Raw genomic sequence first — 57,671 nt, 5'->3', positions numbered from 1 at the left:
CGCGCATCCGGCGAGCAACAACGCGCCGCATCCGAGGACAGCGCCCGTACGGACAAACCTGCCGGACGTCTTCGGACGCACCCGCGCGCCACCATCGGCGCGCACCTCAGCGCCCCTGGCACCACCCCGGGCACCAACACCAGCCCGCACCTCGGCCCGCGCCCTCGCGCCCGGTTCAGTGCCCACGAACCTCGTCCTCCCGCTCAGCGCCCTCTCTGCCCCCGCCCTTCCGGTCCGGGCCGCCCCCGTTCCCATTGCCCGACGAACCGAACGGACCCGATGCACCCGATGCACCCGTCGCGTCGTCGTGCCCGCGCTCCGCCCCACCCCGTACGCCGTTCCGACGCACACCGTCTGCCGCCGCCCGGGCGCCGTCCTCACGAGCGCCCGTATGGACATCCGTACGGACATCCGCCCCCGCAGCCTCCCCCGGCTCCGACGACCGCTGCACAGGCGTACGCGCCGAGGTACGGGCCGACGTGGGGGCCGAGTCCCGGGCCGAAGTACGTGCCTCACCGTACGGCTCAAGAGGCCACGGTTCCGCCAGCCGCTGCTGCGCCGGAATGGCGGCCGTCTTCCGCACCGTCGCCGCACCGCGCGGCAGCCCCGCACCGGCCGCCTCCCGGTTGCGCCGGGAGTCCTCCGGTTCGAGCGGTATCGGCGAACCGCGCAGCGCCTCCCCCGCCGTCCGCGGCAGCGTCAGCCGGAACTGCGATCCGCCGCCCGGCTCGCCCCACGCCTGCAGCCAGCCGCCGTGCAGCCGCGCGTCCTCGACGGCGATCGACAGACCCAGGCCCGTACCGCCGGTCGTACGGGCCCGTGCCGGGTCCGCGCGCCAGAAGCGGTTGAACACCCGGGCCGCCTCGCCCGGCTTCAGGCCCACGCCGTAGTCGCGTACCGCGACGGCGACCGCGCCGCCGTTCCTGCCGCCGGCCGCGGCCAGCCGCACCACGACGTCCCGGCCCTCGCCGTGCTCCACCGCGTTGACGACGAGGTTGCGCAGCACCCGCTCAACCCGTCGGGCGTCCGCCTCCGCGATCACCGGCTGCTCGGCGCCGCGCACCAGGATCCGGCTGCCCTTGCGCTCCGCCAGCGGCTCGGCGCCCTCGATGACCCGGTGCACCACGTCCCGCAGGTCGATCGGCTCGGCCTCCAGGGCGGCCGCGCCCGCGTCGAAACGGCTGATCTCCAGCAGCTCGGCGAGCAGCGACTCGAAGCGGTCGAGCTGTCCGCGCAGCAGTTCGGCGGAGCGCGCCGTCACCGGGTCGAAGTCCTCGCGCGCGTCGTGGATGACGTCGGCGGCCATCCGTACGGTGGTCAGCGGGGTGCGCAGCTCGTGCGACACGTCCGAGACGAACCTCCGCTGCATCCGGGACAGCTCCTCCAACTGCTGGATCTTCACCTGGAGGTTCTGCGCCATCTTGTTGAAGGACTCGCCGAGGCGGGCGATGTCGTCCTCGCCGGTGACCTTCATCCGTTCCTGGAGGAGCCCGGCGGCCAGCCGTTCGGAGATGCCCGCCGCCATCCGGACGGGCGTGACGACCTGCCGCACCACGAGCCAGGCGATCGCGCCGAGCAGCACGACCACGAACACCCCGGCCGTGGCCAGGGTACCCTTCACCAGGCTCAGCGACTTCTCCTCCTGGCTGAACGGGAAGAGGTAGTAGAGCTGGTACGGGTTGCTGTTGACGTCGTTGAGCCGCTTGCCGATGATGATCGCCGGCTCGCCCTCCTCCGACCCGACGCGCTTGATCTGCGTGGACTGGCGGAAGGTACCGGTCTTGGTGTCCAGCATCTGGCGCATCTCGGCGGGCACGCTGCGCTCGGGGTCGACGTCCCCGGAGGCGCGCGGGCCGCGGGTGTCCGGGCTGCTGTCCCCGAACGGCTCCTCGACGGCCGAGCCGGAGCTGAGCGCCACCACGGAGAAGACGCCCTGACCGCCACTGGCGAGCTGTTCGACCAGGCTGGTCAGCCAGGTCGCGGAGTCCTGCGCACCACGGCTGCCGGACCGTACGGGGTCGTCGCCGCGGCTGTCGGTGGTGCCGTCGGCCAGCTTCTGCGCCACGGCGAACCCGCCGGCCGCCTGGCTCTGCGCCGCCTGCCGCTTGGCCTCCAGCAACCCGTTGCGCACCTGCCCGATGACCACGACGCCGAGCAGCAGCACCACGCCCAGCGACATCAGCAGGGTCGTGGCGACCACGCGGAGCTGGATGTTCCGGCGCCACAGGCGCAGCGCGGGCAGCAGCGGGCGGCGTATCCAGCGGCCGAAGAGCCTCAGCATCGGGTGGACCGGACCGGCCGTCGCCCCGTCGGGCAGCAGACGCGCCGGCATACCCCGGAGCCGCTCCCCCGGCCGCTCGGCGCGCCCCGGACGGGCAGCGGACCGCGCCGTCTCGCCATCGGACCGCGCCGTCTCGTCATCGGACCGCCCATCGGCACGCACACCGCGGCCAGAACTGCGGTCATCACGACCGTCAGCTTTACGGCCGTCAGCGTTACGGCCAGCAGTGTCACGACCGTCAGCCTCGCGGTCGTGAACGTCACGACCGTCGGCGCGTACGGCATCCCCACCCGCCGACCGCCTGGTCAGGCGACCGGACAACCGGCCGGGCAGCCACCCGAGCAAACGTCCCGAAAGGGGCATATCACCCGCCGGGCGGACGGTCCGCCCCCGCTCGTCCTCCGGGGCCGAACCGTCCCGCGGCATGTCAGCTAGGTCCGGCCTTATAGCCGACACCGCGCACGGTCACCACGATCTCCGGGCGCTCCGGGTCCTTCTCGACCTTGGAGCGCAGCCGCTGCACGTGCACATTGACCAGCCGGGTGTCGGCGGCGTGCCGGTAGCCCCAGACCTGCTCCAGCAGCACCTCACGCGTGAACACCTGCCACGGCTTACGGGCCAGCGCCACCAGCAGATCGAACTCCAGCGGCGTCAGCGCTATCGACTGGCCGCTGCGCTTGACCGAATGCCCGGCCACGTCGATGACCAGGTCACCGATGGCCAACTGCTCGGGCGCCGGCTCCTCCGAGCGGCGCAGCCGGGCCCGGATACGGGCCACCAGCTCCTTGGGCTTGAACGGCTTGACGATGTAGTCGTCCGCCCCCGACTCCAGGCCGACCACCACGTCGACCGTGTCACTCTTCGCGGTCAGCATGACGATCGGCACACCGGACTCGGCACGGATGAGCCGGCACACCTCTATGCCGTCCCTCCCGGGCAGCATGAGGTCGAGCAGCACGAGGTCCGGCTTGGTCTCCCGGAAGGCGGCGAGCGCCTTGTCCCCGTCCGAGACGAACGACGGTTCAAAGCCTTCGCCGCGCAGCACGATGCCGAGCATCTCTGCCAGTGCGGTGTCGTCGTCGACGACCAGGACGCGTCCCTTCATTCGGCCATCATCCCATTACCTGATCGTGACTTACCCCATCGTGATGGGGAACACAGCTCCGCCAGGCCGTCCGGAGTGACGGGTGAGACCACTCCGTTCTCAGTGACGATGGCCGTCACCAGCTCGGCCGGCGTCACGTCGAAGGCGGGGTTGTAGGCCAGCGCGCCCAGCGGCGCGATCGGTACCCCGGTGCCGGCCTCCGTCCCGGCGCCGGGCGCGAACGGCACCGCGATTTCCGTCACCTCGTGCCCGGGCCGCTGCTCCACCTCGATGAGCGCTCCCTCCGCCGTGTCCAGGTCCACCGTGCTGGTCGGCGCCACCACCACGAACGGCACGTGGTGGTACCGGGCCAGTACGGCCAGCGGGTAGCTGCCCACCTTGTTGGCGACCGAGCCGTCCGCCGTGATCCGGTCGGCGCCGATCAGTACGGCATCCACCTCGCCCGCCGCGAAGAGCGACCCGGCCGCCCCGTCCGCGAGCACCGTGTACGGCATGCCCGTCCGCGCCGCCTCGTATGCGGTCAGCCGCGCGCCCTGCAGCAGCGGCCGCGTCTCGTCCACCCACAGCCGCCGCAGCTCCCCGGCCCGGTGCGCGGTCAGCGCCACGGCCAGGGCGGTGCCCTCGCCTCCGGAGACCAGCGCGCCGGTGTTGCAGTGGGTGAGTATGCGGTGCCCGCCGCCCGGCACCAGTTCGCCCAGCAGCGCCAGCCCGTGCGCGGCCATCCGGGAGCTGGCTTCGGCGTCCTCCGCGTGGACGGCCCGTGCTTCGTCCAGGGCCGCGGCGGCGGCCCGCTCGCGGTCCGCCCCGCTCTCGACCGCGTCGCGGTAGGCGCCGGCCGCCCTCCGGACGCCGTATTCGAGGTTGACCGCCGTCGGGCGCGCGTGCGCCAGAGTGTCGGCGGCGTCGGCCACGTCGAATCCCCGCGAGGCGGCCAGGGCGACTCCGTACGCCCCGGCGATGCCCAGCAGCGGAGCGCCGCGCACAGCCAGCGTTCGAATCGCCTGCACCAGAGCCGGCACGTCCGTGCACACCAGCTCGACTTCTTCGGACGGCAGCCGGGTCTGATCGAGGAGAACCAGTACGGGCCCCTCGGGAAGCTCCTCCCAACGCAGTGACGGAACCACGGGAGCGTCGGCGCCCGCCTCGGACTTCTCGTAGCGATCGGCCATTCGCCCAGTCTGCCGTCGACACCGGTCGGAGCAGAAGGGCTCCCCCGTGCAAGGACGCTCCCCCGGACAAGGGCCCGGGGACGCCGGGCCCGTCGCCATGACACGATGACAGGCACTGCGGACGCCGCACACCGGCCGTTCGAACGGGCGGGAAGCATGAAGGAGCGACGATGAACAACTCTCCGGGCTGGGCCTCGCCCGGATCCTCCCCTTCCGACGAGCCGGACCGCGCCGCGCAGGACCAGCCCGGCGCCGCGGAACCCACCGGCTCGAACGCTCCGGCCGGTGCGCCGGGCCCCACCGAACCTCCGGGCCCGTCCGACGCCACACCGGCCGGCGGTTCCTCGGTCCCTCCGCAGTGGTCCAAGGAGCAGCCTCCCGCCGGACAGTGGTCCGCGCCCACCGGCGGCTCCGGCCGCGGCGGGCCGAGCAGGCCCTCCGGCCCGCAGGGCGGCCACGGTGGTTGGGGCGGGCAGCAGCCCGGCCAGGGAGGTCAGCCCGGGTGGGGAGGCCAGCCTGGCTGGAGCGCCCCCTGGGCACCGCCTCCCGCGGCCAAGCCGGGTGTGATCCCGCTCCGCCCGCTCGGCGTCGGCGAGATCCTCGACGGCGCGGTCTCCACCATGCGCGCCCACTGGCGCACCGTCCTCGGGATCTCGCTGGTCGTGGCGGTCGTCACGCAGACCGCGATCACGCTCGTCACCGGGTTCCTGTTCCGCAGCGCCGGAGACCTGTCCGCGCTGGAGAACAATCCCGACGCCACCCTCGACGAAGCGCTGGACGCCGTCGGCTCCACCCTCGCGGGCAGTGCCGTCACCTCGGTGATCGAGCTGCTGAGCACGATCGTCGTCACCGCGATGCTCACCATCGTCGTCAGCCGGGCCGTGCTGGGACGCTCGGTGACGGCCGGTGAGGCGTGGCGCGACTCCCGGGGCCGGCTGCCGCGGCTGCTCGGGCTGCTGCTTCTGCTGCCCCTCATCGTCTCGGCCGTCATCTTCGTGGGAATGCTGCCCGGCATCATCGTCGCGGCCGTGGGTCCGCCCACGGCCGGTCTGATGCTCGTGGTGCTCGGCGGCATAGGCGCGATCGTCGTGAGCATCTGGCTGTGGGTCCGCTTCAGCCTCGCCGCCCCGGCGCTGATGCTGGAGAAGCAGGGCGTCATCGCCTCCATGCGGCGCTCCGCCAAGCTGGTGCGCGGCGCGTGGTGGCGGATCCTGGGCATCCAGCTCCTCACCCACCTGCTGATCGCTCTCGTGCAGATGATCGTCCAGGTGCCGGCCACCGTCGTCGCCGTCCTCCTCGGCGGCGAGAGCTTCACGGCCTGGACCGAGGGCAACGGCGACACCGGCTGGACCTTCCTGATCGTGCTGGCCGTCGGCACCGTGATCACCTCCGCGGTCACGTACCCCATCAGCGCGGGCGTCACCTCGCTCCTCTACATGGACCAGCGGATCCGCCGCGAGGCCCTCGACCTGGAACTCGCCCGCGCCGCCGGCCTGCCCGGTTACGGCGCGGACGCGCCCGGCCCGCAGGCACCCGGCCAGTACGGCCCCGGTCCGGACGGCACCGGCCAGGGCACGGCCGGCAGCACCCCGGGAAGCTGATGCGGTGACGGGGGTGGGGAGGACTGCCGTGCTCGCGCAGCTGATGCCGGGCTCCGGGGACGACGGACCGGTGCGGATCCCGCGGGTGCCCGCCCGAGAGGCGGCCGAACGCGAACTCGCCGATCCGCAGTACCACCAGAACGACCCGAACCTGCTCCAGCGCGCTCTGGACTGGCTCTGGGACCGCATCGGTGACCTCTTCGAAGCCGCCGCCGGGGCCACGCCGGGCGGCTGGACCGGCCTCCTCGCCATCGTCCTCGTGATCCTGCTGCTCGCCGTCGCCCTCCGGCTCCGGCTAGGCGCCCTGCGCCGCACCCCCGCCTCCGGAGGCGGCGCGCTCTTCGGTGATCGCCCCCGTACGGCCGCGGAACACCGTGCCGCCGCGGAACGGCACGCGGCCGACAGCCGCTGGACCGAAGCCGTCCAGGAACGGATGCGGGCCATCGTCCTCGCCCTGGAGGAACGCACCCTGCTCAGCCCGGGCCCCGGCCGTACCGCCGACGAGGCCGCGTCGGAGGCGGGCCGGGCCCTGCCCGCCCACGCCGAGCGCCTGCGCGCCGCCGCCCGTACCTTCGACGACGTCACGTACGGCGGCCGCCCGGGCACCGCACAGGAGTACGCCGCCCTGAGCACCCTGGACACCGACCTGCGGCACAGCAAACCGCAGTTGTCCGCCGCTCCCCAGGGGAGCGCCGTATGAGCGCCACCACGGCCGGAACCACTTCGCTCGCACCGACCACACGCCGTCTGTGGACCCGCTCGCGCGGGCTCCTCGCCGGCCTCCTCGTCCTCCTCCTGGGCGGCGTCGGCCTCGCGCTGCTGCGGTCCGGGGACCAGCACGGACGCCTCGACCCCCGGTCGGTGGACCGCTACGGCAGCGGCGCGGTCGCCGCGCTCCTCGCCGACCACGGCGTCGACACCCGCGTCGTGACTACCACGGAGGAGGCCGCCGCCGCAGCCGGTCCGGACACCACGGTCCTGGTCACCGACCCGAACCTGCTGACCCGCCGCCAACTGGGCACCCTCCACCAGGCCGCCGGCCGCACAGCGGGACGCACCGTCCTGCTCACGCCGGGCCCGGCCGTCCTGGACGTCTTCGCACCGGGGACCCAGGCCAGGACGCCCACCGACGTGAAGCCGCTGTCCCCGGACTGCGCCCTGCCCGCCGCCCAGGCCGCGGGATACGCCGAACTCGGCGGTCTGCGCTACTCGACAGCCACCCGCACCGCCGACCGCTGCTACCCCAGCGACGGCGCCGCCACCCTGCTGCGCCTGCCTTCCACGGCCGGCGGTGACACCGTCCTCCTCGGCGCCCCGGACATCTTCTACAACCGCAACCTCGCCGAACGGGGCAACGCCTCGCTCGCCCTGCAACTGCTCGGTCCGCACAAGCATCTGGTCTGGTACCTCCCCTCCGTCAGCGACCCATCGTCCGCGCAGGACGGCCGGCGCGGCTTCCTCGACCTCATCCCCTCCGGCTGGCGCTGGGCGCTGCTCCAACTCCTCGTCGCCGCCGCCCTCGCGGGCTTCTGGCGGGCCCGCCGGCTCGGCCCCCTCGTCCCCGAACGGCTGCCGGTCACCGTCCCCGCCGCCGAGACGACCGAGGGCCACGCCCGCCTCTACCAGCGGGCAGGCGCCCGCGACCGCGCCGCCGACGTCCTACGGGCCGCCACCCGCGCCCGGCTCGCACCGCTCACCGGCGTGTCTCCCACACACGCCCACACCCCCGACATCCTTCTCCCGGCGGTCTCCGCGCGCCTGCCCTCGGACGCGGAGCCCGGCGCCACCCTGCACTCCCTGTTGTTCGGGCCCGCGCCCGCCGACGACAAGGCCCTGGTCATCCTGGCCGACCAGCTCGACCACCTGGAACGTTCGATCCTGTCCCCAGAGAGGCACGACCCCCGTGAGCACCCCGACAGCTGACAGCGCCCGAGCCTCCCTGGAGGCCGTCCGCACCGAGATCGCCAAGGCCGTCGTCGGCCAGGACCCGGCCGTCACCGGCCTGGTCGTCGCGCTGCTCTGCCGCGGGCACGTCCTGCTCGAAGGCGTCCCCGGTGTCGCCAAGACCCTGCTCGTCCGCGCGCTCTCGGCGACCCTGGAACTCGACACCAAACGCGTTCAGTTCACCCCCGACCTGATGCCGAGCGACGTCACCGGCTCGCTCGTCTACGACACCCGCAGCTCACAGTTCTCCTTCCAGCCCGGCCCGGTCTTCACCAACCTGCTGCTCGCCGACGAGATCAACCGCACCCCGCCCAAGACCCAGGCATCCCTGCTGGAGGCCATGGAGGAGCGTCAGGTCACCGTCGACGGAACGCCCCGCCCGCTCCCCGAGCCCTTCCTGGTCGCCGCCACGCAGAACCCCGTCGAGTACGAAGGCACCTATCCGCTGCCCGAGGCCCAACTCGACCGGTTCCTGCTGAAGCTGACGGTCCCGCTGCCCGCCCGCCAGGACGAGGTCGACATCCTCACCCGGCATGCCCAGGGCTTCAGCCCTCGCGACCTCGACGCGGCCGGCCTGCGTCCCGTCGCAGGCCCCGCCGATCTCGAAGCGGCCCGGGCCGCCGTGGCCAAGGTCGCCGTGTCCCCCGAGGTCACCGGCTACATCGTCGATATCTGCCGTACCACGCGCGAATCCCCCTCGCTCTCCCTGGGCGTCTCACCCCGAGGCGCCACCGCCCTGCTCTCCACCTCCCGGGCCTGGGCCTGGCTCACCGGCCGCGACTACGCCACCCCTGACGACGTGAAAGCCCTGGCCCTGCCCACACTCCGGCACCGCGTCCAACTCCGCCCGGAAGCCGAGATGGAAGGAGTCACCGCCGACTCCGTCATCAACTCCGTCCTCGCCCACCTCCCCGTCCCCCGCTGAGACCGAGCCGTGGCCCTGACCGGACGCACCGCCCTCATCTCCGCCCTCGGAGCTCTCTTCGTCGGCCTCCTCCTGCCGAGCTGGACCGGCATCCTCACCGTCCAACTCGCCCTGCTGCTAGCAATTTTGTGCGACCTGGCCCTAGCCGCGCCAGTGCGAAAGCTCCAGTTCACCCGAACCGGTGAAACATCCGTTCGACTTGGCCAGGAAGCCCGTACGCACCTGGCCGTCACCAACCCGGACCGGCGCCCGCTCCGCGCGCAGCTCCGCGACGCCTGGCCGCCCAGCTCGTTCGTCCCCGGCACCGAAGCCCCGGCCTCCCGCCATCGCGTACGCATCCCCGCGGCCGAGCGCCGCCGCATCACGACCACGCTCCACCCCACCCGTCGCGGCGACCACCACGCCGTCCGCGTCACGGTCCGCTCCTACGGCCCCCTCGGCCTCGCGGCCCGTCAGGGCAGCCACCACGTCCCGTGGACCGTGCGCGTCCTGCCACCCTTCACCAGCCGCAGACACCTGCCGGGAAAACTGGCCCGGCTCCGCGAACTCGACGGTCGCACCAGCATCCTCACCCGCGGCGAAGGCACCGAGTTCGACAGCCTCCGCGACTACACCCCCGGCGACGACACCCGCTCCATCGACTGGCGCGCCACCGCCCGCCGCCAGACCGTCGCCGTACGCACCTGGCGCCCGGAGCGCGACCGGCACATCCTCCTGGCCCTGGAGACCGGCCGCACCTCGGCCGGCCGCGTCGGCGACACGCCGCGCCTGGACGCCTCCATGGACGCCGCGCTCCTGCTGGCCGCGCTGGCGTCCCGCGCCGGCGACCGCGTCGACCTCCTCGCCTACGACCGCCGGGTACGGGCCTCCGTGCAGGGTCGCGCGGCAGGAGACCTCCTGCCCGCCCTGACCAACGCCCTCGCGCCCCTCGAACCCGAACTTGTCGAAGCGGACGCCCACGGCCTGGCCGCCGCCCTCCACCGCAGTACGCCGCGCCGCTCCCTGATCGTCCTCTTCACCGGCCTGGACACGGCCCCGGTCGAGGAAGGGCTGCTGCCCGTCCTCCCTGGCCTCACCCAACGCAACGAGATCATCGTCGCCGCGGTGGCGGATCCCCGTATCGAGGAAATGGCCGCCGCCCGCCACACCCCGCAGGCCGTGTACGCCGCAGCCGCCGCCGAGCAGACGCGCGCGGCCCGTCACCGCAGCGCGGACCGCCTGCGCCGCCTCGGCATCACGGTCATCGACTCCACCCCGGCTCGCCTCGCCCCCGACCTCGCGGACGCGTACCTGTCCCTAAAGGCTTCCGGCCGGCTGTAGGGGCCGCGCCGGCTGTAGGCGGCGAAGCTTCAGCTCTTCCGCCGATCCGTGCCTCACTGTCGGTCCCTGTGCCAAGGCTGTACGGGCCATTGCTGTATCGACTCATAGGCGCACGGCCACGGACCGGGCGCGCAGTGCCGTAGGCACGGCGCGGCTCGCCCGGGAGGCGGCGGGCCGCGGATCGCAGGCTGCTCGCGGTACGGAGTCTGCACCGGCTCCGGTAAGCGTCCGCACATACGAAAGGCCCTGCCGGTGAGCCGGCAGGGCCTTGGTCGTGATTGTGGACGTGGCGTGGCCGTGGGTATGGGCATGGTCGGGTACGGCGCGGAGCACCCATCCCTCGACGATCCCGGGATACAACGCAGAAAGCCCCGCACCATACGGTGCGGGGCTTCCCACTATCAAAAGGAGTTCGGCGGCGTCCTACTCTCCCACAGGGTCCCCCCTGCAGTACCATCGGCGCTGAAAGGCTTAGCTTCCGGGTTCGAAATGTAACCGGGCGTTTCCCTAACGCTATGACCACCGAAACACTATGAAGATAACAACCCTGCCGGCAAGGCGAGTTCGTTACTTCAGAACTAACACAGTGGACGCGAGCAACTGAGGACAAGCCCTCGGCCTATTAGTACCAGTCAACTCCACCCGTTACCAGGCTTCCATATCTGGCCTATCAACCCAGTCGTCTACTGGGAGCCTTACCCTCTCAAGGAGGAGGGAGCCCTCATCTCGAAGCAGGCTTCCCGCTTAGATGCTTTCAGCGGTTATCCTTTCCGAACGTAGCCAACCAGCCATGCCCTTGGCAGGACAACTGGCACACCAGAGGTTCGTCCGTCCCGGTCCTCTCGTACTAGGGACAGCCCTTCTCAAGACTCCTACGCGCACAGCGGATAGGGACCGAACTGTCTCACGACGTTCTAAACCCAGCTCGCGTACCGCTTTAATGGGCGAACAGCCCAACCCTTGGGACCGACTCCAGCCCCAGGATGCGACGAGCCGACATCGAGGTGCCAAACCATCCCGTCGATATGGACTCTTGGGGAAGATCAGCCTGTTATCCCCGGGGTACCTTTTATCCGTTGAGCGACGGCGCTTCCACAAGCCACCGCCGGATCACTAGTCCCTACTTTCGTACCTGCTCGACCCGTCAGTCTCACAGTCAAGCTCCCTTGTGCACTTACACTCAACACCTGATTGCCAACCAGGCTGAGGGAACCTTTGGGCGCCTCCGTTACTCTTTAGGAGGCAACCGCCCCAGTTAAACTACCCACCAGACACTGTCCCTGATCCGGATCACGGACCCAGGTTAGACATCCAGCACGACCAGAGTGGTATTTCAACAACGACTCCCCCGCCACTGGCGTGACGAGTTCACAGTCTCCCACCTATCCTACACAAGCCGAACCGAACACCAATATCAAGCTATAGTAAAGGTCCCGGGGTCTTTCCGTCCTGCTGCGCGAAACGAGCATCTTTACTCGTAGTGCAATTTCACCGGGCCTATGGTTGAGACAGTCGAGAAGTCGTTACGCCATTCGTGCAGGTCGGAACTTACCCGACAAGGAATTTCGCTACCTTAGGATGGTTATAGTTACCACCGCCGTTTACTGGCGCTTAAGTTCTCAGCTTCGCCCCACCGAAATGGAGCTAACCGGTCCCCTTAACGTTCCAGCACCGGGCAGGCGTCAGTCCGTATACATCGCCTTACGGCTTCGCACGGACCTGTGTTTTTAGTAAACAGTCGCTTCTCGCTGGTCTCTGCGGCCACCACCAGCTCAGAGTGCAAGACTCATCACCAGCAATGGCCCCCCTTCTCCCGAAGTTACGGGGGCATTTTGCCGAGTTCCTTAACCATAGTTCACCCGAACGCCTCGGTATTCTCTACCTGACCACCTGAGTCGGTTTAGGGTACGGGCCGCCATGAAACTCGCTAGAGGCTTTTCTCGACAGCATAGGATCATCCACTTCACCACAATCGGCTCGGCATCAGGTCTCACCCTTACATGTGCGACGGATTTGCCTACCGCACGGGCTACACCCTTACCCCGGGACAACCACCGCCCGGGCTGGACTACCTTCCTGCGTCACCCCATCACTCACCTACTACCACCTTGGATCAGCGGCTCCACCACTCCCCTTTGTCCGAAGACTCCAGGGCGGCTTCACGGCCTTAGCATCAATGGATTCGATGTTTGGCGCTTCAAAGCGGGTACCGGAATATCAACCGGTTGTCCATCGACTACGCCTGTCGGCCTCGCCTTAGGTCCCGACTTACCCTGGGCAGATCAGCTTGACCCAGGAACCCTTAGTCAATCGGCGCACACGTTTCCCACGTGTGTATCGCTACTCATGCCTGCATTCTCACTCGTGAACCGTCCACAACTACCTTCCGGTGCTGCTTCACCCGGCACACGACGCTCCCCTACCCATCACAGTCCCCGTTAGGAGTATGTACTGCAATGACACGACTTCGGCGGTGTGCTTGAGCCCCGCTACATTGTCGGCGCGGAATCACTTGACCAGTGAGCTATTACGCACTCTTTCAAGGATGGCTGCTTCTAAGCCAACCTCCTGGTTGTCTCTGCGACTCCACATCCTTTCCCACTTAGCACACGCTTAGGGGCCTTAGTCGATGCTCTGGGCTGTTTCCCTCTCGACCATGGAGCTTATCCCCCACAGTCTCACTGCCGCGCTCTCACTTACCGGCATTCGGAGTTTGGCTAAGGTCAGTAACCCGGTAGGGCCCATCGCCTATCCAGTGCTCTACCTCCGGCAAGAAACACACGACGCTGCACCTAAATGCATTTCGGGGAGAACCAGCTATCACGGAGTTTGATTGGCCTTTCACCCCTAACCACAGGTCATCCCCCAGGTTTTCAACCCTGGTGGGTTCGGTCCTCCACGAAGTCTTACCTCCGCTTCAACCTGCCCATGGCTAGATCACTCCGCTTCGGGTCTTGGGCACGCTACTCAACGCCCTCTTCGGACTCGCTTTCGCTACGGCTTCCCCACACGGGTTAACCTCGCAACATACCGCAAACTCGCAGGCTCATTCTTCAAAAGGCACGCAGTCACGACTATGCAGCAAGCTGCATAGCGACGCTCCCACGGCTTGTAGGCACACGGTTTCAGGTACTATTTCACTCCGCTCCCGCGGTACTTTTCACCATTCCCTCACGGTACTATCCGCTATCGGTCACCAGGGAATATTTAGGCTTAGCGGGTGGTCCCGCCAGATTCACACGGGATTTCACGGGCCCCGTGCTACTTGGGTGTCTCTTAAACGAGCCGCTGATGTTTCAGCTACGGGGGTCTTACCCTCTACGCCGGACCTTTCGCATGTCCTTCGCCTACATCAACGGTTTCTGACTCGTCCCACAGCCGGCAGACTGCAGAAAAGAGATCCCACAACCCCGCACTGGCAACCCCTGCCGGGTATCACACCAATACGGTTTGGCCTCATCCAGTTTCGCTCGCCACTACTCCCGGAATCACGGTTGTTTTCTCTTCCTGCGGGTACTGAGATGTTTCACTTCCCCGCGTTCCCTCCACATACCCTATGTGTTCAGGTATGGGTGACAGCCCATGACGACTGCCGGGTTTCCCCATTCGGACACCCCCGGATCAAAGCTCGGTTGACAGCTCCCCGGGGCCTATCGTGGCCTCCCACGTCCTTCATCGGTTCCTGGTGCCAAGGCATCCACCGTGCGCCCTTAAAAACTTGGCCACAGATGCTCGCGTCCACTGTGCAGTTCTCAAGCAACGACCAGCCACCCACCACCCCGCCACACTCGGCGAGTTCACTGGGGCCGGCGTTTGAAGGTACAGACTCTCAGTCCGTGCCCTCAGACACCCAACAACGTGCCCGACACTCCCGTCTGGTGATACACGTTCCATGCCGAAGCAGTACTAGTGATCCCCATACCGAGTGTGCCGAGTAGTCAACGTTCCACCCATGAGCAACCAGCACCGGACATTCGCCGATGTTCTGGCCTCTGACCAGCCCGAAGGCCGGTAAGAAGTGCTCCTTAGAAAGGAGGTGATCCAGCCGCACCTTCCGGTACGGCTACCTTGTTACGACTTCGTCCCAATCGCCAGTCCCACCTTCGACGATTCCCTCCCACAAGGGGTTGGGCCACCGGCTTCGGGTGTTACCGACTTTCGTGACGTGACGGGCGGTGTGTACAAGGCCCGGGAACGTATTCACCGCAGCAATGCTGATCTGCGATTACTAGCGACTCCGACTTCATGGGGTCGAGTTGCAGACCCCAATCCGAACTGAGACCGGCTTTTTGAGATTCGCTCCACCTCGCGGTATCGCAGCTCATTGTACCGGCCATTGTAGCACGTGTGCAGCCCAAGACATAAGGGGCATGATGACTTGACGTCGTCCCCACCTTCCTCCGAGTTGACCCCGGCAGTCTCCTGTGAGTCCCCATCACCCCGAAGGGCATGCTGGCAACACAGAACAAGGGTTGCGCTCGTTGCGGGACTTAACCCAACATCTCACGACACGAGCTGACGACAGCCATGCACCACCTGTACACCGACCACAAGGGGGACCCTGTCTCCAGGGTTTTCCGGTGTATGTCAAGCCTTGGTAAGGTTCTTCGCGTTGCGTCGAATTAAGCCACATGCTCCGCCGCTTGTGCGGGCCCCCGTCAATTCCTTTGAGTTTTAGCCTTGCGGCCGTACTCCCCAGGCGGGGAACTTAATGCGTTAGCTGCGGCACGGACGACGTGGAATGTCGCCCACACCTAGTTCCCAACGTTTACGGCGTGGACTACCAGGGTATCTAATCCTGTTCGCTCCCCACGCTTTCGCTCCTCAGCGTCAGTATCGGCCCAGAGATCCGCCTTCGCCACCGGTGTTCCTCCTGATATCTGCGCATTTCACCGCTACACCAGGAATTCCGATCTCCCCTACCGAACTCTAGCCTGCCCGTATCGAATGCAGACCCGGGGTTAAGCCCCGGGCTTTCACATCCGACGTGACAAGCCGCCTACGAGCTCTTTACGCCCAATAATTCCGGACAACGCTTGCGCCCTACGTATTACCGCGGCTGCTGGCACGTAGTTAGCCGGCGCTTCTTCTGCAGGTACCGTCACTTGCGCTTCTTCCCTGCTGAAAGAGGTTTACAACCCGAAGGCCGTCATCCCTCACGCGGCGTCGCTGCATCAGGCTTGCGCCCATTGTGCAATATTCCCCACTGCTGCCTCCCGTAGGAGTCTGGGCCGTGTCTCAGTCCCAGTGTGGCCGGTCGCCCTCTCAGGCCGGCTACCCGTCGTCGCCTTGGTAGGCCATTACCCCACCAACAAGCTGATAGGCCGCGGGCTCATCCTGCACCGCCGGAGCTTTCCACACGGAGATCATGCGATCCCGTGTCGTATCCGGTATTAGACCCCGTTTCCAGGGCTTGTCCCAGAGTGCAGGGCAGATTGCCCACGTGTTACTCACCCGTTCGCCACTAATCCCCTCCCGAAGGAGGTTCATCGTTCGACTTGCATGTGTTAAGCACGCCGCCAGCGTTCGTCCTGAGCCAGGATCAAACTCTCCGTGAATGTTTCCGGGTCATCCCGGTAACACACACGAGAGCGGAACAGGAAGCGGAATAGGCTTCCCGTTCACAGCGTCCTCGCTGTGTGTGCCACCCGCACCGCGTGGATGCTGGTGGGCTTTTCAAAGGAACCTCATCCTCCGGCTGCTGCCGGTGGACAGGGTATCAACATATCTGGCGTTGACTTTTGGCACGCTGTTGAGTTCTCAAGGAACGGACGCTTCCTTTGTGCCTGTTTCACCAGGCTCTCCGGGCGCTTCCCTTCGGTCTTGCGTTTCCGACTCTATCAGATCCTCGCGGTCCTGATTTCCGCCGGTGCGTTTCCGCCTTTCGGCTTCTTCGCGGTTCCAACCTTACCAGATCCGTTCGGCGTTTCCGCTTTCCGTTTCCGGCTCCCTGCTGGAGCGGGGTGACCGTCCGGCTTTCGCTTTTCGGTCTTTCCGACTCTATCAGATCCGCTTTCCGGTCCGTTGCCGGGCCGAATTCGTTTCCGATGATTGTCGGAGGGGTTTGCCTTTCGGCTGTTCCGACTTTATCAGAAGCGTTTTGCCGATCTGAAATCGGCGAACGTTTTCCGGATAAAGATTCGGAGGTGCTTCGTGGAATCGATGTTCCGCCCGAAGCAGACGAGACACTAACCGTTGCGCTCGAACATGTCTAGTCCGTGGCAACCGTTCGAATCTACCTCCCCGCCCTGCCCGTGTCAACGGACATCTTGGGGAGATGAGGAGATTAGCAGGTCAGCGGGGTCGCACGCACATCAGGCAGCGGTCGGTACGGGTGCCTCGCGGTCCGCCTCGTCGACATCCCCCGTTTCGCCTGATCGGACGGCACGGCCGCCGAGTACGTACACGTACGCGAGAAAGGCCAGCTCGGCGACGACACCGATGGTGATGCGGGCCCAGGTGGGCAGGCCGGACGGGGTGACGAAGCCTTCGAGAACGCCGGACACGAACAGCACGGCGGCCAGGCCGACGGCCACGCCGAGGGCGGAGCGGCCCTCTTCGGCGAGGGCGGTGCGGCGGGTGCGCGGGCCGGGGTCGATGACCGTCCATCCCAGGCGCAGGCCGATGCCGGCTGCGACGAAGACCGCGGTGAGTTCCAGGAGGCCGTGCGGGAGGAGGAGGCCGAGGAAGGAGTCGAGGCGGCCGGCCGACGCCATCAGGCCGAGGCCGACGCCCAGGTTGAGCATGTTCTGGAAGAGCACCCAGAAGACGGGCAGGCCGAGGAAGGCTCCCAGGACCAGGCACAGGGCGACCGCCTGGGCGTTGTTCGTCCATACCTGGGCGGCGAAGGACGCGGCGGGGTGGCTGGAGTAGTACGTCTCGTACTCCCCGCCGGGGCGGGTCATGGCGCGCAGGTCTTCGGGGGCGCCGATGGCGGCCTGGACCTCGGGGTGGGTGGCGATCCACCAGGCGATGAGGGCGCCGATCCCAGTGGAGAGGAGGGCCGTCGGCACCCACCAGTGGCGCAGGCGGTAGACCGCGGCGGGGAACGACACCGTGAAGAAGCGGGCGGCGTCCCGCCAGGATGCCTTGCGCGCGCCGGTGACCGTACTGCGGGCGCGCGCCACGAGGGAGGTGAGGCGTCCCGTAAGGGCGGGGTCGGGGGCGCTGGCCTGGAGGAGGGACAGGTGGGTGGTGGTGCGCTGGTAGAGGGTGATCAGTTCGTCGGCCTCGGCGCCGGTGAGGCGGCGTTTACGGCGCAGCAGTTCTTCGAGCCGGTCCCACTCGGCGCGGTGGGCCCTTACGAAGACATCGAGGTCCATGGATTCAGCTCCTGGCGGCGGCCGTGAGGTGACGATGCCGTCAGCTTGGCAGACTGGCCCGGTCGGCCATGGGGCGGGCGGCGGTTCGGGGACGGACCGGTACGAGGTGGGGCAAGGAAGGGCGGCGCAGGTGAACGAGCTCGTGACGGGCGAGGCGGTGGTACTCGGGTTGCGGCCGGCCCGGTTGCCGAGCCGGGCGCTGGCGGTCCTCGTCGATCTCGCGGTGACCTGGAGTGCGTATGTGCTGGTGTCGCTGCTGCTGCTCAGTGCCACGGCGTCCATGGACGAGGCGGCGAGAGCCGCGGTGTCGGTGGCGTTGTTCGTGCTGGTGCTGGTCGGGGTGCCGATCGTGGTGGAGACGCTGAGCCACGGCCGGTCGCTCGGGAAGCTGGTGTGCGGGCTGCGGGTGGTCCGTGAGGACGGCGGGCCGGTCCGGTTCCGGAACGCACTGGTACGCGGCGCGCTGGGCGCGGTGGAGATCGTGCTGACGATGGGGGTGGTGGCGTGCATCGCCTCGCTGGTCTCGGCCAGGGGGCGGCGGCTCGGTGATGTGTTCGCGGGCACCGTCGTCGTACGGGAGCGGATACCCACCCCGCGCGGGATGCCGGTGCTGCCGCCCCCGCCGCCCTGGCTGGCGGCGGAACTCGGCGCGCTGGACCTGTCGCGGGTTCCGGACGGCTGGTGGCTGACGGTGCGCCAGTACCTGAGCCGAATAGGGCAGCTCGATCCGCAGGTCGGCGGGGCGATGGGGGCTCGGCTGGCGGCGGATCTGTGCGGCTGGACCGGGGCGTCGGTGCCGGCGGGGATGTATCCGGCGGTGTATCTGGCCGCGGTGACGGGTGAGCGGCAGGCGCGGGAGGCGCAGCGGGCGTTCGGGGCGCCGTTGGGGGCTCCGGGGCCGGTGGCTGCCGGGCAGGGGGGTGCGTATGGAGGTCCGTACGGGAGTGGCGTGTACGAGGGTGAGGCGTACGGAGGCGTCGGCTACGGGCGCGAGGCGGGCGAGCCGGGGGCGGCGCAGGTGGCGGCGTCGTACGGGGTGCCGGGGGCGGAGCAGGGTGGCGTGAGTGCCGGGGAGGCTGTTCGAGCCGGGGAAGTCGGGGGCGGGAAGGCTGAGGCCGGGGCTGGGGAGGCCGGGCCTGGGGGCGGGAACGGGGATGGAGACGGGGGCGGGGCGGCGGGCGGACGGGCGCGGCGTACGGGGTTCACGCCGCCGGTGTGAGGGCGGGGCCGGGCGCGGCGGGACGGTGACGAGGCCGAGGGGGCGGCTGGTAGCCGCGCGCGGGGGACGAGGGGCCGCTGCGGTGCGGCGCGGGAGTGTGGGTGTCGGCCGGTCAGGTGAAGGCCGAGGGCGGGGTTTCCAGGTCTTCGAGTTCGATGCCGGGGGCCGACAGGACGACGTCGCCGGCGAGGTGGACGGCGTGCTGTTCACCGGTCTCCAGGTCGTTGACCTGGTATTCGTCCGCGGTCAGCGGCCCGTTGTCAGTGGGGTGTGCTGTCCTGTTCACCAAGGCCCAGGACTGGTCGAGCGTGCGGGGTGCGAGGACGGGGGGTGTGAAGGCCACGAGGCGGGTGCGGACGGCTCCGGTGCCGGGGGCGGGGCGCAGCAGCCGGGCGGTGGCGACGAGAAAGGCGGGGGACGCGCCGGTGAAGGCGTGGGCGGGGACGTTGCCTTCGGTGGCGTGGGCTCCGGTCGGGTCGGTGCGGACCCAGGTGACGCCTTCCAGGGCGGCGCCGCGTACCTGCCAGCCGCCGGCGTGGAGTTCGAGGCGGATGGGGCGGCCGAGGTCGTCGAGGGTGAGGTCGACGGAGCCCGCGTGGTCTCCGGAGGGGGTGGTGAGCTGGGAGACGTATCGCCAGCCGGAGGGGCCGGTGGCGCAGTGGAAGTGTTCTTCGCCGAGGGGGGTGTGATCGTGCGGGTCGTGGAGGGAGTAGCGGCCGCGGGGCATGGGGGTCCTTGGTCGGGTCCGGTGGTACGGGTCAGGCCCCCGCCGTGGTGCTGGGCGGGGGCCTGGATCACCGGCTGCCGGTGGTGGTGCCCGATGGGCGCGGTGGCGTGGCGGGCACCGGGCGCGCGGGGATCAGTAGCGGTAGTGGTCGGACTTGTAGGGGCCCTCGACCGTGACGCCGATGTAGGCGGCCTGCTCGGGGCGGAGGGTCGTGAGCTTGACGCCGAGGGCGTCCAGGTGGAGGCGGGCGACCTTCTCGTCCAGGTGCTTGGGCAGGACGTAGACGTCGGTCGGGTACTCCGCCGGCTTGGTGAACAGCTCGATCTGGGCCAGGGTCTGGTCCGCGAAGGAGTTGGACATCACGAAGGAGGGGTGGCCGGTCGCGTTGCCGAGGTTGAGCAGGCGGCCCTCGGACAGCACGATCAGGACCTTGCCGTCGGGGAAGGTCCAGGTGTGGACCTGCGGCTTGACCTCGTCCTTGACGATGCCGTCGATGGCGGCGAGGCCGGCCATGTCGATCTCGTTGTCGAAGTGGCCGATGTTGCCGACGATGGCCTGGTGCTTCATCTTGGCCATGTCGGAGGCCATGATGATGTCCTTGTTGCCCGTCGTGGTGACGAAGATGTCGGCGGTCTCGACGACCTCGTCCAGGGTGGTGACCTGGTAGCCGTCCATGGCGGCCTGGAGGGCGCAAATCGGGTCGATCTCGGTGATGATCACGCGGGCGCCCTGGCCGCGCAGCGACTCGGCGCAGCCCTTGCCGACGTCGCCGTAGCCGCAGACGACGGCGGTCTTGCCGCCGATGAGGGTGTCGGTGGCGCGGTTGATGCCGTCGATCAGGGAGTGTCGGCAGCCGTACTTGTTGTCGAACTTCGACTTGGTGACAGCGTCGTTCACGTTGATCGCCGGGAAGAGCAGCACACCGTCGCGCTGCATCTCGTACAGGCGGTGCACGCCGGTGGTGGTCTCCTCGGTGACGCCGCGGATCTCCGACGCCAGCTTGGTCCACTTCTGCGGGTTCTCGGCGAGGGTGCGGTTGAGGAGCTCCAGGATGGCGCGGTGCTCGTCGTTCTCCGCGGTCTCGACGGCGGGGGCCTGGCCGGCCTTCTCGTACTCGACGCCCTTGTGCACCAGGAGGGTGGCGTCGCCGCCGTCGTCCAGGATCATGTTCGGGCCGCCGGTGGGCGAGTTCGGCCAGGTCAGCGCCTGCTCCGTGCACCACCAGTACTCTTCGAGCGTCTCGCCCTTCCAGGCGAAGACCGGGACGCCCTGCGGGTTCTCGGGGGTGCCGTTCGGGCCGACCGCGATGGCGGCCGCGGCGTGGTCCTGGGTGGAGAAGATGTTGCAGGAGGCCCAGCGGACCTCGGCGCCGAGAGCGGTGAGGGTCTCGATCAGCACGGCGGTCTGCACGGTCATGTGCAGCGAGCCGGTGACGCGGGCGCCGGCCAGCGGCTGCGCGGCGGCGTACTCCTTGCGGATCGCCATCAGGCCGGGCATCTCGTGCTCGGCGAGGGTGATCTCCTTGCGGCCGAAGGCGGCGAGGGACAGGTCGGCGACCTTGAAGTCCTGGGCGTTGGCTGCGGTCGACATTCGGGTTGCTCCCGGGGTCGAGGGTGGTTGGCTGGCAGTCTGCGGCGCGGGCAGGTGGGGACGTCGCCGCCCGGAGTGTCGCGCGGGCGGACGTACCGCATGAGCGGAACACCGTCCGGGACGGCATACCGTACGGGCGGTTCCGCGTGGGCGGACACACCTCTCCCCTGGCCGCAGCGCAGTCCGTCGGAGGCCCTCTCTCCCTCGGCCGGCCCGCGGGGCGGACCGCCCGACCGCCATCAGCAGCGACGTCTGGCACTGGGCACGAATCTACACCGATCGCCCCCTGGAACCCCAGCCCGCCCTAGGAAAATGCGTGCGGGCGGCGGGGTTCACGGGCCGGCGGCCGCGGTGCGGGCACCGGTGGCGGGTACGGGTCCGCAGGTGAGGGGGGCGCGGGGGCGGGTGGCGGGTGTGCGGGTGCGGAGCGGGTGGGTGTGGGTGGCGGGTGTGGGGGTGCGGGGCACGGGTGCTTGGGCGCGGGCCATGGGTGTGGGGGTGCGGGGCACGGGTGCTTGGGTGCGGGGCACGGGTACGGGGGTGCGGGGCGCGGGTGCTTGGGTGCGGGTGGCGGGGTTCCGGCCCGTGGCGGAGTGGCGTAGGGCACTTTGCAGCCGCTCCTCCGTATTGCAGGATGCGGGGAGCGTGAGGGCCGTCGCATGTCGCCTTGCGCGCACGTCCGTTAGGAGAACCACGTGACCACCAGTCCAGCCGATCCCCCCAAGGGCGCGGGAACGGGCGGGCAAGGGCTGAAGCTGCTCGCAGTGACCGCCTGCCCGACCGGCATAGCCCACACGTACATGGCCGCCGAGAAGCTGACCCAGGCCGCCGAGTCGCTCGGCCACGCGATGAAGGTGGAGACACAGGGGTCGATCGGCGCCGAGAACGTGCTGTCCGACAACGATGTCAGACACGCCGACGGCATCATCATCGCCGCCGACAAGGACGTCGACCCGGCGCGCTTCGTCGGCAAGAGGCTGCTGGTGGTGGGCGTGGCCGAGGGCATCCGCCATCCGGAGGAGCTGATCGGGCGGGTGCTCAGCGCGCCGGTGTACGGGGCGGAGAGTTACGGCACGGGGGCCGATGGTGCAGGTGGCGCCGGTGCGGGTGGCGATGGTGCGCAGGGGCACGGTGCGGAGGGGGATGCAGCCGGGGCCGGATCCGGAGGTGGTCCGGGTGGCCGGGGTACGGCCAGTGGGCGGCCGGGCGGGGGCGGTGGAGCCGGGGCGCGGTCCGGCAGGGGTGGTGGGGCCGGGGCCGGTGGGGCCCGGGGGAAGGAGCGCAGCCTCGCGTACAAGGCGCTGATGAACGGTGTCAGTTACATGATCCCGTTCGTCGTGGTCGGCGGCCTGCTGCTGGCGCTGTCCCTGGCGGTCGGCGGGGAGGCGACGCCGAAGGGGCTGGTCATCCCGGAAGGCACCTTCTGGGCGCATGTGAACGACATCGGCACCATCGGGTTCCAAATGATGGTGCCGGTCCTCTCCGGCTACATCGCGTACGCGATCGGGGACCGGCCCGCGCTGGTGCCGGGCATGATCGGCGGCTGGATAGCCAACACCGGCGAGCTGTACGACTCCAAGGCGGGCGCCGGGTTCATCGGGGCGATCGTCACGGGTTTCCTGGCCGGGTACCTGGTCATGTGGATCAAGAAGGTCCGGGTGCCCCGGTTCGTCCGGCCGATCATGCCGATCATCGTGATCCCGATCGTCTCGACGGCCGTGCTCGGACTGTTCTTCATCTACGTCCTCGGCAAGCCGATCTCGTGGGTGTTCACGCACCTGACGGGCTGGCTCAGCGGGATGACGGGCACCAGCGCGATCGCGCTCGGCGCGGTCCTCGGCCTGATGATCGCGTTCGACATGGGCGGGCCGGTCAACAAGACGGCGTTCCTCTTCGGCACCGGGCTGATCGCGACCGGCAACCAGACCGTCATGGGCATGTGCGCCGCCGCGATCCCGGTGATGCCGCTCGGCCAGGGCCTGGCCACGCTGATCCGCCGGCGCCTGTACTCCGACCAGGAGCGGGAGACCGGCATGGCGTCGCTCTTCATGGGCCTGTTCGGCATATCGGAGGGCGCGATCCCGTTCGCGGCGGCCCGGCCCGCGCAGGTCATCCCCGCGAACATGCTGGGCGGCGCGGTCGCCGGAGCGGTGGCCGGGATGGCCGGGGTGACGGACGCGGTGCCGCACGGCGGGCCGATCGTGGCGATCCTCGGCGCGGTCGGCGGGGTGCCGATGTTCTTCGTGGCGGTGGCGGCCGGATCGGTCGTGACGGCGCTGACGACGGTCGCGCTGGTGGATGTGGCGGAGCGGCAGAAGGGGCGTGTGGCGGCTGGGGAAGTCGGGGTTGCTGGTGTGACCGGGGCCACTGGGGTCGCTGGGGGCGTCGGGGGTGCCGAGAACGCTGGGGCGGGTTCGGGAACTGGGTCGGGCACGGGGGCTGAGCCGGGCACGGAAGCGGGGCCGGAACCGGTCCTGGCCGGTGTCGGCGCGGCCGGGGCCTTGGCGGACGGGACGGTGGCGGCCGGGGCGACCGGAGGTATGGCGGTCGGGGCGGCCGGGGTCGCGGCGGCCGAGAGCACCGGGGCCGAGAGGACCGGGGCCGAGAGGACCGTGGATGAGACGGCCGTGGACGGGAACAGGGCAGCCGGGAATGGTGCGGCTGAGAGCGCCGAGGGCGGAGACAGTGCGGCAGCGGACGGCGCCGGTGAGAGGGCCGGGGCCGGGAACGCTGGGACAGGGAACAGTGCGGCTGAGCGCGCTGGAGCCGGGGGCTCTGTGGCCGGTGAGGCGAGAGGTGGAGAAGCGTCTGGTGGGGGTGCGTCGGCGGAGGCCATGACGGGCGGGGGTGCGTCGGCCGCCGTTACGGAAGCGGGGGTGGCACCCCGTACGGAAGCCGATGCCGGGGAAGGGCCCGGCCGTACGGGGAAGCGTGGCGGCTCGGCCGGTGGGGCTGCGGAGCGGAGCACCTCGGAGGGCGGCCGGCCAGGTACGGACGCTTCGGCCGGGAGCGCGCCGGGCGGAAGCGCATCGGACGGGAACACCTCGGACGGAAGCACCTCGGACGGAAGGGCCTCGGGCGAGAGTCCACTCGGTGCGGGTGAGGAGCCGGACGGTGAGGGCCCGGAAGGCGAGACGCCGGAAGGCGAGACGCCGGAAGGCGAGACGCCGGAAGGCGAGACGCCGGAAGGCGAGACGCCGGAAGGCGAGACGCCGGAAGGCGACAGGCCGGAAGGTGTGGTGCTTTCCGGGTATGTGACGCGGGAGACCGTGAAGGTACGGCTGGCCGCTGACGGCAAGGAGGCCGCGATCCGGGAGATGGCGGAGCTCGCGGCGCGTACCGGCAAGGTTCGGGACGTCGACGAGCTGGTGCGGGTGGCGCTGGCGCGGGAGGCGCAGGGCACCACCGGTCTCGGTGAGGAGATCGCGATCCCGCACGCGAAGACGGACGCGGTGACCGCGCCCGTCGTGGGCTTCGCGCGTTCGGCCGAGGGCATCGACTGGGACTCGCTGGACGGTACGCGCGCCAAGCTGGTGTTCATGATCTCGGTGCCGGAGGCCGCCGCCGGGGACGAGCATCTGCGCATCCTGGCGCTGCTGTCGCGGAAGCTGATGGACGCGGACTTCCGGGCGCGGCTGCAGAGCGCGCCGGACGTGACGGCGATCCTGCGGGTGCTGAGCGAGGTCGGGTAGCCGGTAGCAGATAGCCGGACAGCCGAGCAGTCGGAAGTCCGGCCGAAGCGGCCGCAGCCGCAGCAGCGGTCCGGCCGAAGCGATCGGACCGCAGCGCCGCAGCGTCCGACCGGAGAGGCCGGATCACAGCGCTCCGGTCGGAGCGGACGCAGCGCCCCGACCGGAGCGGCCGGGGCAGAGCGGTCCGGTCGGAACGGCCGAAGCGGCCGGGTCAGACCGGCCGGATCAGAGCCGCCCGACCCCAGCCGCCAGAGCGACCCGCGCCGAGAAACAACAGGGCCCCGCACCACTCCAGGTGCGGGGCCCAGCCGTACAAGAAGGCCCAGCCGTCCGAGAAGACCCGGCCGTACGAGAAGGCCCTCCCGCGCGAGAAGACCCGGCCGTACGGCAGAGCCCTCCCGTACGAAAGGGCCCAGCCCTCAGGCCCCGCCCGCTGTCCCGGCCGGATGGTCGCCCGAGGCGGCGGCGGTCTCGTGGTAGATGTCGGGTTCGAGGTAGATCACGCGGGCGATGGGGACGGCCGCGCGGATCCGGGCCTCGGCGGCGTTGATCGCGTCGGCGACCTCCTTGGCCGTGTCGTCGTGCTGGACGGCGACCTTGGCGGCGACGAGGAGTTCCTCCGGGCCGAGGTGGAGGGTGCGCATGTGGATGACGCGGGTGACGGTCTCGCCGTCGGCCACGGCCGCGCGGATCTTGGCGACCTGTTCGGGTCCGGCCGCCTCGCCGAGCAGCAGCGACTTGGTCTCGGCGGCGAGGACCAGGGCGATCAGGACGAGGAGGGCGCCGATGCACATGGTGCCGATGCCGTCCCACACGCCGTTGCCGGTGGCGAGGGTGAGGCCGACGCCACCGAGCGCGAGCACCAGGCCGACGAGGGCGCCGAAGTCCTCCAGGAGGACGACGGGGAGTTCGGGGGCCTTGGCACGGCGGACGAACTGGGGCCAGGTCTGCTTGCCGCGCAGCTCGTTGGACTCCTTGATGGCCGTACGGAAGGAGAAGCCCTCGGCGACGATCGCGAAGACCAGGACGCCGACCGGCCAGACCCAGTTGTCCAGCTCGTGCGGGTCGTGGATCTTCTCGTAGCCCTCGTACAGGGCGAAGACGCCGCCGATGGTGAACAGGACGATGGAGACCAGGAAGCCGTAGATGTAGCGCTCGCGGCCGTAGCCGAAGGGGTGTTCCTCGGTGGCGGCGCGCTTGGCCTTCTTGCCGCCGAGGAGCAGGAGTCCCTGGTTGCCGGAGTCGGCGACGGAGTGGACGCCTTCGGCCAGCATCGAGGACGATCCGCTGAAGGCGAAGGCCACGAACTTCGCCGCCGCGATCGCGAGGTTGGCGCCCAGCGCCGCGACGATCGCCTTGGTACCGCCTGATGCACTCATGGGTGGCGCATGTCCCTTCCGTCGACCGGCTGCGGTGCGCAGCCTGCTCCGAGGCCGCTCCGAGGGCCCTCTTTACGAACCCTTTAGGCGGGTCATTGTTGCAGCCCTCCCGCCGGGGCGCGCACGGGGCGCCCTCGGACCGGTGTCGGACCGGTACGGGACCGGCGCCGGGTCTCCCCCGGACTGCCGTCAGAGCGCCACCGTCGCCCGGAAAATCGTTCCCTCTCCCGCCAGTTCCACGCGCTCACCGGCCGGTACGAAGACCGACTCCCCGGGCGCAAGCGTCAGGTCCGTTCGAGAACCAACGTCCGTACGGGAACCGGCGTCCGTACGAGAACCCGCATCCGTACGAGAACCCGCGTCCGTACGGGACACGGAACCACCGCCCGCCCCCGCACCGACCACATGCACCGCAACCGCCCCCGCCGTGCACAGCAGAATCTGCGGAGTACGGTCGCCGAGCGTGCGGATCGGCCCGCCGGGTGCCAGCACGAAGCGGGAGAGCCGGAACTCGTCGGTCGGGGTCTCGTAGACCTCCTCGCCCGACGCCGTGGCCTCCTCCGGCCGCAGCACCCCCGCGTCGCGGGGCTCAAAGCGGACCACCCGCAGCAGTTCCGGTACGTCCACGTGCTTGGGGGTCAGGCCGCAGCGCAGCACGTTGTCGGAGTTGGCCATCAGTTCCACGCCGAGGCCGCCGAGGTAGGCGTGCGGGATGCCGGCGCCCAGGAAGAGCGCTTCGCCGGGCTGCAGCCGTACGTGGTTGAGGAGCATGGCGGCGAGCACGCCGGGGTCGCCCGGGTAGTGGTGGGCGATGGCGGCGTACGCGGCGTAGGCGTCGGCGTGCGGGCCGCCTTCGCCGGCCAGGCGCCGGGCGGCGGTCGCGGCCTGTTCGACGGTTTCGGCCGTCTCGTCCCGGTCGGCGCCCAGTACGGCGGTGAGGACCTCGCGCAGTGCGGCGTCCTCCGGGGCGGCGCGCAGGATGTCGGCGTACGGCTTGAGGGCGCTGCCGCCGAGTCCTTCGAGGAGGGTGGCGGCCTCGGCCGGGTGCCGGAAGCCGCAGAGCCCTTCGAAGGGGGTGAGGGCGCAGATGAGTTCGGGCTTGTGGTTGGCGTCCTTGTAGTTGCGGTGCGGGGCGTCGGCGGGGACGCCGCGCTTCTCCTCGTCCGCGTACCCCTCCTGGGCCTGGGTCAGGTCGGGGTGGACCTGGAGGGACAGCGGGGAGCCGGCGGCGAGCAGTTTCAGCAGGAAGGGCAGCCGGGGGCCGAAGGCGCGTACCGCGTCGGGGCCGAGTTCGCCTTCCGGGTCCGCGGCGATGACGTCGGCCAGCGAGACCGGGCCGGCGCCGCGGTCGGTGCGGGAGGGGGCGCCGGGGTGGGCGCCCATCCACATCTCGGCCTGGGGTTCGCCGGTCGGCGCGGTGCCGAGGAGTTCCGGGATGGCGGTGGTGGAGCCCCAGGCGTAGGGGCGCACGGTGTTGGTGAGGCGGTCCATGTGACGGGCTTCCTGATTCTTCGTCTGCGGTCGGGCTGCTGCCGGGGCGCGCTCAGGTCTCTCGTACGCGCGGCGGCCGCGGCCGGACCCTCATGCTCCCTCAGTGCCGGCGAGTGCCAGGTACACGGCGGCGAAATCCGTGACGGCGAGGAGTTCGGCGGCCCTCTCCAGGGCGCTGCCGCCGGCCGGTTCCAGTTCGCTGACGGGGGTGTCGTGCTCCAGTGCCAGTTCGCGGGCGGCGGGCGCGGCGGAGAGCGGTCCCGGGGTGTCCTCGCGGAGCAGGACGACGCGGGCGTGCAGGGCGGTGGGCTGTTCGACGCGGTCGCGGAAGAAGTCGTCCGGGTCGGCGCCGGCCGCGAATGGGCCGGCGAGCAGCGCGCCGTGCGTGGTCATCGTCTCGGGCAGTTCGCCGGCGAGGGCGGGCCGGCCGGCGAGTCCGGCCAGGACGGTCGCGAAGTGCCGGCCGACGGCGCCGGAAAGGGTGCCTTCGGTCCAGATCAGCGGGAGCGCGTCGGCGAGTTCGGCGGCGAGGGTCTTGGCGGGGTTGGAGTACGTCTCGATGGCGGGGCCGCAGCGTTCGGCGACCTGGTCGAGGCGGTCGGCGAGCTGCGCGAGCAGGTCGGAGGTGGCGCTGAGCAGGCCGATCCGGTCGGCGAGGGAGAGCATCGGGATGAGCAGCGACCAGAGGGTGCCGGGGGCGGCGGGCGGCGCGCCCTCGATGTCGAACTCGGCGTCGTACGGGGTGGTGGCGAGCGGCACGGGCAGGCCGCGGGCCTGGACGACGGCGTCGGCGAGCTGGCCGCCCGCCGGGGTGACGGCAACGACGGAGCAGCCGCGGCGGTACGCCTGCTCGACGAGCTGTGCGAGTCCGGGGTCGGCGCCGTCCGGGCCGGCGATCAGCAGCAGGTCGAGCGGTCCGGACCAGCCGGGCAGGGTCCAGCGCAGCGCGCCGGGCCGCGCGGCGACGCCGGTGGGCCGGATGAGGGTGACCGGGCAGGTGCCGCCGCCGAGGGCGCCGAAGAGGTCGGCGACGCAGGCGGCGGCCGGTGCCGGGCCCGCCACGAGGACGGTGCGGGGCCGGCCGTCGGGCCGCAGGTCGGCGATGCCGGACTCGGCGGCGTTGCGGGCGGCGGTGCGCACCCGTGCCCCGGATTCGGCGACGCCGCGCAGCAGTCCGTAACGGTCGGCGCCGGCCAGTGCTTCGGGTGCGTCCAACAGGGACTCGTCGAGCATGGTGTGCGCTGCCTCCGATCGCCGGTACGGGCGGGGTGGGGTCCGGACGGCTCCGGCGCCCGGGTCAGGCGGGGCGCCGGGCCTCGTCCACCAGGAGGACGGGGATGCCGTCCCGGACGGGGTAGGCGAGGCCGCATTCGGTGCCGGTGCACCGCAGCTCGGCCGGGTCGGCGTCCGACCGGTCCGCCAGCGGGGCGTGGCACGCCGGGCAGGCGAGGATCTCGATCAGGCTGGCGTCGACCGGCATGGGGGCTTCTCCTTCGGCGGAAATACGGCACTGCCAGCGTACCGCCGGGGCGGGCGGCGGGACGCGCCGCAGGTGGTCGGGACGGGCCCGGGCCCGTCCCGCGGTCCTTCACCCGCGAACGATCTCCAGCACCTCGTCCCGCACCCGGTCGACCGTCTCCTGGTCCCGGGCCTCGACGTTCAGGCGGAGGAGGGGTTCGGTGTTGGAGGGGCGGAGGTTGAACCACCAGTCGGCGGTGCTGACGGTGAGGCCGTCCAGTTCGTCGAGTGCGGTGCCGGGCCGGCCCTCGTACGCGGTCTTCACGGCGGCGAGGCGGCCGGTCTGGTCGTCGACGGTGCTGTTGATCTCGCCGGAGGCGGCGTACCGGTCGTACTGGGCGACCAGTTCGGACAGCGGTCCTTCCTGGCCGCCGAGGGCCGCCAGGACGTGCAGGGCGGCGAGCATGCCGGTGTCGGCGTTCCAGAAGTCGCGGAAGTAGTAGTGCGCGGAGTGTTCGCCGCCGAAGATGGCGCCGGTCCTGGCCATCTCCCCCTTGATGAAGGAGTGGCCGACGCGGGTGCGTACGGGCGTGCCGCCGTTCTCCTTGACGACCTCGGGGACGGACCAGGAGGTGATGCAGTTGTGGATGACCGTGCCGCCGGGGTGCTTGGCCAGTTCGCGGGCGGCGACCAGGGCGGTGATCGCGGACGGGGAGACCGGGTCGCCGTTGCCGTCGACGACGAAGCAGCGGTCCGCGTCGCCGTCGAAGGCCAGGCCGATGTCGGCGCCGACCTCGCGGACGCGGGCCTGGAGGTCGGTGATGTTCGCCGGGTCGAGGGGGTTGGCCTCGTGGTTCGGGAAGGTGCCGTCGAGTTCGAAGTACAGGGCGTCCAGGTCGATGGGCAGGCCCTCGAAGACGGTGGGGACGGTGTGGCCGCCCATGCCGTTGCCGGCGTCCACGACGACCTTCAGGCGGCGGATGCCGGAGAGGTCGACGAGACGGCGCAGGTGGGCGGCGTAGTCGGCGAGGACGTCGCGCTGTGTGACGGTGCCGGGGGATGCTGCGGGCTCCGGGCCGTCGCCGTCGCGCCACTGCTCGACGAGGGCGCGGATCTCGGCGAGGCCGGTGTCCTGGCCGACCGGGGCGGCGCCGGCCCGGCACATCTTGATGCCGTTGTACTGCGCGGGGTTGTGCGAGGCGGTGAACATCGCGCCGGGCAGGTCCAGCGCGCCGCTGGCGTAGTAGAGCTGATCGGTCGAGCACAGGCCGATCTCGGTGACGTCGGCCCCGCGCGCGGCGGCGCCGCGGGCGAAGGCCCGGGACAGGCCGGGCGAGGAAGGCCGCATGTCGTGCCCGGTCACGATGGCGGTCGCTCCGGTCACCTGGGCGAAGGCCGCGCCGAACAGTTCGGCCAGCGGTTCGTCCCACTGGTCGGGAACCACACCGCGCACGTCGTACGCCTTCACGATCTGCGACAGATCAGTCACAGCCAGCCCTCCTGATGTCATGACGGGGTGCCAAACCTACCCGTACACGGCCGGCGGGAGGCTGGTTCGGGGCGGGGCCCGGCTGCCCGGGTCCTCTTGTGTCCCGTGCCGGGGGTGGTCATTCACGGCCGAAAGTCCCCGGAGCGGCTTCTACGGCAGCATCCACCCCAGGACGTCCGTGCTCTGCCCCACCACGATCAGACACATCACCAGCAGCAGCCCCAGGCTCCACGGCAGCACCTTGCGCAGCAGGTCGCCCTCGCGTCCGGCCAGGCCGACCGCGGCGCAGGCGATCGCCAGGTTCTGCGGGGAGATCATCTTGCCGAGGACGCCGCCGGAGCTGTTGGCCGCGGCGAGCAGGACGGGTGAGAGGCCGGACTGCCGGGCGGCGGTGACCTGGAGGGCGCCGAAGAGGGCGTTGGCGGAGGTGTCGGAGCCGGTGACGGCGACGCCGAACCAGCCGAGGACGGGCGAGAGGAAGGCCAGTCCGGCCCCGGCGGCGGCGACGAAGTGGCCGATGGTGGCGGCCTGTCCGGAGAGGTTCAGTACATAGGCGAGGGCCAGGACGGAGGTCACGGTGAGGGCGGCCAGGCGCAGTTCGCGTACGGTCGCGGCCCATTCACGTACGGCGGTGGCGGCCCGTACGCCCAGTACCGCGGCGGTCAGCACGCCGGCCAGCAGCACCAGGGTCCCGCCGGTGGCGAGCAGCGGGAGCGAGAAGACGTTGCCGCCGGCCGGCTTGCCGTCCGGGTCCGCGACGTCCAGGAAGGGCCAGTCGAAGGTGCGGGTCGCGCGGGTGAGGAGGTCCTTGAGGGGCGGGAGCTGGGCGAGGGAGAAGACGGCGACGATCAGGGCGTACGGCGCGTAGGCGCGGACGATGTCGGCGCGGGAGTCGCGGACGTCCAGGTCCTCGCTGCGGGCGCCGGTCAGGACGGCGGTCCGTACGGGTTCGGAGGCGGGTCTGCGGGCGCCGGGTACGGCGACGAGGGCGGCGGCGCCCGCGAGGGCCGCGCCGATGTCGGCGAGTTGCGCGGAGACGTAGTTGGCGGCCGCGAACTGCACGGCGGCGAAGGCCAGTCCGCAGGCGAGCGCGGGCGCCCAGGTCTCGCGCAGGCCGCGCCGCCCGTCGACCAGGAACACCAGCAGCAGCGGTACGACGAGGGCGAGCAGCGGCGTCTGGCGGCCGACGACCGGGGCGACGGCATCCAGGGGCAGGCCGGTGACCTGGGCGAGGGTGACGACGGGGGTGCCCATGGCGCCGAAGGCGACCGGCGCGGTGTTGGCGACGAGCGCGATGACGGCGGCCCGTACCGGGGAGAAGCCGAGGGCGACCAGCATCACCGCGCTGATCGCGACGGGCGCCCCGAACCCGGCGAGCGCTTCGAGCAGCGCGCCGAAGCAGAAGGCGATGACCAGGGCCTGGACGCGGGGGTCGGCGGAGAGTCCGGAGAAGGAGCGGCGCAGGACGTCGAAGTGGCGGGTGCGGACCGTCATCCGGTACACCCACAGGGCGTTGACGACGATCCACAGGATGGGGAACAGGCCGAAGAGCGCGCCCTGCGCGGCGGCGGACAGGGCCTGCCCGGCGGGCATGCCGTAGCCGAGGCAGGCGGTGGCGAGGGCGACGGCGAGGCCCACGAGTCCGGCGCGGTGGGCGCGCATCCGTACGGCGCCGAGCAGGACGAGGACGGTGACCAGCGGGAGCGCGGCGACGAGCGCGGACAGGGCGAGCGAGCCGGCCACGGGTTCCAGGTGCTGCACGAACTCCCGCTGCGGTACGGACACTCGGCCTCCCGGTGGGCAGCTTCCCCGTCACTTCCGCCATACGGAAGCGGATCTTTCGGGAGTGGAGGCATGGTGGTGCCCGCGGCGAGGCGGCGTCAATGGCGCGGACGGAAGTGCTTCCGCCGCGCGCCCGTAAGCAGGCGCCGCCCGGCCGCGGGACTCAGTTGTCCGGCGACCGCAGCACCCGCAGATGCCCCCGCCGGGCGACCTCCATCGGGTGGGCGTCGCGCCCGTTCGGCCCGCTGACCTGGGGGCCGTTGCCGCCGCCCGCCGCGCGTTCCTGGGGCCGGGCCGCCTCGCGCACCGCGTTGGCGAGCGCTTCGAGGTCGTCGCCGCTGGGGCGGGCCGGGCCGGTGTCGGTGGCCAGGCGGACGACTTCCCAGCCGCGCGGCGCGGTCAGCCGCTCGGAGTGCTCGGCGCACAGGTCGTAGCAGTGGGGCTCGGCGTAGGTGGCGAGCGGTCCGAGCACGGCGGTCGAATCCGCGTAGACGTACGTCAGCGTTGCGACGGCGGGGCGGCCGCACGCAGTGCGCGAACAGCGACGTACAGGGCTCACGACGTTGGACGGTACCGCACTCTTGAGCGGGCCGCGATGACTCTCCACGACCTCACCCAACCGTGTCGTCCCGGTTCGTCCGGTGCGCCTGACCTGCGGGCGCCCGGGCCGAACCGTACGGTGCGCACTGCGCCGGACGGCGCAGGGCGTCGAAACCCGTCACGACTCTATACATTTCATGTCATTCCCCATGCCCTTCCCGGTCCGGTGCAGGGCCGCAACCGGACTCAACGAGCCTACGACCGGTCGCCCGACGACATGCCACCGGATCCGCCGCTCTCCCCCGCCGCCTGCCCCGGGACGGTTACGCTCGGTTCTGATGGACAGCCCCGTACCTCCTCCGGCCGACTCCGGGGGGCCCTCCGCACCGTCCGGCACCGGCGGCACCCCCGCCGCGCCCGGCGGCGCCGCGCGGCCGCCCGCCCCGGCCGGGCCCCGCCCGCGCCGGCGCGACCGGCACGGCCGCGGTATGCGCGGCCCGGTCGCCCCGCCCCAGGTGCCGCTCTCGGTGAGCCGCGCGGACTCCTTCGTCGACCTGGTCTACGACTCACGGGACCGGCTGGAACGGCGCTGGCCGCAGTTGGCGGACATCGACTTCCTGGTCGTCGAGGTGCCCGGGTTCGGCCCCGACGGGGACGCCGGGCCGGCCGCCGACGAGGAGACCGTGCCGCTGGGCCGGCTGCTGCCCGCCACCGGCGACCAGCGGGAACGGGTCGTCGTCTACCGCCGCCCGGTCGAGATCCGCACCAAGAACCGCGACGAGCGGGCCCTGCTGGTGCACGAGGTCGTCGTCGAACAGGTCGCGGAGCTGCTCGGCCTGGCGCCGGAGTCGGTCGACCCGCGGTACGGGCAGGACTGACTCCGGGCATCCCGACGGGCCTCGCGGCCCCCGTATCACTTCAGCAGCAGACCGAGGTCCTCCCCCGCCGTCGGCACCACCACCGTCCCCCGGTCGTCCGGGAGCGTCTGCACGGTGAAGGCGGGCAGGGCGCCTCGAGGCAGGGCCAGGGTCCGTGCCGCGTGGACCGGGCCGCTGCCCGCCGCCGGGGTGACGGTCAGGGCGTAGGAGCCCTTGAGGCCCTGCGGGCGCGGCGGTTCCACGGTGAGGGTGCTGCCGCCCTTGACCGTGTACGTCTTCGACACCGGCGTACCGCCCCCGCTGCCCGCCGACGCGGTGACCGTGACCTTGGCGTCCTTGCCCTTCTCCGGCGCGACCAGGGACAGGGTGCTGCCCTTGTCGCGGTTGTCGGCGACGGTGGCGCGCCGGGCGACCGGTCCGGTGGCCGGGATGAAGGCCATCTCCTGCTTGTCGCCCTTGCCGCGGGTGACCCGGAGGGCCACCGCGACGGGCGCCTTGGAGCTGCCGGCAGGGGTCAGCACCAGTGAGCCCGGCTCGCCCTTGGTGAGGTCCTGGAGGTCGGCGGAGGCCGTCATGCCGCTCTTGACGTGCAGGGTCTCCAGGCCGGCCGGGGTGATCAGGCCGTTCGGGGTGGCAAGCTGCACCTTGAGGTCGGCGTCCTCCTTGCCGGACGCGACGGCGACGAGGTGGACGCCGGTGGCGTCGGCCGGGATGCCCGGCAGGACCGCGCCGGACGCGGGGTCCGCCGCCGCGGGCAGCCAGTCGCCGCCCAGTTTCGCGTCGGCGGCCTGGACGGAGGCGCCGACCCGGCCCTCGCGGGCGACCACGTGCAGGGCCGCGTCCGGGGCGGGCGTGCCCGTCAGGGTGGAGAGCAGGACCGGCACGGTGGAGTGCGGCGGGACGGTGATGTTCTCACCGGAGGCGGCCTTCAGCGGGCCGTCCTTGCCGCGCAGGTCGAGGTCGACGACGGCCGGGGTGTCGTCGGGGTTGGTGAGGTGGACGTAGTCCTGGCGGTCCTTGGCGGTGCTGACGCCGGGGAACCAGAAGTCGGTGTCGGGCGCCGCGCAGGACAGGCCGAGCAGGCCGCGTCCGTTGCCGGCCGCGACGCTGGTGGTCTGCTGGACGGTCCAGCCGGGGGCCAGGGCGCCGTCGGCGGTCCCGGCCAGGGCGGGCGCGTCCGCGCGGTCCGTGGTCGCGGTGACGGGCGTGCCGGGCTTCTTCAGGGGCGCGACGGGGTCGGCGCCCGCCTGCGCGCCCTGGCCGGCGCCCTCCTTGCCCTTGCCGCCCTTGCCGTCCGGCTGCTTGCCCGACGGCGCGGGCAGCAGCCCGGCGGTGCCCTGGGAACCGGCCTTGCCGCCCGTCCCCTCGGGGGTGAAGGCGGTGTACGTGGTGTCGCCGACCTCCGACGAGGTGGGCGGCGGGCAGAGCAGCGCGGACCGTTCGACGGGCCGCCGGGAAGCGCCCTCGGCCGGGGCGGCGCGCTGCCCGTCCGGGGCGGCGACGGCGGCGACACCGGTGACCGCGCCGAGCGCCGCGACCGCGCCGATCAAGGACATGATGGTGCGCTTCACTGCTGGTCGCTCCCGTCACGGCGGGGCTCGCGGTAGGAGCCGGGGTACGTCGTGCCGTCGTCGTAGGGCTGCTGCTGGTGCGGCGGCTGCTGGGTGGGCTGCTGGCCGTAGTGGTACGGGTCGTAGGCGCCGGGCGCGTAGGGGGCGGCGGCCTGGTCCGGGTCGGCCGGGGCGGTGCCTGCCGCGCCCGCGTACGGCTGGCCGTACTGGTTCTGCCCGTACGGGTCCGGTGTCTGCTGATCCGGTACGTGCTGATCCGGCGCGTACTGGCCCTGGGGGTACTGCTCCTGCCCGTACGGCTGCTGCTGCCACTGGTCGTACGTCTGGTGCCCGTACGGCTGCTGCGGGTCGTAGCCCTGCTGCCCGTACCCCGGCTGCTGCTCGTAGCCCGGCTGCTCCCCGTACGTCGGCTGCTGCTCGTAGCTCTGCTGCTGCGGCACGGCCGCGTACGGGTCGGCAGTCGGGGCGGCCATCGGGTCGGCGGCGGGAGGCGCCGCCGGGTCGGTCACCGGGTCGTCCCCGGGCCGCGGGCCCGGGATGCCCGGCTCCGCGCCGCCTTCGGGGGCGGCCTGGGCGGCCCGCAGCCGCCGGGCGCGGCGGCCGTCACCCGTGGCGTCCGGTGCGGCCGTCGCGGCCGCGCCGTCCTCGGGCAGGTCGTCGTCGATCTCCCGGCGGCGGCCCGGCAGGGCGAGCACCACCAGGACCACGGCGAGCAGGCCCTGGGCCCACAGCCACGCGGTGTGGCCCACGGGGTCGTCGTAAATGAGGTCCAGGCGGCCGCCGGACGCGGGCAGTTCGAAGCCCTGCGCCCAGCCGTCGACCGTGACCGCCTTCAGCGCCTTGCCGTCGAGGGTGGCCTGCCAGCCCGCGTCGGCGGTGTCGGCGAGGCGCAGTACCCGGCCGTCGGCGCCGTTGGGCAGGTCGGTGTGGGCCGCGACGGGGCCGGACGGGACCGGGACCGGTGCGGCGGCGCGGCCCGCGCGCGTGCCGTCCTTGGTGTCCCCGGGCACGATCGAGAGCCGCGAGACGCGCTGGTCGACGCGCCACAGGGCGCTGCCGTCGTCCTGGCTGAGGCGGGTCAGGCCGGGGGTGGCGTCCAGGACGCGGCCCATGTCCCGGGGCGCGCCGTCGCGGACCAGGAGGTAGCGGACCGCGTAGCCGCCGAGCTGGTTGGTCTGGTCGGCGCCGGAGCCGGCGACGAGGTGGGCGACGATGCCGCCGAGCCGCTTGTCCTCGCCGGTCTCGGTGGCGATGTCGGCGTCGCCGAGGCGGGCGCCGGAGCCGCGCACCAGGGTGTACGCGACGTGCCCGGCGTCGCCGTCGAGGACGAGGGTGCGGGCCTGGTCGACGGAGCCGGTGTCCTCGGCGACGAAGGCGGGGACCTGGACGGGGTCGCGGCGCTCCAGCGGCCCGGCCGCGCCGGTGATCATCCAACTGGCCGCGGCGTACAGCGGGGCGAGCAGGGCGGAGATCGCGATCAGGACGGCGGCCGGCTGTTTCCAGCCGAAGCCGAGGGTCTCCATACGGGAGCGGATGCCTTCGGCGCCGACGGCGGCGGCGCACAGCAGCGCGAGCCCGTAGACGAGGACGGCGGGACCGGCCCAGGCGGTGCGGTTGGCGAGCACGGCGAAGAGCAGGCCGGTCACGGCCGCGGCCCAGGCGATGCGGACCGCGCGCTGCCGGTCGGCGCGCAGGGTGGCGCCCAGCGCGGCCAGCACGATGCCGAGGAGCAGCACCCCGCCGGCGGCCTTCGGGCCGCCGGGGCTGATGCCGACGAGGTCCAGTACGGAGGCCGAGCCCGTGCCGAGGTCCAGTCCGGCTTCCCGGAAGAAGCGCGAGGGGTGGGCGAGCAGGGACAGCGACCAGGGCGCCAGGACGACGAGCGGGGCGGCGGCGACGGCCAGGAGCCGCAGGGCGTAGGGCAGGAGCAGGCCGCGGTTGCCGTCGAGGGCGCGCAGCACGAGCAGGGCGATGCCGAGCAGGACGGCGACGGGCCAGACGACCGGGGTGAAGGCGGTGGTGAAGGTGAGCAGCAGCGCGTACGCCCAGGCGGCGCGCCAGCTCGGCCGGGTGCCGGGCGACAGCCGCAAGCCGCCGGCGGCGACGGCGGCGCGTGCCATGAGGGGCAGCAGGATCGCGAGGACGGCGGTACCGATGCGGCCGCCGGCCAGGGCGCCGGTGGCGGCGGGCAGGAAGGCGTAGACGACGCTGCCCCAGGCGCGCAGCAGGCGGGAGGTGACCAGCGGCCGGGACGCGAAGTAGGCGCTCAGTCCGGCGAGCGGTACGGAGCACACGAGCAGGACGGTGACGGCGGTGCCGGTGCTGCCGAGGAAGAAGGTGGCGACGAGGGCGAGGACGGCGAGGTACGGGGGCGCGGCGGCGGTGCTGCCGGTGCCGATGGCGTGCCAGCCGTCGAGGTAGCTCGACCAGAGGTCGCCGAGGCGGTCGGGGGCGGGCAGCAGGGCGCCGCCGGTGAGGGCGCCGGAGCCGAGCAGGGAGCGGCAGGCGACGAGCGAGACGAGGAGCAGGAGGAGGAAGAGCACCGGGGCCGGCCGGCGGGCGATCCGCTTGAGCCGGGCGAACTGTTCGATCTCCAGGTAGTCGGCGTCGTCGCCGCCGGGTCCGGACTCGACGGCGCCGTGCCGTCCGGCGGAGGCGGCGTCGGGGGCGGAGCGTCCGGCGAGGTTGCCGGCGACCTGTTCGACGGTGGCCCGTACGGTCGCGCCGGGTGGCGGGAACAGGGGCCGCAGTTCGCTCGCGTCCGTGGCGGGGCGGCCGCGTTTCTTGCGGGCGGCGAGGATCGCGCCGGGGCGCAGCAGGGTGCCGATGAGGCCGGCGAGTTCGTCGAGGGCCTGGCCGGGGACCTTGCCGACGAGGTAGGCGAGGACGCGCAGCAGGGTGCCGAGGACGATGCGCAGGGCGACGTACGGGAGCAGGGCGCCCCGGGTGTTGGCCAGGAGGGTGTAGACGGCGCCGGCCTTGTCGACGCGGTGGGGGCTGGCGGTGGAACGGCCGACGCAGTCGATGGGGCGTCGCTCGCGGGCGGACGCCTCGGCGTGCCGCAGGACGGCGTCGGGGGCGACGAGGACCTGGTGTCCGGCGGCCTGGGCGCGCCAGCACAGGTCGACGTCGTCGCGCATCAGGGGCAGGCGGCGGTCGAAGCCGCCCAACTGCTCGTACACGTCGCGGCGGATGAGCATGCCCGCGCTGGAGACGGACAGGACGGGCCGTACCTGGTCGTGCTGGCCCTGGTCCTGTTCGCGGCGGTCCAGACCGGTCCAACGGCGGCCGCTGCGGGCGATGCTGACGCCTGCTTCGAGGAGCTGTCTGCGGTCGTACCAGCTACGGAGCTTGGGACCGACGACGGCGGTGGAGGGGCTGGAGTCGGCGACGCGCAGCAGTTCGGCGAGCGCGTCGGGTTCGGGGGCGCAGTCGTCGTGCAGCAGCCACAGCCACTGGACGGGTTCGCCGTGCGGGAGTTCCGGCAGGTCGTAGGCGTCGTCGCGCCAGGTGCGGCCGACCGGGTCCCAGCCGCTGGGGCGGCGCAGGTACGGCAGGTCGTCGGGGCCGAGGACGGGGGCGGTGCGGACGGCCTCGTCGACGGCGGTGCCGAAGCCGGAGCGGCGGGCGAGGTGGAGCACCCGGTCGTCGCCGAGGGCCTCGCCGAGCAGCCGGGCGGAGGCGTCCGCGCTGCCGGTGTCGGCGCCGAGGATCTGCTGCGGCGGGCGTTCCTGGCCGAGGAGTCCGGCGAGGACGTCGGGGAGCCAGCGTTCGCCGTCGTGGGAGACGAGTACGGCGGTGACGACGTGCCGGGGGAACTCCGGTGAGCCGTCGTGGTAGCGGTCGGCGGCTTGCGCGGCCTGGTCGGCCGGCTGACTGTGCACGGACATCGAGGTAGGGGCCCTCCCGGGGGTCTCGGGGTCCTCCCCCGGCATAGCGCTGCGCTGTGGACTGCGACGGACGGCGACGCGGTGCGGCCGACGGCACGGTCGTGGCCGGGTGCCGGTCAGGGCGTCGGTGCGCCTCGGACGCGGCCCCACACTAATGCTTCGGCGGTGCGCGTCCGTCTGCCGCGTACACAGCGGTCCGCCGCCGGCAGCCGGGCTCCGGAGGCGGACCGTTGTCTATAGGGGGATATGGGGAGAATCGGTGGCCCGGCAGCCGGGCCGTCGCACTGGACGTCAGACCGCTGCCTTCTTGAGCCGGCGCCGCTCGCGCTCGGACAGTCCGCCCCAGATGCCGAAGCGTTCGTCGTTGGCGAGGGCATATTCGAGACATTCGGAGCGGACCTCGCACGCGAGGCAGACCTTCTTGGCCTCGCGGGTGGAGCCACCCTTCTCCGGGAAGAAGGATTCGGGGTCGGTCTGGGCGCACAGCGCGCGCTCCTGCCAGCCGAGCTCCTCGTCCGCCTCTTCGACCAGCAATTCCTGGAACAGCTCGGTCATGTGCGCCCCTCGTCTGTCTTTGCGTCCCCGTGATGCAGCCGTTACCGATGACGGCTGAACGACACGAGTGAAATTACAAGTGTGCCGATCCGGGCCAGTCAAGCCGAGATCTGCTATTGGGCCCCTTATTCACTCTGCGGAACCAAGCCTATGCAGAAAGTGTTCAAATCGGCAAAAAACAGGACACTTCCCCAGCCGCATCACCCGTAACTCCTCTCTCACACCCAAGGACGCGACGGGCGGCGCAGCCGTTGCAGCGCGCTCGCCGAAGCGAAACAGGTCACATTCAGGTCACGAGACCGCAACGGCGCGCGGGAGTGCGCGGATGTCGCCCGTCTGCTCCGCACCGCCTCTGCACAAACCTTTCGCCGCCCGCAGTAACCGGATGAGGTGAAACATATCCCCCAAAACAGACACCCGGTTGACACGGGGCCGAGTACCCGGTCTCCTTGCATGCATGCCAGCGATTCCTGCGCTCCGCCTGACCCGTTCCTACGGGTCCCGCTGTGCTGCCCAGGCCCGCTGTCGCTGTTCGAGCTGTTGACGCCACCGAGCTCCAGCTTCCTGTTTCCCGCAGTACCCGGCCGCACGGCTTCCGTGCCCGCCGCGCGCACCCCGTGCGCCGCGGCGCACGCCTCGCGGCACCCGATCCGCGCCACCTGAGCACCCTGCCGAGGAAATCCCGCACATGAACAGCGACGTCCAGATCGCCGGCGACCCGCTCGCGATCCCGCACCTGCTCCCGCCCGTCCCCGCCCACCCCGCCACCGTCGCCGGCTTCGCCGGACTCGCCCGCGAGATCGCCGCCGACCACGCGGCCTGGGCCCCGCTGGTGCGCTACGGCGCGACCACCCGCTGGTACCACCGGCTGCGCCGGGGGCCGGGCTACGAGGTGTGGCTGCTGAGCTGGCTGCCGGGTCAGGGCAGCGGACGGCACGACCACGGCCCCTCCTCCGGCGTACTGACCGTCCTGGAGGGCGAATTGAACGAGCGCACCACCGGCGGGGACCGGACGCTGACGGCCGGCGCGCAGCGCGTCTTCGCCCCGGGGTACGTCCACGAGGTCGTCAACACCGCGCTCACCCCCGCCGTCAGCCTGCACGTGTACTTCCCCGGCCTGACCGACATGCCGATGCACAGCGCCCGGTGCGCGGCGGGCGCCTCCCACGAGACGGTCACCGGCTGACATGCTGGGACCATGCGCATTGTGGTTCTCGCCGGCGGCATCGGCGGCGCCCGCTTCCTGCGGGGTGTGAAAGCAGCGGCGCCGGACGCCGACATCACGGTCATCGGCAACACCGGTGACGACATCCATCTGTTCGGGCTGAAGGTCTGCCCCGACCTCGACACCGTGATGTACACGCTCGGCGGCGGCATCAACGAGGAGCAGGGCTGGGGCCGGGCCGACGAAACCTTCCGGGTGAAGGAGGAGTTGGCGGCATACGGGGTCGGGCCCGAGTGGTTCGGGCTGGGCGACCGCGACTTCGCCACCCACATCGTCCGTACCCAGATGCTCGGCGCCGGCTACCCGCTCAGCGCGGTGACCGAGGCGCTGTGCGCGCGGTGGAAGCCGGGCGTGCGGCTGCTGCCGATGTCCGACGACCGGGTCGAGACCCATGTCGCCGTGGACGTCGACGGCGAGCGCAAGGCCGTCCACTTCCAGGAGTACTGGGTACGGCTGCGCGCCTCGGTGGACGCGCACGCGGTGGTGCCGGTCGGCGCCGAGCAGGCCAAGCCCGCGCCGGGCGTGCTGGAGGCGATCGCCGAGGCCGACGTGGTGCTCTTCCCGCCGTCCAACCCGGTGGTGAGCGTCGGCACGATCCTGGCGGTGCCGGGCATCCGGGAGGCGATCGCGGACGCCGGGGTGCCGGTGGTCGGGCTGTCGCCGATCGTCGGGGACGCGCCGGTGCGCGGGATGGCGGACAAGGTTCTCGCGGCGGTCGGCGTCGAGTCGACGGCGGCCGCGGTGGCCAAGCACTACGGCTCCGGCCTGCTGGACGGCTGGCTCGTCGACACGGTGGACGCGGGCGCGGTGCCCGAGGTCGAGGAGGCAGGCATCCGCTGCCAGGCCGTACCGCTGATGATGACGGACCTGGACGCGACGGCCGCGATGGCCCGGGCGGCCCTGGCGCTGGCCGAGGAGGTCCGCGCGTGACCGCCTCCGGGCCCGCACCGGCCGCCCCGAGCGCCCCCGGGGAGGCCCCGGCCTACCGGGTGTGGGCGCTGCCCGGCATCCCCGAGGTGCGGGACGGCGACGACCTCGCCAAAATCATCGCGGCCGCGGCCACCGCCGACGGGCTGCCCGGTCTCGCCGACGGTGACGTCCTGCTGGTGACCTCGAAGATCATCAGCAAGGCCGAGGGCCGGATCATGGAGGCCACCGACCGCGAGGCCGCCATCGACCAGGAGACCGTACGGGTCGTGGCGCGCCGCGGCACCCTGCGCATCGTCGAGAACCGGCAGGGCCTGGTCATGGCGGCGGCGGGCGTCGACGCCTCCAACACGCCGGCCGGCACCGTCCTGCTGCTGCCCGAGGACCCGGACGCCTCGGCGCGCGCCATCCGCGACGGGCTGCGGGAAGCGCTGGGCGTACGGGTCGGTGTCGTCGTCAGCGACACCTTCGGGCGGCCGTGGCGCAGCGGGCTGACCGATGTCGCGATCGGCGCGGCCGGGGTCCGGGTGCTGGACGACCTGCGCGGCGGCACGGACGCGTACGGCAACCCGCTCAGCGCGACGATCGTCGCCACCGCCGACGAACTGGCGGCGGCGGGCGACCTGGTGAAGGGCAAGGCGGCCGGGCTGCCGGTGGCGGTGGTCCGCGGGCTGCCGCACGTGGTCCGCGAGGACGGCCCGGACGGCGACGCGGACGACGCCGGGGCCCGGGACCTGGTGCGCTCCGCCCCGAACGACATGTTCCGGCTGGGCACCTCCGAGGCCGTACGGGAAGCGGTGACCCTGCGGCGTACGGTCCGCGAGTTCACCGACGACCCGGTGGACCCCGGCGCGGTCCGGCGCGCGGTCGCCGCGGCCGTCACCGCGCCCGCGCCGCACCACACCACCCCCTGGCGGTTCGTCCTGCTGGAGACCGAGGAGGCCCGCACCGGGCTGCTGGACGCCATGCGGGACGCCTGGATCGCCGACCTGCGCGGCGACGGTTTCAGCGAGGAGTCGATCGCCAGGCGGGTGCGCCGGGGCGACGTGCTGCGCAACGCGCCGTACCTGGTCGTGCCCTGCCTGGTCATGGACGGCTCGCACACGTATCCGGACGCGCGGCGCAGCGCGGCCGAGCGGGAGATGTTCGTCGTCGCCAACGGCGCCGGCATCCAGAACTTCCTGGTCGCGCTGGCCGGGGAGCGGCTGGGGTCGGCGTGGGTGTCCTCGACGATGTTCTGCCGCGACGTCGTCCGCGAGGCGCTGGACCTGCCGGCGGACTGGGACCCGATGGGCGCGGTGGCCGTGGGCCGCCCGGCGGCACCGCCCCGGCCGCGGCCGGACCGCTCGGGGGACGACTTCGTGGTGGTGCGCTGAGCCCGTACGCGCGGGGGCACCGCCCGGCCGGCACTACAGCCGGGCGATGTCCCCCACGGGGAAGCGCGGGGCGCGGCGCGGCAGGGTCCGGCCCGACAGCAGGATGAAGCGGGCGGCGCGGTGCCGCTGTCCCTCGTACGGGGCGAGCAGGTCGAGCATCTGCTCGTCGGTGCCGTCGCGCCGCCCGGTCAGCGCGTAGCCGACGATGCGCGGCAGGTGCAGGTCGCCGACGGTGATCGCGTCCGGCGCGCCGTTGGAGCGCTGGAGTGCCTCGGCGGCCGTCCACGGGCCGATGCCCTGGACGAGCTGGAGCCGGCGCAGGGCGTCCGGGAGGTCCATGGCCGCGGCCTCTTCGAGGCGGCGGGCGACCCGTACGGCGCGCAGGATCGTGGCCGAACGCTTGTGGTCGACGCCCGCGCGGTGCCACTCCCACGACGGGATCAGCGCCCAGCCGCGCGGATCGGGCATCACCCGCAGCCGCTCGAACGGGCCGGGCGCGGGCTCGCCGTGCCGCTGGAGCAGCAGGCGCCAGGCGCGGTACGCCTCGTCGGCGGTGACCTTCTGCTCCAGGATCGAGGGGATCAGTGACTCCAGGACCAGGCCGGTGCGGGCGAGCCGTACGCCGGGGTGGCGGCGGCGCGCCTCGTGGACGAGGCGGTGGCGCGGGGTGAAGGCCGCGGGATCGTCGCCCTCCCCCAGCAGGGCGGGCAACCCGTCCAGCATCCACTCGGCCCCGGGACCCCACGCCTCGGCCTCGACCTGCCCGGCGCCGGGCAGGGTCCGTACGCACAAGGTGGCCGGCCCCCGCGGCGTACGGCTGGCCCGCCAGACCGCGCCGTCCACCACCCGGAACGCCGGGTCGCCGGGGCCGCGACCGAGCACACCGAGGGTGCGGTGCAGGTCGTACGGACCGGGCGGGGTCCAGGTGCGGCGGAGGGCGGCGGGCATCCGGCCAGGGTAAGTGATGCGGGTGGGCGGTGGCGGGGGCCCAGGTTCTGGTGGGGTTCCTGAGGGGGCCGGGCACGGGCGGCCTCCCGGGTGGTGCCCGTGTGCCGTCCTCCGGCCTCCGGCCTACTGGTCGGAGGAGAAGCGGACCGACGCCTCGGGTATCTCGGCGCCGCACCACACCCGTATGCCGTCCCGCAGCTCGTTGTCGGCGCCGATGCGGGCGCCGTCGCCGATGACCGCGCCCTCCAGCACCGTGCGCGCCCCGATGCGCGCCCCGGCGCCGATCAGCGAGTCGCGGACGCGGGCGCCCGGCTCGACGACCGCGCCCTCCAGGACGGCGCTGCCGTCGATGCGCGCGCCCGCGCCGACCCGGGCGCGGGGGCCGACCGACGAACCGCCGGTGATCTTGGCGTCGGGTGCCACGTCGGCGGTGTCCATGACCAGGCGGTCGCCGCAGCGGCCGGGGACGGCCGGGGACGGCGCGCGGCCCAGCACCAGGTCGGCGGAGCCGCGCACGAAGGCCTGCGGGGTACCCAGGTCGAGCCAGTAGGTGGAGTCGACCATGCCCTGGAGGTGGGCACCGTCGGCCAGCAGGCCGGGGAAGGTCTCGCGTTCGACGGAGACCGGGCGGCCGGCCGGGATGGTGTCGATGACCGAGCGGTCGAAGACGTAGGCGCCCGCGTTGATCTGGTCGGTGACGATCTCCTCGGGCGTCTGCGGCTTCTCCAGGAAGGCGGTCACCCGGCCGGTCCCGTCGGTCGGCACCAGGCCGAAGGCGCGCGGGTCGGCCACCTTGGTCAGGTGCAGCGAGACGTCGGCGCCGGTGGTGCGGTGGGTGTCCACCAGGGCCGCGATGTCCAGCCCGGTGAGGATGTCGCCGTTGAAGATCAGGACCGGGTCGCCGGGTGCCGAGTGCAGGCGGGAGGCGACGTTGCGGATGGCGCCGCCGGTGCCCAGCGGCTCCTCCTCGGTGACGTACTCCAGGTGCAGACCGAGCGCCGACCCGTCGCCGAAATACGGCTCGAACACTTCGGCGAGGTAGGACGTGGCCAGCACGATGTGCTCCACGCCCGCGGCGCGGGCGCGCGCCAGTTGGTGGGTGAGGAAGGGGACACCGGCGGCCGGGACCATCGGCTTGGGCGTGTGCACCGTCAGCGGGCGCAACCGGGTGCCCTTGCCGCCGACCAGGAGGATCGCTTCAGTCACCTTGGCTTCTCTGCTTCCTGCTGGGGTCGGCCGGTCGGCGGACCAGTGTAGGCAGATACTTTCGAACGGACTTTCAGCGCCCCTGGAGGCGGGCCGCCGCATCGCGCACGGTGCCGAGCTTTCTGTACAGGCGCTCACCGGGGCACCTGGTGTTGAAGCCGTCCCGGTGCCCCGAGATGGCGTGCAGCTTAGCCCTGGTGCCCTTCGGGAACCGGTTGCCGCCGCCGGACACCAGGGTCGTGACGGCGCGCGGGTCGACTCCGTACAGGCCGAGCTTCCAGGCCGTCAGTTTCGCCACCGCGGACACGGCCGCGGCGGGCGGATTTGCATTCTCGAACGCCCCGAGGACAGCGATGCCCATGCTGTTCTGGTTGAAACCGCGGGTGTGCGCGCCCATCACCGGCTTGGCCACGCCGCCCGCGCGGCCCTCGTAGACGGTGCCGCACTTGTCGATGAGGAAGTTGTAGCCCATGTCGCGCCAGCCGCTGCTCTTGACGTGGAAGCGGTAGATGGCGCGCAGCACCGAAGGGGCTTGCCGGCAGGTGTAGTTGTTGCCGGTGGCGCTGTGGTGGACGAAGGCCGCCCGGACGGTCCTGGTGTACGCGAACTGCCGCTCGCGCAGCCGCTCGTCGGCGCCCCAGCCGGCCCGGGTGACGATGGCGGGGCGCGGGCCGACGTGGGAACGGGGGGTGGTGGGGCGTGAGGTGGCGGTGGGGCGGGGGGTGGGCTCGTCGTCGTAGTCGTCGCCGGGGCCGGCGGGCTTGCCCAGCGCCGGGAGGCGGAAGACGCCGCCGAGCAGGGCGTCGAGGGCGGAGCCGACGCTTCCGGAATTGCGGGGTGGCTTCGGGCGGCGGTCGCCGGAGGACTGTTCACCGGTCCGTGCCGCCCGCACCTGCGGGGTGTCCTGGCCGGGGTCGACCAGTTCCAGGCGCATCCCGGCGGGCAGGGCGCGCCGTACGGCCGTCCGGCCGCCGTCGCGCTCGGGAAGGACGCGCAGCTCCACGGCGTCGGAGGCGCCCACCCACAGGGGCGCGGTGCTGCCCCGTACGGAGCCGCCCCGGCGCTCGGCGGACCGCGGGTCGGGGGCGTCGTCGTCGTGCGCCTGGACGTCCTGCCAGCCGGACCAGCCGGTGCCGCCGACGGGGCGGGTACGGACCTGGACGTCGCCGTGCAGTTCGGCCGCCGGGTCGTCCCAGACGACGCCGACCATCGAGAACGGGGCGACACCGCGGGCGGACCGGCCCTGGGCGCCGGAGGACGCGCTCCGGTCCGAGGTGTGCAGGGGACGCAGGGGCAGGGAGCGGGTGCTGCCGGGGATGCCGGCGGGGGCGGCCTGAGCGGGCCGTTGTCCGGTCCGTGCGGGCTGTCCGGCCCGTGGTGCGGGCCGCCCGTCGGACGTACCGGCGGCGGAGGTTCCGGCCGGGCTCGCGGTGGTCGCCCCGGCGGGCAGGGCGAGCGGGAGGGCGAGGGCCGCGGTGCACGTCACGGCGATCGAGGTAGCAAGAATGGCACGCATGGAGAAAGCGTGAACGAATGGGACATAACATGCCATTCATGAAACTGACGGCGCGTCGGCCCGGGTGCCCCGTACCCGCCCGCCGTCCGGCTGACCGGCGGCCGCCCCCGCGCGTACCCTGACGCCGATGAACACCACCGATCGCACCCCCGCCGACCTGCTGCGTTCCGCACTCGCCGCGGACCCGGCCCGCCCGCTCGTGACCTTCTACGACGACGCCACCGGCGAGCGCGTGGAACTGTCCGTCGCCACCTTCGCCAATTGGGTGGCGAAGACCGCCAACTACCTCCAGGGCGACCTCGCCGCCGAACCCGGCGACCGCCTGGCACTGCTGCTGCCCGCGCACTGGCAGACCGCCGTCTGGCTGCTGGCCTGCTCCTCGGTCGGCGTGGTCGCGGACGTCGGCGGCGACCCGGGCGCGGCGGACCTCGTCGTGAGCGGCCCCGACACCCTGGAGGAGGCCCGCGCCTGCACGGGCGAGCGGGTGGCGCTGGCGCTGCGCCCGCTGGGCGGCCGCTTCCCGCAGGCGCCGCAGGGCTTCGCGGACTACGCGGTCGAGGTGCCGAGCCAGGGCGACCGGTTCGCGCCGTACGCGCCCGTCTCCCCGCAGGACCCGGCGCTCGCCGTGGACGGCCGGGAGCTGACCGGCGCCGAGGTCGTGGCGGCGGCGCTGGCCGACGCCGCGGAGCGCGGACTGGGCGAGGGGTCCCGGCTGCTGTCCGGCCTGCCGTACGACACCTGGGCGGGCCTGTCCGCCGGACTGTTCGCCCCGCTGGCCGCGGGCGGCTCGGTCGTCCTGTGCCGCAATGTCGAGCGGCTGGCGGCGGACGGCCTGGCGCGGCGCGAGGAGAGCGAGCGGGTGACGCACCGCGCGGTCTGACGGGACGGACTCCCGCCCCCCTTTCCCCCGTCCGGCGCACGCCTGACCCTCCGTGAGGGGCCGGTACGCGCCGGGCGGGTCATGATCTTGGGATACGGACGCCCTTGCGGGCCCGCCCGTCCGCCCCCGGACGGTGGCCCGCGTGGGCGGGACGCCGACTCCGGAGGGATGGGGACGCACACGTGAGCGACAGCCCGGAGAACCCTTCCGGCCGGCCCGGCCCGCGGGACGCCGACGGCGCGCCGGGCGCACGCCCGGCCCCGCCCGCGGCCCCGCCGCTGGACCTCACCGCGGAGAGCGGCGCGACGGCCACCGGTCCGCGCCCCGGACGGCGATGGGCGCGCTGGACCGCCCTCGGGCTCGCCGGGCTGCTGCTGGCCGCGACCGGCACCGGCTGGCTGCTCTACACCAGGCTGGACGGCAACATCCGTACCGACCACGACACCCGCAACGAGCTGGAGAAGTACGAGGCGGAGCGGCCCAAGTCGGAGCCCGGGGGCGCGGAGAACGTCCTGCTGATCGGCTCCGACCGGCGCTCCGGGGAGTCCAACGGCAAGTACGGCGAGGACAACGGCACCCAGCGCTCGGACACCGCGATCCTGCTGCACGCGGCGGCGGACCGCAGGAGCGCGACGGCGGTCAGCATCCCGCGCGATCTGATGGTGCGCATTCCCGCCTGCAAGCGTTCCGACGGAAAGCAGTCGGTGCCGCAATTCATCCAGTTCAACTGGGCGTTCGAGTTCGCGGGGGCGGCCTGCACGATCCGTACGGTCGAGAAGCTGACCGGCATTCGCATCGACCACCACATGATCGTGGATTTCGCCGGATTCAAGAAAATGGTGGACGCGGTGGACGGCGTCGACCTCTGCCTGGAACGCCCCGTCAATGACGACGAGGCACATCTGCGGCTGCCGGCCGGCTGGCAGACGCTGCGCGGGGAAGAGGCGCTCGGTTACGTCCGGGCCCGTAAAACCCTCGGCGACGGCAGCGACACCATGCGCATGGAGCGTCAGCAGCAGTTCCTGGCGGCGCTGGTGAACAAGGTCCAGAGCAACGGCGTCCTGCTGCACCCCGGGCGGCTCTATCCGCTGCTGGACGCCGCGACCAGCTCCCTGACCACCGACGAGGGGCTGGCGTCGCTGCGGGGGCTGTACGAATGGGTGCGCGGTATGCGCAGCATCCCGACCGACAAGGTGCAGTTCCTGACCGTTCCGCGTCGGGAGTACCGCTACGACCCCGACCGCGACGAACTCGTCCAGCCGGACGCCGACCAGCTCTTCCGGCAACTGGGCAAGGACCGCCCGGTGACCGTACGGCCCCCTTCGGCGACCCCCTCGCCCGCTCCCGCGGCGTCCGCCGTACCGGGCCGGGCGCGGGGCGGGGCGGACGCGCCGCATTCACCGCGCCCGGCATCCGGATCGCGTAAGGATTCCGCGGGCGACGCGTCGGACGGTTCCGCCCTCCCGTCCGCGACACCCACGTTCCGGGGAACCACCGCCGAACGTGGCATCTGTCGCTGAAAGCTCGGCAAAAATTTGCGTCCGGCCGCTCGAAAGCTGTCGAAAAGATGGGGTGAATTGCCCAGTTGTAGGGGAGTGGAATGTGTCACGGGCGTCGCTCGACGCCGAACCGGGCGGATAGTGTGAGCGATCCGGTCCGCACGACCAGGCTGACCGCGCATTGCACAACCGACCGACCGAGCGCCTTGAGGGGGAGGCGCCGCGTGGCACCGACGGAGGACACAAGGCACCGTGGACGCGCAAGGCCGTGGGCGAGGGGACGACATCGATCCCGCCGATCAGTGGGTGTTCGACCCGAACACCGGCACCTACGAGTTGCGGCTGGACCCCGGCGACGCCCCGGCGACGCAGCCGGCCGGCCGCAAGGGGCCGGCGCCCGGCCGCGGCCGTGGCACGCCGCGGCCCGAGGGGGGCACGCCCGCGCCCGGCGGCGGTACGGGACAGCCCGGCGGCGGTTCGGGGCGGCCCGGCAGCCGTACGGGGCAAAACGGTTCTGGAAGCGGTGCGCCCGGCCGGGACACCGACACCCGCGAGCTGCCCGCGCAGCGTGACCGGCGGGCCGGGAACCGCTCCGCGCCGCCCGGCGGCGGCGCGCCGAGCCGTCGTAAGCCCAAGCCGAAGAAGTCCACGAAGAAGAAGGCGCTCTACTGGACGTCCGGCGCGCTCGGCTTCGTCCTCGTCGCGGGCTGCGGCGGCGCGTTCTTCCTGTACCAGCAGTTGAACGGGAACATCTCCAAGGTCGACGTCGGCAAGGAGAACCCGGCGGTCAAGGACGGCCCGGTCAACATCCTCGTCATCGGCACGGACGCCCGCTCCGGCAAGGGCAACCAGGGCTACGGCGACGCGGGCAGCGTGGGGCACGCGGACACCACGATCCTGATGCACATCTCCAAGGACCGCTCCAACGCGACGGCCCTGAGCATCCCCCGCGACATGATCACCGACATTCCGGACTGCCCGACGAAGAAGGACGGCGCCACCCGGACCATCCCGGGGCAGCACAACGTCCGCTTCAACACGAGCCTGGGCCAGGAGGACCGCGACCCCGGCTGCACCTGGCGCACCGTCGAGAAGATGACCGGCCTGTCCATAGATCACTTCATGATGGCCGACTTCAACGCGGTCAAGGAGCTGTCGGAGGCGGTCGACGGCGTCGAGGTGTGCGCCGCGAAGCCGATCGACGACCCGAAGTCCCATCTGCACCTGCCGGCGGGCAAGAGCGTCGTCAAGGGCGAGCAGGCGCTGGCCTTCGTCCGTACCCGGCACTCCGTCGGCACCGGCAGCGACCTGAGCCGCATCCAGCTCCAGCAGCAGTTCCTCAGCTCGATGATCCGCAAGATGAAGTCCGGCGACACCCTGACCAGCGTGCCGAAGCTCTACGACCTGGCCCAGGCCGCCACCAAGGCGCTGACCGTGGACACCGGGATCGGCAGTGCGGGCAAGCTGGTGGACCTCGCCAAGGACCTCAGCCGGGTCGACATCAAAAACATCACTTTCGCCACAGTTCCCGTCCTGGACAACCCGAAGGACCCCGCGACCGTCGTACTGGACGAGGCGAAGGCCGGACCGCTGTTCCAGATGATCCGCGCCGACCACTCGCTGTCCAAGACGAAGGAGAAGAAGAGCAAGGGCACCTCGGACGACAAGAAGGTTCCCAAGGCCCCGGCCGACAAGGTCCGGGTGGACGTCAGCAACGGCGGCGGACCGATCGGTGCCGCCCAGGAGACGGTGGACTGGCTGCAGAACAGCAAGGCCGCGAAGCTGTCGACCAACGCCGGCAACGCGCCGACGAAGCTGGCCGCCACCCGGCTGGAGTACGCGCCGAACCAGGCCGACCAGGCGGCAGCCCTGGCCGACTGGATGGGCCTGCCCAAGAGCGCGCTGAAGAAGACCACCGCGGACGCGGGACCCAAGGTCCCGATGAAGCTGATCCTGGGCAAGGACTTCAAGGGACCGGGCAAGTCGATCGAGGCGCCGACGAAAACGCCGGACGGCGTGCAGAACGTGAACGCCGACGACCAGAACATCTGCGCCAAGTAGCCGGACACCGGCCGGGCCCCCGGCCGGTCCGCGGCTGCACGGGGCAGCCGGAAAGACCAAGCGAGCCCCGGCCGCCGTGACCGGCGCCGACCGACGGGGGAGAAACCCAATGCGGCACAGCAGTGCGCGTGGCGACGGGCCACAACGGCGCCGGCCCGACGCCGAGGATCTGGGCTGGGACGACAGCCTGTACGGGAACGGAAGCGGGAACGGGAACGGAAGCGGGCGGAACGGTTCGCCTGAGTCCGGTGCGCCGGGACCGGCGGACCAAGGGGGCACGCCTCCTCCGGACGCTCCGGCCGCGTCGGCCGCCCCGGCAGCTCCCGGCGGCACCGGCACGCCGTCGGCGGGCGGCGGCGCGCCCGTCCCGCCGGTGATCACCGGCGGGGTGACGGGTCCGCCCGTGATCACGGGCGGCGTCGCGGGCCCGGCCACGGGCGCCGCCGGCCAGACCCCCGCAGCGGCAGTCACGGGCACACCCTCCGCCGGTACGGCCGCCACCGGTACGCCCACCGCCACCGCCCTCAAGGACGCGGCGGACCCCGGCCCCTCCCCCGCCGACGGCTCCGAGCCCGAAGCCAAGGGCACCCGTCGCGCGCGCAGACCCCGCAGCAGAACCCGGCGCGTCCTGCGCTGGAGCGCGATAACCCTGGCCGTGCTGATAGTCGGCACGGCCGGCGCCGGTTACTGGTACTACGAGCACCTCAACAGCAACCTCCGCAAGGACGCCCTCGACCTGGGCTCCGGCGGCCTGGAGAAACCCGAGCCGAACGCCTTCGGGCAGACGCCGCTGAACATCCTGCTGCTGGGCTCGGACGGCCGGAACAGCGAGAAGAACATCGAGCTGGGCGGCGCCCGCCAGGACGCGGACCGCAAGCCGCTGGCCGACGTGCAGATGCTGCTGCACGTCTCGGCCGACCGCAGCAACATGTCGGTCATCTCGATCCCGCGCGACACCCGCGTGCCGATCCCGGAGTGCAAGGACCCGGACGACGGCAAGGTCTACCCGCAGACCACCGCGGCCATCAACACCTCGCTCCAGCACGGCGGTCCCGGCTGCACCGTCGCCACCTGGAAGGAGCTGACCGGCATCTACATCGACCACTTCATGATGGTCGACTTCGCCGGCGTGGTGGACATGGCGGACGCGATCGGCGGCGTACCCGTGTGTGTGGACAAGAATGTCTACTCGCACGACAAGAAGGGCCACGGCAGCGGTCTGAAGCTCACCGCGGGCACCCACTCGGTCAAGGGCGTCCAGGCCCTCCAGTGGCTGCGCACCCGGTACGGCTTCGAGGACAACACCGACATCGGCCGGGCCAAGGCCCAGCACATGTACATGAATTCGATGGTCCGCGAGCTGAAGGCGGGCACCAAGCTCACCGACCCGCTGAAGCTGCGCGACCTGGCCGAGGCCGCCACCAAGGCGCTGACCGTGGACGAGGGCCTGGGCAGCGTCAAGAAGCTGTACGACCTGGGCGGCGACCTCCAGCGGGTGCCGACCGAGCGGATCACGATGGTCACCATGCCGTGGCAGTACGCGGCGGGCGGCGAGTACGTCGTACCCAAGCCCGGCGACGCCGAGCAGACCTTCTCCCTCCTGCGCAACGACACCGCGCTGGACGGCAAGGACAAGAAGAAGAAGCCCACGCCCGATCCGCAGCCGACGACGGCCAAGGACAAGCTGGACGTCGTCGTCCAGAACGGCACCAACAGCACGGTGACCGGCCCGGTCTCCGGCCGTGCGAACGTGATCGCCGGCCACCTGGGAACCCTCGGCTACACGAGCGCCACCACGGACTCCCGCCTCATCACCCAGGCCGACACCACGATCACCTACCCGGCCAAGGAGGGACGCGGCGACGCCCTCGCCCTCGCGAAGGCCCTCGGCCTGCCCAAGGACTCGGTCAAGGAGTCGCGTTCGGCCACCACCATGCGGCTGGTGATCGGCAACGACTGGCGCAGGGGGACGGCGTTCCCCAAGCCGTCGGAGGACAAGAAGGAGGCCGAAAAGGCGCCGGACAGTGCCGACGCCCTCAACGGCGAGGACAAGAAGGCCTGTATGAAGGTGAACCCCGCCTACACCTTCTGACCGGACCGCGCAGGGGTGCGGCCGGGCGGCACCGCCGGGCCCGGCGGCAGGGTGCAGTGCGTACCGTGCGGGCCCGCCGGCGCACAGGCGTTCGCGGTGGTCCGTACCTCGTCGTCCACGCGCCGGTGCAGGGACGCGGTGAAGGGCGAGTCGGGGGCGAGGGTGTCCAGCAGGGCGTGGGCGCGGTGGTGGACGTCCGCGAGGAGGCGCCGGTACGGGGCGAGGACGTCCGGGGCGAACATCATGGCGGCCAGCCGGCGGCGGTCGGCGGGCGAGTCGGCGGCCCGGCCGAGGAGTTCCAGCGCCTGCTCCCGGTCCGTGCCGGTGGCCGCGTGCAGCAACTGGACCAGGAGGTAGGTGGCGGTGCGGTTGCCGAGGTCCTCGCTCTGGCCGGAGCGCAGGTCGTCCTCGTCGTTGCGGAACTGCGCGAGTATCCCGACGGCCTGTCCGAACTCACCCCAGGCGGCAACCCGCGGGTCGTCTGCGCCGTCCGCGCCTAGTGCGAGGCGGGCCGCCATCGTGGCGGCCATGGCGTAGACCGCGCCGCTCTTGTGCCGGTAGACCGTCAGCACCTCCTCGGGGCTCGTCCCGGTCGGTGTGCCGAGGAGGTCGCCGACCTGCCCGTCGCAGGCGGCGGTCCAGCCGTCGAGGTAGTCCGCGGTCAGGCGCTCGCGCAGGGCTCCGGGCACCGGCAGGGCGGCCAGGGCGCGCAACGGCAGGGCGTAGCCGCATTCCAGAGCCGCCGTCATGACGGCCGCCGGGGCGTCGCCGTACAGCCGGGCGCCGGTGTCGCCGTCCGACACGTCGTCGAAGGTGTTGGCGGCCCGCCACCACAGGGTGTGCGTCCCGGCCACCGGTACGGCCGGTTCGAGGGTGCCCTCGACGGCGCCGTGCACCAGGAGCGGCAGCGCGCTTTCGAGGGGGACCGCCTGCCGTGGGTGACGAGCCGTTCGAGCGCGGGCCGCAGGTGCGCGTACCGGGGCCGGTAGGCGTCGAGGAGCCCGGCCACGTACCGGCTCACCTGCGGGACGGTCTCGGCGAGCCGGGCTTCGGGGCTCGGCCGCACGGCGGCGGTCCGGGAATGGGGGGACAAGCGTGTCTCCGTACGGTCGGGGAATCGGTCCGGTGTCACATCGGGAGGTCGCGCGCCGCCGGTGCGCCGAGGACGTCCTCCGGCAGGCCGGCGGGGGCGGCCGCCGGGGGCAGGCCGCGGGCGAGCACCGCGGCGGCCGCCGAGGTCGTGGTCAGCGCGGTGGTGGTGACCGCGAAGGCGGCGACCACGTCGGCCGTGGCGCGGACCTGGGCGAAGAAGAGGAAGCCGTAGACGCACACGCCGAGCGCGGCGCCGAGCTGCTGCGCCGTGGAGACCACGCCGGACGCCGCGCCCGCGACCGGCTCCGGCACGGAGCGCAGGGTCACGGACAGGGCCGGGGTGACGCACAGGCCCAGCGCGCCGCCGACGGCGCACACCGCGCCGAGCAGCCAGCGCGGGTCGGTGCCGAGAGCGCTCACGGCGCAGCCCGCGTACCCGGCGGTCGCGGCGAGGGAGGCCAGGACCAGCAGCCGCACCTCCGCGCCGCGGGCCAGCCGCGGCGCGATCAGCGAGCCGGCGGCGAACGCGACCGCGGCCGGCACCATGCCCGCTCCGGTGGCCAGCGGGCTCCAGCGCAGGCCCTTCTGGAGCAGCAGTCCGAGCATCAGGACGAACGCGGCGAGCCCGCAGTTGACCAGCACGATCAGCACGATGCCGCGCCGGAAGCCGGCGAGCCCCAGCAGCCGCGGCGGTACGAGCGGGGAGCCGCCCCGGGCGTCCAGCGCGCGTTCGTGGCGCAGGAAGCAGGCGGCGACCGGGAGGGAGGCGGCCAGGCAGGCCGGTCCCCACCACACCATGCCGCCCGTGCCGCCCGCCACCAGGGGGACGGAGAACAGCCCGAGCGCGGCCGCCGCGAGGCCCAGGCCGGGCAGGTCGGCGCGCACCGGTTCGCGGCGCGCCGGCGGGCGCCCGCCCGCCGCCCACGGCAGGAGGGTGAGCGCCAGGACGCCCACCGGTACGTTGACGAGGAAGACGGCGCGCCAGCCGAGGCCGAGGACGTCCGCCGACAGCAGCCAGCCGCCGAGCAGTTGCCCGCCGATCGCGCCGAGTCCCATCACCGCGCCGATCGCGGCGTACGCCCTGCGCTGCGCCGCGCCGGTGAACAGGGTCCGCGCCGCGCGGTAGACCTGCGGCACCATCAGGGCCGTACCGGCGCCCTGGAACAGCCGGGCCAGGACCAGGACGGCCGTGGTGGGCGCGGCCCCGCAGACGACCGAGGCCGCGGTGAAGACGGCCATGCCGAGGCCGAAGACCCGCAGGGAGCCCAGCGCGTCCCCCAGCCGGCCGCCGGCGGCCAGGCCGAGCGCGTAGACCAACTGGTAACCGGCGAGGACGAGCTGCTGCTGGCTGCCGTCCGCGCCCAGGTCCCGTTCCAGCGCGGGCATCGCCACCACCACGATGAAGACATCGAGGTTGGCGAGGAACGTGCCGCACAGCAGGACAACCAGCGCCGCCCAGGGACGCACGGGGGCACCTCCAGCCGATCGCCGGGCACGGTACGTGATGATCGTGACACGTATCGTAGCCGCGCCGGGGTGCCTGTGCCCAGCCCGTATTGACCGCTGTGACGGGAGGGGCTGCGTGTGAACTGAGGGGCGGTCGTGAGGTGTGTGACGCCCGTGAAGTGTGTGGCGGCCGTGGGCTGCATGACAGCCGCGGCTTGCGTGGTGGCCCGCTCGCCCGGCGGGCCGCATCCCGGAGGACGCGGCCGCGTAAGCCGGACGCGCGGGCCACCCGCACGGTCACTCCGCGGCGGCCGGCTGCGGCGCCGGCACCGCCGGGCGGCGGCTGGCGATGACCTTCTCGGCCAGCGACCGCGGGCTGGTCAGGAAGCCCCAGCCCCACGACATGTGCATGGTCGCCAGGGCGACCGGGATCTGGACGCGGGCCTTCAGCGGCAGCCCCTTGCCCGCCGGGACCGAACCCGCCGCGATGGCGGCCAGGTACCCGGCCGGGACGGCGAAGCCCCACGGCGTGACGAGGGCGCCGACCACGACGCCCGCCGCGATGGCGCACACGGCGGTCGGCGGCGCCAGGTACCGCAGGTTGATCGAACCGGAGTGGTAGCGCGCCACGACGTGGCGCCAGCGCCCGTAGTCCTTGTACTGCTTGGCCAGCGCGCGGACGCTGGGCCGCGGCCGGTACTGCACCTTCAGCTCGGGCGAGAACCAGATCTGCCCGCCCGCCTCGCGGATGCGGAAGTTCAGCTCCCAGTCCTGGGCGCGGATGAACTCCTCGTTGTAGCCGCCCTGCTGCTCCAGCGCCTCGCGCCGGAACACGCCCAGGTAGACCGTGTCGGCCGGGCCCGCGGCGCCACCCGTGTGGAAGGCCGCGTTGCCCACGCCGATCTTGGAGGTCATCGCGGCGGCGACCGCGTCCTCCCAGGCGTTCTCGCCCTCGGCGTGCATGATGCCGCCGACGTTCTGCGCGCCGGTCTCCTCCAGGAGGCGGACCGCGGTCGCGATGTAGTCGGGCGAGAGCATGCCGTGGCCGTCGACGCGCACCACGACCGGATGGCGGGACGCCTTGATCGCCGCGTTCAGGGCGGCCGGGGTGCGGCCCGTGGGGTTGGGCACGGTCAGCACCCGGGCCCGCTCGTTCGCGGCGTTCTCGGCGACCAGCTCGGCGGCGATCTCGTCGGTACGGTCCGTCGAGGGCCCGAGCGCGATCACCACCTCCATCTCACCGGCGTACTCCTGTTCCAGGATGTGCTGGACCGAGCTGCGCAGATGACGTTCCTCGTTGAGCACCGGCATGATCACGGAGACGGCCGGGAGCTGCTGCGGTGGCGTGGCGTTCATCGCGGTCACGTTACCGCTTATGGGGGACGGGGGCCGACGGCAGGCGGGTGGCCCTGGGGGCACCGCCCGGCGTGTGGTGCTTTACAGCCGATCATATGGGCCTACGGTGACCCGGCCCC

The 57,671-nt window shown here is 71.9% G+C and carries 38 protein-coding genes and 3 rRNA genes (1 of these 41 only partly in view); 15 read left to right on the top strand and 26 right to left on the bottom strand.

From position 1 onward, the window contains the following. The 4 genes from EJG53_RS25105 to mtnA all read right to left on the bottom strand — a co-directional run. Positions 1-81 carry the 5' portion of an LpqB family beta-propeller domain-containing protein gene (locus EJG53_RS25105; protein ID WP_125046643.1) on the bottom strand. It extends 1,740 nt beyond the left edge of the window, so 81 of the gene's 1,821 nt are visible here — the first part of the coding sequence; its start codon is at positions 79-81; the stop codon falls past the left edge of the window. A gap of 94 nt (positions 82-175) precedes the next feature. Beyond that, positions 176-2,332, bottom strand: a complete 2,157-nt coding sequence (mtrB, locus tag EJG53_RS25100) for an MtrAB system histidine kinase MtrB (RefSeq protein ID WP_125046642.1) — start codon at positions 2,330-2,332, stop codon at positions 176-178. Positions 2,333-2,708: 376 nt separating this feature from the next. Further along, a complete protein-coding gene (gene mtrA / locus EJG53_RS25095; protein WP_030017937.1) occupies positions 2,709-3,386 on the bottom strand; it encodes a two-component system response regulator MtrA in 678 nt (225 codons plus the stop codon). Then, positions 3,383-4,555 carry an S-methyl-5-thioribose-1-phosphate isomerase gene (gene mtnA, locus EJG53_RS25090; RefSeq protein WP_125046641.1) on the bottom strand — a complete coding sequence of 391 codons (1,173 nt, stop codon included), beginning with the start codon at positions 4,553-4,555 and terminating at the stop codon, positions 3,383-3,385. The genes mtrA and mtnA overlap by 4 nt, the downstream gene beginning before the upstream one ends. Positions 4,556-4,725: 170 nt before the next feature. Between mtnA and EJG53_RS25085 the strand changes: the two genes are divergently transcribed. The 5 genes from EJG53_RS25085 to EJG53_RS25065 are packed head-to-tail and all read left to right on the top strand — an operon-like array spanning position 4,726 to position 10,345. Next, positions 4,726-6,156, top strand: coding sequence for a DUF7544 domain-containing protein (locus EJG53_RS25085; protein ID WP_125046640.1), 1,431 nt, complete (start codon positions 4,726-4,728; stop codon positions 6,154-6,156). 43 nt (positions 6,157-6,199) lie between these two features. After that, the gene (locus EJG53_RS25080) at positions 6,200-6,856 is read left to right on the top strand and encodes a DUF4129 domain-containing protein (RefSeq protein ID WP_125049580.1); all 657 of its coding nucleotides are present in this window, start codon (positions 6,200-6,202) and stop codon (positions 6,854-6,856) included. Beyond that, positions 6,853-8,079, top strand: a complete 1,227-nt coding sequence (locus tag EJG53_RS25075; protein ID WP_125046639.1) for a DUF4350 domain-containing protein — start codon at positions 6,853-6,855, stop codon at positions 8,077-8,079. Before EJG53_RS25080 ends, EJG53_RS25075 begins: the two co-directional genes overlap by 4 nt. Further along, positions 8,060-9,025, top strand: a complete 966-nt coding sequence (locus EJG53_RS25070) for an AAA family ATPase (protein ID WP_125046638.1) — start codon at positions 8,060-8,062, stop codon at positions 9,023-9,025. The genes EJG53_RS25075 and EJG53_RS25070 overlap by 20 nt, the downstream gene beginning before the upstream one ends. A 9-nt stretch (positions 9,026-9,034) precedes the next feature. Next, positions 9,035-10,345 carry a DUF58 domain-containing protein gene (locus tag EJG53_RS25065; RefSeq protein WP_125046637.1) on the top strand — a complete coding sequence of 437 codons (1,311 nt, stop codon included), beginning with the start codon at positions 9,035-9,037 and terminating at the stop codon, positions 10,343-10,345. A 410-nt stretch (positions 10,346-10,755) separates the two neighbouring features. Here the strand turns inward: EJG53_RS25065 and rrf are convergent. The 4 genes from rrf to EJG53_RS25045 form a co-directional block, all read right to left on the bottom strand. Beyond that, positions 10,756-10,872: ribosomal RNA gene (gene rrf / locus EJG53_RS25060) — 5S ribosomal RNA — on the bottom strand. Positions 10,873-10,947: 75 nt separating this feature from the next. Beyond that, positions 10,948-14,069 (bottom strand): 23S ribosomal RNA (locus EJG53_RS25055). 305 nt (positions 14,070-14,374) lie between these two features. Then, positions 14,375-15,903 (bottom strand): 16S ribosomal RNA (locus EJG53_RS25050). Together the 16S, 23S and 5S rRNA genes form the textbook arrangement of a ribosomal RNA operon. A 756-nt stretch (positions 15,904-16,659) precedes the next feature. Further along, the gene (locus EJG53_RS25045; protein WP_125046636.1) at positions 16,660-17,667 is read right to left on the bottom strand and encodes a stage II sporulation protein M; all 1,008 of its coding nucleotides are present in this window, start codon (positions 17,665-17,667) and stop codon (positions 16,660-16,662) included. Between the two features lie 130 nt (positions 17,668-17,797). Here EJG53_RS25045 and EJG53_RS25040 point away from each other — a divergent pair, with 130 nt between their 5' ends. After that, positions 17,798-18,886 (top strand): RDD family protein, encoded by a 1,089-nt coding sequence (locus EJG53_RS25040; protein WP_125046635.1) that lies wholly within the window; start codon positions 17,798-17,800, stop codon positions 18,884-18,886. Between the two features lie 112 nt (positions 18,887-18,998). Here the strand turns inward: EJG53_RS25040 and EJG53_RS25035 are convergent, their stop codons facing one another. Beyond that, positions 18,999-19,613, bottom strand: coding sequence for a hypothetical protein (locus EJG53_RS25035; RefSeq protein WP_031013221.1), 615 nt, complete (start codon positions 19,611-19,613; stop codon positions 18,999-19,001). A gap of 132 nt (positions 19,614-19,745) precedes the next feature. Then, the gene (gene ahcY, locus EJG53_RS25030; protein ID WP_125046634.1) at positions 19,746-21,203 is read right to left on the bottom strand and encodes an adenosylhomocysteinase; all 1,458 of its coding nucleotides are present in this window, start codon (positions 21,201-21,203) and stop codon (positions 19,746-19,748) included. Between the two features lie 764 nt (positions 21,204-21,967). On the opposite strand from ahcY, the gene EJG53_RS25020 reads away from it, so the two are divergent. Then, on the top strand, positions 21,968-24,895 hold the full coding sequence (locus EJG53_RS25020; protein WP_371858810.1) for a fructose-specific PTS transporter subunit EIIC: 2,928 nt from the start codon (positions 21,968-21,970) through the stop codon (positions 24,893-24,895). 419 nt (positions 24,896-25,314) lie between these two features. Here the strand turns inward: EJG53_RS25020 and EJG53_RS25015 are convergent, their stop codons facing one another. The 7 genes from EJG53_RS25015 to EJG53_RS24985 all read right to left on the bottom strand — a co-directional run bounded on the left by EJG53_RS25015 (position 25,315) and on the right by EJG53_RS24985 (position 33,101). Next, positions 25,315-26,274 (bottom strand): cation diffusion facilitator family transporter, encoded by a 960-nt coding sequence (locus EJG53_RS25015; RefSeq protein WP_125046632.1) that lies wholly within the window; start codon positions 26,272-26,274, stop codon positions 25,315-25,317. A gap of 189 nt (positions 26,275-26,463) precedes the next feature. Further along, positions 26,464-27,765 (bottom strand): mannose-6-phosphate isomerase, class I, encoded by a 1,302-nt coding sequence (gene manA, locus EJG53_RS25010; protein ID WP_125046631.1) that lies wholly within the window; start codon positions 27,763-27,765, stop codon positions 26,464-26,466. A 90-nt stretch (positions 27,766-27,855) separates the two neighbouring features. Continuing rightward, positions 27,856-28,998: an SIS domain-containing protein gene (locus tag EJG53_RS25005; protein ID WP_125046630.1), complete on the bottom strand. Its 1,143-nt coding sequence runs from the start codon at positions 28,996-28,998 to the stop codon at positions 27,856-27,858. Positions 28,999-29,062: 64 nt separating this feature from the next. After that, positions 29,063-29,245, bottom strand: coding sequence for a Trm112 family protein (locus tag EJG53_RS25000; RefSeq protein ID WP_030021694.1), 183 nt, complete (start codon positions 29,243-29,245; stop codon positions 29,063-29,065). A gap of 108 nt (positions 29,246-29,353) precedes the next feature. Further along, complete coding sequence (locus EJG53_RS24995; protein ID WP_174856452.1) at positions 29,354-30,712, bottom strand: phosphomannomutase/phosphoglucomutase; 1,359 nt, start codon at positions 30,710-30,712, stop codon at positions 29,354-29,356. Positions 30,713-30,862: 150 nt separating this feature from the next. Beyond that, complete coding sequence (locus EJG53_RS24990) at positions 30,863-32,497, bottom strand: L-lactate permease (RefSeq protein ID WP_125046628.1); 1,635 nt, start codon at positions 32,495-32,497, stop codon at positions 30,863-30,865. Positions 32,498-32,657: 160 nt separating this feature from the next. After that, entirely contained in the window at positions 32,658-33,101 is a 444-nt protein-coding gene (locus tag EJG53_RS24985; protein WP_078624427.1) for a DUF3499 domain-containing protein, read from the bottom strand. 271 nt (positions 33,102-33,372) lie between these two features. Here EJG53_RS24985 and EJG53_RS24980 point away from each other — a divergent pair, with 271 nt between their 5' ends. Continuing rightward, positions 33,373-33,912: a metallopeptidase family protein gene (locus EJG53_RS24980; protein WP_174856451.1), complete on the top strand. Its 540-nt coding sequence runs from the start codon at positions 33,373-33,375 to the stop codon at positions 33,910-33,912. 35 nt (positions 33,913-33,947) lie between these two features. Here EJG53_RS24980 and EJG53_RS24975 read toward each other — a convergent pair whose 3' ends face one another. From EJG53_RS24975 to EJG53_RS24965, 3 genes are all read right to left on the bottom strand, one after another. Continuing rightward, positions 33,948-35,483 carry a DUF5719 family protein gene (locus tag EJG53_RS24975; RefSeq protein ID WP_125046627.1) on the bottom strand — a complete coding sequence of 512 codons (1,536 nt, stop codon included), beginning with the start codon at positions 35,481-35,483 and terminating at the stop codon, positions 33,948-33,950. Next, entirely contained in the window at positions 35,480-39,373 is a 3,894-nt protein-coding gene (locus EJG53_RS24970; protein ID WP_125046626.1) for a glycosyltransferase family 2 protein, read from the bottom strand. Before EJG53_RS24970 ends, EJG53_RS24975 begins: the two co-directional genes overlap by 4 nt. Before the next feature lie 291 nt (positions 39,374-39,664). Continuing rightward, entirely contained in the window at positions 39,665-39,928 is a 264-nt protein-coding gene (locus EJG53_RS24965; protein WP_003983763.1) for a WhiB family transcriptional regulator, read from the bottom strand. Between the two features lie 688 nt (positions 39,929-40,616). On the opposite strand from EJG53_RS24965, the gene EJG53_RS24955 reads away from it, so the two are divergent. Genes EJG53_RS24955 through EJG53_RS24945 form a run of 3 tightly spaced genes read left to right on the top strand, consistent with a single transcriptional unit; the run spans position 40,617 to position 43,456 of the window. Further along, positions 40,617-41,114: a cysteine dioxygenase gene (locus tag EJG53_RS24955; protein WP_125046625.1), complete on the top strand. Its 498-nt coding sequence runs from the start codon at positions 40,617-40,619 to the stop codon at positions 41,112-41,114. Positions 41,115-41,126: 12 nt separating this feature from the next. Continuing rightward, positions 41,127-42,083, top strand: coding sequence for a 2-phospho-L-lactate transferase (cofD, locus tag EJG53_RS24950; RefSeq protein ID WP_031011772.1), 957 nt, complete (start codon positions 41,127-41,129; stop codon positions 42,081-42,083). Beyond that, entirely contained in the window at positions 42,080-43,456 is a 1,377-nt protein-coding gene (locus tag EJG53_RS24945) for a coenzyme F420-0:L-glutamate ligase (RefSeq protein ID WP_125046624.1), read from the top strand. The genes cofD and EJG53_RS24945 overlap by 4 nt, the downstream gene beginning before the upstream one ends. A gap of 33 nt (positions 43,457-43,489) precedes the next feature. Here the strand turns inward: EJG53_RS24945 and EJG53_RS24940 are convergent, their stop codons facing one another. The 3 genes from EJG53_RS24940 to EJG53_RS24930 all read right to left on the bottom strand — a co-directional run bounded on the left by EJG53_RS24940 (position 43,490) and on the right by EJG53_RS24930 (position 47,126). Further along, positions 43,490-44,404 carry a DNA-3-methyladenine glycosylase family protein gene (locus EJG53_RS24940; RefSeq protein WP_125046623.1) on the bottom strand — a complete coding sequence of 305 codons (915 nt, stop codon included), beginning with the start codon at positions 44,402-44,404 and terminating at the stop codon, positions 43,490-43,492. A gap of 123 nt (positions 44,405-44,527) precedes the next feature. Next, positions 44,528-45,610, bottom strand: a complete 1,083-nt coding sequence (manB, locus tag EJG53_RS24935; RefSeq protein WP_125046622.1) for a mannose-1-phosphate guanylyltransferase — start codon at positions 45,608-45,610, stop codon at positions 44,528-44,530. 73 nt (positions 45,611-45,683) lie between these two features. Further along, entirely contained in the window at positions 45,684-47,126 is a 1,443-nt protein-coding gene (locus tag EJG53_RS24930; protein ID WP_125046621.1) for an N-acetylmuramoyl-L-alanine amidase, read from the bottom strand. 127 nt (positions 47,127-47,253) lie between these two features. On the opposite strand from EJG53_RS24930, the gene EJG53_RS24925 reads away from it, so the two are divergent. The 4 genes from EJG53_RS24925 (at position 47,254) to EJG53_RS24910 (ending at position 53,658) form a co-directional block, all read left to right on the top strand. Then, the gene (locus EJG53_RS24925) at positions 47,254-48,006 is read left to right on the top strand and encodes a TIGR03089 family protein (RefSeq protein WP_125046620.1); all 753 of its coding nucleotides are present in this window, start codon (positions 47,254-47,256) and stop codon (positions 48,004-48,006) included. 182 nt (positions 48,007-48,188) lie between these two features. Continuing rightward, positions 48,189-49,526 carry an LCP family protein gene (locus tag EJG53_RS24920; protein ID WP_125046619.1) on the top strand — a complete coding sequence of 446 codons (1,338 nt, stop codon included), beginning with the start codon at positions 48,189-48,191 and terminating at the stop codon, positions 49,524-49,526. A gap of 231 nt (positions 49,527-49,757) precedes the next feature. Beyond that, positions 49,758-51,566, top strand: a complete 1,809-nt coding sequence (locus tag EJG53_RS24915) for an LCP family protein (RefSeq protein ID WP_125046618.1) — start codon at positions 49,758-49,760, stop codon at positions 51,564-51,566. Positions 51,567-51,675: 109 nt separating this feature from the next. Next, complete coding sequence (locus EJG53_RS24910; protein ID WP_125046617.1) at positions 51,676-53,658, top strand: LCP family protein; 1,983 nt, start codon at positions 51,676-51,678, stop codon at positions 53,656-53,658. Here the strand turns inward: EJG53_RS24910 and EJG53_RS24905 are convergent. The 3 genes from EJG53_RS24905 to EJG53_RS24895 all read right to left on the bottom strand — a co-directional run bounded on the left by EJG53_RS24905 (position 53,646) and on the right by EJG53_RS24895 (position 57,552). Next, positions 53,646-54,554: a polyprenyl synthetase family protein gene (locus EJG53_RS24905; protein WP_244955315.1), complete on the bottom strand. Its 909-nt coding sequence runs from the start codon at positions 54,552-54,554 to the stop codon at positions 53,646-53,648. The genes EJG53_RS24910 and EJG53_RS24905 overlap by 13 nt on opposite strands. 232 nt (positions 54,555-54,786) lie before the next feature. Then, positions 54,787-56,217, bottom strand: a complete 1,431-nt coding sequence (locus EJG53_RS24900; RefSeq protein WP_167515163.1) for an MFS transporter — start codon at positions 56,215-56,217, stop codon at positions 54,787-54,789. 276 nt (positions 56,218-56,493) lie between these two features. After that, positions 56,494-57,552, bottom strand: a complete 1,059-nt coding sequence (locus tag EJG53_RS24895) for a glycosyltransferase family 2 protein (RefSeq protein WP_125046615.1) — start codon at positions 57,550-57,552, stop codon at positions 56,494-56,496. Positions 57,553-57,671: the final 119 nt, after the last annotated feature.

The sequence above is a fragment of the Streptomyces chrestomyceticus JCM 4735 genome, from assembly GCF_003865135.1.
GTDB classification, from domain to species: domain Bacteria; phylum Actinomycetota; class Actinomycetes; order Streptomycetales; family Streptomycetaceae; genus Streptomyces; species Streptomyces chrestomyceticus.
This window is presented reverse-complemented; position numbering and strand designations above follow the sequence as displayed.

Coding starts and splice junctions, on each gene's coding strand:
- EJG53_RS25000 (WP_030021694.1), bottom strand. CDS start 29,245: ATGCCGGTCGACGCCAGCCTGATCGAGATCCTCGCCTGCCCGGCGTGC.
- EJG53_RS24910 (WP_125046617.1), top strand. CDS start 51,676: ATGCGGCACAGCAGTGCGCGTGGCGACGGGCCACAACGGCGCCGGCCC.
- EJG53_RS25045 (WP_125046636.1), bottom strand. CDS start 17,667: ATGGACCTCGATGTCTTCGTAAGGGCCCACCGCGCCGAGTGGGACCGG.
- EJG53_RS25085 (WP_125046640.1), top strand. CDS start 4,726: ATGAACAACTCTCCGGGCTGGGCCTCGCCCGGATCCTCCCCTTCCGAC.
- EJG53_RS25080 (WP_125049580.1), top strand. CDS start 6,200: ATGCCGGGCTCCGGGGACGACGGACCGGTGCGGATCCCGCGGGTGCCC.
- EJG53_RS24970 (WP_125046626.1), bottom strand. CDS start 39,373: ATGTCCGTGCACAGTCAGCCGGCCGACCAGGCCGCGCAAGCCGCCGAC.
- EJG53_RS24955 (WP_125046625.1), top strand. CDS start 40,617: ATGAACAGCGACGTCCAGATCGCCGGCGACCCGCTCGCGATCCCGCAC.
- EJG53_RS25035 (WP_031013221.1), bottom strand. CDS start 19,613: ATGCCCCGCGGCCGCTACTCCCTCCACGACCCGCACGATCACACCCCC.
- EJG53_RS24965 (WP_003983763.1), bottom strand. CDS start 39,928: ATGACCGAGCTGTTCCAGGAATTGCTGGTCGAAGAGGCGGACGAGGAG.
- EJG53_RS25075 (WP_125046639.1), top strand. CDS start 6,853: ATGAGCGCCACCACGGCCGGAACCACTTCGCTCGCACCGACCACACGC.
- mtnA (WP_125046641.1), bottom strand. CDS start 4,555: ATGGCCGATCGCTACGAGAAGTCCGAGGCGGGCGCCGACGCTCCCGTG.
- ahcY (WP_125046634.1), bottom strand. CDS start 21,203: ATGTCGACCGCAGCCAACGCCCAGGACTTCAAGGTCGCCGACCTGTCC.
- EJG53_RS24895 (WP_125046615.1), bottom strand. CDS start 57,552: ATGAACGCCACGCCACCGCAGCAGCTCCCGGCCGTCTCCGTGATCATG.
- manA (WP_125046631.1), bottom strand. CDS start 27,765: ATGGACCGCCTCACCAACACCGTGCGCCCCTACGCCTGGGGCTCCACC.
- mtrB (WP_125046642.1), bottom strand. CDS start 2,332: ATGCCGGCGCGTCTGCTGCCCGACGGGGCGACGGCCGGTCCGGTCCAC.
- EJG53_RS24980 (WP_174856451.1), top strand. CDS start 33,373: ATGGACAGCCCCGTACCTCCTCCGGCCGACTCCGGGGGGCCCTCCGCA.
- EJG53_RS24940 (WP_125046623.1), bottom strand. CDS start 44,404: ATGCCCGCCGCCCTCCGCCGCACCTGGACCCCGCCCGGTCCGTACGAC.
- cofD (WP_031011772.1), top strand. CDS start 41,127: ATGCGCATTGTGGTTCTCGCCGGCGGCATCGGCGGCGCCCGCTTCCTG.
- EJG53_RS25005 (WP_125046630.1), bottom strand. CDS start 28,998: ATGCTCGACGAGTCCCTGTTGGACGCACCCGAAGCACTGGCCGGCGCC.
- EJG53_RS25015 (WP_125046632.1), bottom strand. CDS start 26,274: ATGAGTGCATCAGGCGGTACCAAGGCGATCGTCGCGGCGCTGGGCGCC.
- EJG53_RS24925 (WP_125046620.1), top strand. CDS start 47,254: ATGAACACCACCGATCGCACCCCCGCCGACCTGCTGCGTTCCGCACTC.
- mtrA (WP_030017937.1), bottom strand. CDS start 3,386: ATGAAGGGACGCGTCCTGGTCGTCGACGACGACACCGCACTGGCAGAG.
- EJG53_RS24930 (WP_125046621.1), bottom strand. CDS start 47,126: ATGCGTGCCATTCTTGCTACCTCGATCGCCGTGACGTGCACCGCGGCC.